The following is a 57,060-nucleotide window of genomic DNA, read 5'->3' as shown; positions in this document are numbered from 1 at the left end:
GCGGCTATAACCGCGACAACAATTATCCCCCCCGTGAAGGCGGCTATAACCGCGACAACAATTACCGCCCCCGTGAAGGCGGCTATAACCGCGACAACAATTACCGCCCACGCGAAGGCGGCTATAATCGCGATAATAATTACCCACCGCGCGAAGGCGGCTATAATCGCGATAACAATTACCGCCCACGCGAAGGCGGCTATAACCGCGACAACAATTACCCCCCACGTGAAGGCGGCTATAACCGCGACAACAATTATCGCCCACGCGAAGGCGGCTATAACCGCGATAATAATTACCGCCCGCGCGAAGGCGGCTATAACCGCGACAACAATTACCCACCGCGTGAGGGCGGCTATAACCGCGACAACAATTATCGCCCGCGCGAAGGCGGCTATAACCGCGACAACCGTGATAACCGCTATCAAAACCGCGATCGTCAACCCCGTTTTGATCGCACTCCCCGTCGCCAAAGCCCACCGATTACGATTGAAGAATCACTTTTTCTTTTGCCAGAACACCCATTGACACAAGACTTTCAACGTGCAATCGGTATGGCCAAAGGCACCATTTTAGAAGTCGATCCCCGCAAAAAACGAGGCGTGATCGAAATCGAAGGCTTTAAATATAAATTCGAAGACGAACGTCGGCGTGATCTTCAGAACAAATACCCGATTCAGAAATTTCTGGAACGTGAAATTATGTTTGCTTTTTGGCCCACTTATTCTCAAAAAGCAGCGCAATACCGTCAGATTGATGAAGCTCCGACGATTAAAATTGCCAATCTGCGTCGTACCCTGCCCGTTGAAAATGCAGTTGAAATCATTGGCCAGGTGCTGATGATCGAGGACACACTTTTTGTCATGAGCGTTTTCAGCGCCAGTCAGAAGAAAAAATATATGGTGACGATCAACGGCAAATATCCGGGTGAAAGCAACGACTTTATCCAAATGATGGGTGAGTTGCGCAATGGTGGGATTGTCTATAAGAACCATGCTGTGCTTTCTGGGCCTGTTTCAGAAACCGCTCAACCTGTGGTTCAGGCTGAATAAATCCAGCGGGCCGATGATGCCGTAAAGTGGTGCTTTTCACTCCAAGGCATTGTTGGGTTGGGCGTTTTTGAAACAAGTATTTTACTTTTCCATGCGATAATAGGAATGATTGAAGGTCATTCCTGTGCTTGTTTATCAGGAACGGCCCTCGGTTAAGATTTGAGAGAAGGCAGTATGGCCTATGTCAGTGCCCCAAGGAATCGTTCCTTTAATTAAAGCATTTCAATTGGCTCAGATTTCTGAGCAAGAATATCTTCTGGGTTTAGAGCGGGCTCAGGCCCAATGTGAACAAAAGAAAGCCCAATTGATGACCTCTGCTGTTCGCGCACAGGATCGTCAGGATTGGGAGCAAATCATTCGCCCAGGTCTTTTGGCCTGTTTGGACGTGATGGCGGGTGCTGCGCTTGAAGCGCGGGAATACGTGCATCAACGCGATCCCCAGATTTTAGAGAATATTGTGATGCTTTTTGCCCAAGTCGATCAGGCCACGGCCATGATAGAACAACGCCTGGGAACTGTTTCTTCAGAAACAAAGGCCCTGGTGGGGGAGATCTTGACCGATCTGCAGCAGGATTCTGTGCAAATGACTAAAAATCTCAAGGGTTCTGCAGATACCACGATTTCTATGTTTGATTAATTTTGGAGGATTGAAGATGCCAAGTGTAAATAATGTCAACCAAGCCCAAGCGGCGCAAAAAACGGAAGAGTCAAGTGCGCAGAAAGGCTTAGACAGTCTGCGTACTTTGCGCAATGTTGCGCTGGGTACTGCCGCTGCCGGCGGAACTGCGCTGGCTGCTGAAGCCGCCAGTGTGATTGCCTTGCCCGCTGCTCTGCCCACAGGAGCAATTACCGTTGGCGCTTTGGTGACAGCGGGTGCTGCCCATGCTGCACTCAAACTGGGTGAGTGGATGAATTCAATAACTCAGCAAACCAACGATGCCATGAAAAAAGCCACAGGCGAATAAATCGTTTTAAGCCTCTTTGAGGGCGTGAATTTCTCTGACCAGTTCGTGAATCCGCTGCTGGTCAGGGGACTTTACTAAATAGCCTCCATACCCCATCACAGGATAAAAAATCTTGGCCATATTTTGATGGTGAATGATTTCCTTGCTGAATTTTTGCATAATCTCATCATGACTGAGTTGGTAGTTCTGTCTATGTTTGCGGCCAATATAAGCTGCAAAATAGTTTCGGCTTGGTGTTTGGTGCAGCGCTCCCGTTAGGATCATCTCTGCATAGCCTTTGTAAAGATCCATATCATTGGCATAGTTAAACAAATCCATAGACAGGCCTCCTGGGGGCCGAATATTGACTTCCAGCGCAACCCAACGTCCATCGGGACGATGAAAAAATTCAAAATGAAAAAATCGTTCCCGAATGCCAAAGGTTCTGACTACTTTTTGCCCCAAGGCCTCTAATTCTGCTGGAATTTCTCTGAGTACCATATGGTAAAGATCCAGATCTTTGTTGACGATTTCCATGATGCCATGGTTAAAGTATTGGCTGGCTGAAAACAGAATTTTGCCCTGGGAATCGGTCAGGCCATCAAAGGAATAAAGTTCACCCTCGATAAATTCTTCGATTAAATAGGCGGTGCCATCGCAGAAAGGAATAAACTGACGTAAATCTTCCTCAGAGCTCAGTTTCCAGGTACGGGCTGCACCCACGCCAATATCTGGTTTGACGACAACGGGATAACCCGTTTTTTGGATAAAATCACGGCATTCTTTTTCTGTACAGACTTTTGCACCCTCCGCGACAGCGATGCCTCCTTGGCGGTAAAGCACTTTCATGCGTTCTTTGCTTTTGATATCCCGGATATTTTCTGCGCGGGGGCCAGGAATATCAAAAACCGTGCGCAAATGGGCTTCTGTTTCGAGCCAGTATTCGTTGTGCGATTCCAAGCGATCAATTTTTCCATAGCGCTTGATAAAATGCTGGCAAGCTGCTTCCAACTGGGAGAGATTGTGCATATCTTCAACCCGGTAATATTCCGTCAATAGTGTTTGAAGTTCAGGCCCCAATTCTTCCCAGGGACTGTCTGAAATGCCCAAAACCTGAACATTGGCTTCTTTCAGACGCAGCCAAAAGGTTTTAAAATTGGGGGGGAAATGGGGGGAAAGGCAAACAAAATGGGTCATGGTGATTTCCTTTTTTTCTGAATTGAGAGCTGCAATAAGTGGTGATAAGTATTGTATCGTCAATTTTGATAAATTATTGCGGCGCAAGCACTCTGATTTCGTGCAGATTGAGAAAACCCGCATTGCCAATAAAGCGCAGATGAATGTATCGACCGTGGCTGTTCGCGGGCAGTTCAAGCGCCTGATAGCCTGATAATTTGGCACTGATTTCGGCTGTTGAGGCTGGGCTTTCCGCGCTGTCTGTTATCGAAATTTGGGCAGTGGCAGAAAAACCGCTGCTGGCAATGACCACGGCACCCACCGTGTGTGACTTAGATAAGTCCAGAAGCAGCTCGATGGCTTGGTTTGATTTGAGTTCAAAGGCTTCTGAGAGTTGATACTCATAAAGACCATCATGAAATTGGGGCCAGTTTTTGCCTCCACTTTGGGCCAAAAAAATCGGAATCACATCGACAATTTTCTCTGTTTTAAAATGCCTGACGCTGCTTCGCGCCTGATAGTCTGGGTAATTCGCACTGATGCTCCAATGGTAGCTGGCTTGGTTTTCTAAAAGGTTTTGAGGAACAACCTGGCTTTGAAGTGTAGAGGTTGTTTGGCTCCAAATCACGCCATAACCGTCTCTGCTTAATTCAACCCCATAGCTGTCGGGCGTTTCATGGGCGGCTTTCCAACTGAATTGTGGTGCCGATTTGAGCCGGGCCTGATCAGGTGGGCCAGACAGGGCGTTCCAAAAACGCATCGGGCTCAATTCAGTTTCTGGACTGAGCAAACGGATATTTTGCTGAACGGAGCTGCCATTTTCAGCTTGGGCTTGAACCTTGATCTTTTCAGCTTGATTGAGTAAACCCTTGCTTTCAAAGCCGAGCAGACTGATGGCAAAGATTCCTTGGGGATTGGTTTTTTCAGTATAGGTCTGTCGTGAAGTTTGAAGGGTAACCTTTCCCTGGAAGGGGGTGCCCTCTTCATCAGATAGTTTGCCGGTGAGTTGGATCTCCTGTTTGTCTCCCAGGGGGGACTGAAGCAGAATGCCACAGCCTGAAAACATCAGGCTGAACAATAGAAACAGAGGCAAAGAACGCATGGCGGGTATTCTCCATTTAGAGATAGGGGGATATTAGGATCAGGGACGTGTTTTGAAGGGGAAATAGTTCCCTCTTGCCCCAGTTTGGATGGGTTTTATTTGCCAATGCTTAAAAATTTAGCGTTTAAACAGATGATTTTTTTCTCTTGTTGTTGGAATGTCACATTTTTGTGACGATAGGCCGGTACAATAGGTTGACAGTTCTATAACTGGAGATTACAACATGCCCAGAGCGACGAAAACTCGCCCAGCATCCCTGCCAATGACTGTGGCTTCTGCCATTGAATCACAATCTCTCCCTTTCTGGGAGATTGGTAAACCCCAAGCCGTTTTCGAAACCCTTGCAAATCAAGAAAATATTGTCGGTGACGTGCTTGATATTGGCTGTGGAACGGGTGAAAATGCTTTAATGTTGGCCTTGCGTGGCCATATGGTTTGGGGAATCGATATCTCTGAAAAAGCGATTGCCACAGCACGTCAGAAATCAGTGGATTATCAAGCTGAAGCTACGTTTGTGGTAGGCAATGCGCTGGAATTAGAAGTACTGGGTGAAGGTTTTCACACGGTCATCGACAGTGGACTTTTTCATTTTCTAACGGATAAGGAACGTAAAAAATATTTACGTGGCTTGGCCCATGTCATGTTTCCTGGCAGTCGCTTTTATCTGCTCTGCATGAGCGAGCATGAGCCCGGTGAAGAGGGGCCCCGTCGCATTTCACGTAAAGAACTTGAAAAGACCTTTGAAGCGGGATGGAAGATTCACCGCATCGAAGCCAGCAGCTTTGAAACACGAACCCATCAGGCCCAAGCCTGGTTGGTGACGATCGAACGTCTTTAACTGCAATTTAGCCTGGATAAAAGCCGATTTGTTTAAGTTCCAGATCGGCTTGAAAGGCTCTCTGACCTGCGACAATTCCGATCCGGGTCAAACGTTCTAAATTGAGCGGGTGCCCTGTTCCCACCGGATAAAACAATTCAAAGGGAATTTGATGTATTTCCCAATCCGGGCAGGGATAAAAGGGCGCGCGATAGTGTTGCCAGGGCATGCTCAGTTCTTTGGTGCGCAGATGAATATACCAACCCTCACGTTGATTGGCCCGTGCGAGCAGATGTACCCCCCGAAAATGTCGGGCATCAAAAAGATAGCGCGAATGAATCAGGGGCAGGGCCAGTTGAATAAACCCCCCTTGGTTTTCCAGACTGATCTTGCCTCCAAAATGCAGCAAGGGGCCATCAGGGCTCTGTTGATGGCTGGCCTGAGCTTGAGAAATGCCTCCCATGACCTGATCTGAAAAAACAAACCACTCGGTGCCAAACAGGGAGACTTCGTCTTCGCGGCTGAAGTCATCGAGTAAATAGGCCATGCGTCAGCTCCATCCTTTTTTTCATTACTTTAGCATGTGTCAGGCCTCTCTCCAAGCAGAAAGGCCAAGTCACGTGCTTAAAGCATGAATTTCGCTGAGAATTTTACGCAATTGACTGGCCAGCGTGCTTGCAAAAACACGCGCCAATGAAACTTGGGGCGGTTGCATATCCGGGCGCGTCATGGCTTCGGTTAAAAAGGGATCCATGACCACGGTGCGAACCAGGGCCAAGGCGTTTTCATGGTTTTCAAGCGGGCGGCCTGAGATTCTTTGCCAGGTTCTCGCGATTTGCTCTCTTCCATAGGTTTCAGCTTCCAGACGGGTCATGGACACAATAAAATCTTGGGTTTGCTGAGGAAGAACCTCACGTGCCAAGAGGCGTTGATAGAGTTCTGTGACCAAATGATTGGATTGGCTGAGGCTGATGGGCGAACCTTTCCAATGGCCGCTGAAGGTATAACAGAGGATATTCAAATCTGCATCGGGGGTGACAAATCGGCAGTGAATACCAGGGAGTTCCTCCGCAATGACCTGTTTCAGGGTTTCTTGTAAATAGGTTGCCCCCACCAGGGTGCCGGCGACCAGACGGCCATGTCCTTCACGGTTTAGCGGGACCGTTTGATGGGCCAGCCAGACAGCTGCTGATGTTGCCCCCGGACGTGAGCCTTCAAGGGTGTATTTGCCTGGGTAAGGGGTATTCCAATAATCTCCATCCAGCATGGGCTCTGCATTGAGGTAGGGGGCATCACAGCGGATAAACTCACGTGCGCGATAGTCCTGATAGGCGACTGAACCCGCAGGATAGGGGAGATACCCCAGTTTATGCGGGTCCAATGAAATGGAATCGCATTGAGAGAGCGCATTGGAGACGTTCAGCCAACGCTGACAACGATTTAAATCCCAGGCTAAAAAGCTTTTTTCACCACTGCGTGTTTGAGCGCTGCGGGCCACGTTTTGTAAAAAGGCCTGGAGTACAGCGGCAGGTTCCATGACTTCTTCCTGCCCCTGATCCAGAAGCGAGAGCGCATAGCCACCGTAACAGGCATCGCCATGCAGCCAGAAACTGCCTTTGCCGGCATTTTCAAATTCTTTGCGCAGGTTGACCAATTGATCGAAATCGTCGAGTGCGCCCTCTTCTGTCGAACCGTAGACACCTGTAACCGCAAGCAGCAGATCCTCTTCGGGCAGATTGAAGAGCGTTTCACGCAGGGACTGAATATCCAGGCGCAGGTGCTGATCCAAGGGGATTTGAAGGGCTGCACTTTCTCCCAAACCCAAAAGGCTGAGACTTTTACGTAGCGAATAGTGGGCATTTTGGCTATAGGCAATGCGTAAATTCCATGGAGGGGCGCCTAACTCAAGATGACAAGCCTGAGAAAACCCAATCAAACCCAAGTTGACGACGGATACCTGATTGAGCAGGTAAGCCAGTTCTGAATCCTGTGCAGCCTTTTCCATCAGCTGAGCGGAAAGGGTGAGGGTTTGGTGTACAGGCAGGCGTGAGGGCTTGTCCCAGGGAAAATCGGGAATCAAGCTTTCTACACACTGTTCCAAACGGGCTTGGAGCTCTTTATCTGCGCGCTGACGGGCCAGGGCTACCTGCCAGGGGAAAAGACGCACATTGCGGGCCACCCAGAGGGCTTCAATATTGGCGACGGTACCCCCGGAACAGAGGTGTCCCCAGGCTTTTTCGGGGCTATAGCCTAACATTTTGACGATCATTTTCAGGGCGTCGGCTTCAAAACGGGTTGTGATCGTGGCTGCTTCGCGGGTGATATTGTTTTGGTTATAAAACATCGCTGCGATATACCCCAAAGTGCCAGGCATGAGCAGATCTTTGGCCATATGTCCCAGGTAACGCGGGCTGAAAAAGGGAATACTGCGTTTGAGTTGGGAAAGCATTTCGAAGAGGTGATCGCTCAGGGTTTCCTGATATTGTAAAAACTCAGGTTGCAGGCGGTCTTCTGAACGGATATAGGCCATGTCTTCGGGGTGAAAGTTTCGCCGCCAATAGCAATAGTCACGAAAGGTTTCAAGCAGGGTGCGTTCAAAATATTCTTGGTTTTCGGCTTTGGGGCCTAAAAACCAAGCTTTGGGTGAGGGCGTTTGCATGGGGTGCTCCTGAGGAAGTTGAGCTTTGGGGCTCTAGATGCTGTATACCATGTCTGCCTGTTTTTGGCCTTGACCTGGGTCAAACAGTGCCTCTGGCATTGATTAAATTTTTAATTTCACTGCAACTTGGATGATTTTGGCCAATTTATCGAAACAATTTTTACGCGGTGAGCTTTTGCGGTAAATCAAGCCTATTTCTCGGGCAGGAGCAGGATTTTCAAAGGGTAAATAGCGAATCTGGCTGGATTCGGGTTCCGGGGTCAGGATGGCCAATTCAGGCATAAGGGTAATGCCATTGCCTGAACTGACCATATGTTTTAAAGTTTCGAGGCTGGTGCCCCTGAAATTGGCTTTTTCACGCGCGCCCGCCATGGTACAGACATCGAGTGCCTGATCGCGCAGACAATGCCCATCATCGAGCAAGAGAATGGTTTCTTGGGCCAACTGACGCAGCTTCACGTTTTTTTGCAGGGCCAGCAGATGATTTTCGGGAACCGCCAGCCAAAAATGCTCCTCAAATAAGCTGCGAATCTGCATTTGTTCACTTTCAATCGGCAGGGCCAGTATACCTACGTCCAGTTCGCCACTGGCCAGGCGTTTGAGTAAATCAGCGGTTTGAATCTCATGCAGATAGAGTTCCAGGCCAGGCAAGCCTTTGCGGATAGCAGGAATGATCAAAGGCAAAAGATAGGGGCCCAAGGTGGGAATCAGCCCAATTCTCAAGGGGCCTCGCAGGGGGTCTCCAGCCATTTGGGCCAATTCCTGGATATATTCGACTTCCTGCATGATTCTGCGGGCTTTGTTGACGATTTCTTGGCCTACAGGGGTGAGAAAGACTCTGTGACGGGTGCGTTCCACCAATTGAACGCCCAGTTCCTGCTCCAATTTCTTGAGTTGACCACTGAGGGTGGGTTGGCTGACATAGCATTTCTCTGCGGCTTTGCGAAAATGGCGCAGTTCATCCAGGGCTATCAGATATTCTAGGTCGCGCAGGTTCATCGCTTTGACCAATCATTTGCTTTTTCTATTAAAAATTATAATCTAAGTGTTTGTGCTTATCAATTGAAATGCAGGAAATCTTCGCCGTTTGAGAATGAGGTTTAGCCCCTTAAAAGATTGAGGGCCGATTGCGGCGCACTATTGGCCTGACTTAAGACCGCTGTGCCAGCCTGAACGAGAATTTGAGAGCGGGTGAGTTGGGCTGTTTCCATTGCGATATCCGCATCCCGAATCCGGGATTCAGAGGCCGTGAGATTTTCTCTTGAAATCTGTAGATTTTGAATCGTATATTCCAGGCGGTTTTGGAGTGCGCCCAGACGACTGCGCTGCAAATTGACCTGATCCAGAGCTTCTGTGAGCACGCCAATTGCATTTTGGGCTTTGAGATGAGAGTCCTGATCATTGGCTCCCCAGATATTCAGGGTTTCAATCCGCAGGGCATGTGAACTCATTTCATCAATGCCCAGTTTGAGAAACTGACCTTCATTTGCGCCTATCTGCAGGGTCAGGCTGCGGTCTTCACGCACTTCTTTGCGTTCAGCGAAGATCTGAACCATGACTTCTTTGCCGATATCCGCCTCTGTTAAATTAAAGGGGCCCCCAACGGCAATTGCACTTTGGGTTGAATTGTTGCCCGGATTATGAATTTCTGTTTGTGTGGTTGTGAGTGTATAGGAATCGCCGCCGTTTGAGGTGACTGCACCTGCGTAAGTATTGCTGCGGGTATCAGCATTGTCAGCGAGGGTGTTTAAGTACAGGGCCTGCTGCAAGCCTGTACTGCCGCCAAAACTGAGCGAAAGATCAAATTCAGGAGCTACACCGCCAGGGTTTGGATAAAAGGCGTTGATACCTGGGCTGCCAGGCCCAAAATTATTGGGGCCTGTGGTGCCGCCAAAGGGAATGGGCGCATTGGGGGGGATATAGTTATTGAGCGTTTTGGTCAGGGATGCAACGCCTGCTGCGTAGTTTTGGCTAATATCATGGGAAACGACAAGATTTCCGCCGACGCCGAGAAACACTGCGTAGTTGTCTCCCCCTCCATTGGCGTTTGTATTGAGATCGGTTTGCAAGGCGGTCAAGCTGGCACCGACCGTATCGCCTGGATTCACAACGATACTGGCAGTATAAGATCCACCACTTGAAGTTTGTACGCTGATTTGTAATGTGTCGGCTGCGGCCAGACCATAACTGCCCCAAGTATTGCCTGCGGCAAAGGAGGCATTGGATTGTGTGCGTGAATTGCTTGAGATGGATGAAAAGTCAAGTGTGGAGGTTAGATCATAATTTGAGTTCACGCCCGTGGCCGTGGCGGTGCCTGTATAAGTATTGGTGCTATAGGCTGTAATCTGGCGGTTGACGGTGGTCACTCCGCCAAACAGAGCGGTAAGATTGCCGCCAGTTGAGTTGAGGGTAAAATCAGTATTTTGGTTCAGAGCGTTGAGATCGGGAAAATCTACCACTGAGGCATAGAGCGTTCCAACGGCTGGCAGTGTAAAACCAGGATAAGGAGCCGGAGCTGGTGTTCCACCACTGTAAGCTGCTGGTGGGGTGCTGGAGTAATTGGTGGTGGCTGTATAGATATTTGGCGGGTTGCTGGTACGCGAGACGCTGATTTGGAAACGACTGTTTACATCATCATAAGTGGCAGAGAAAGTATGGCTGGCATTGCTCAAGGCATTGATTTTGGCCAAGAGGCTATTGATGGTGTCTGTATTGGGATCGACGGCGATACTGTATGCGGTAGAACCTACTGTCAGACTCATATTTCCAGCGTTTACAGGGCTGAGCCTTTCTGTTAATATCAAGCTGCTGAGGGGGGTGGAGCGATCGGTGATTCCACTGATATATCCCCCCTTGTTGATATCGAGGGTCAATAGACTGCTGGTATTGCTGGGGCCCAAAAGCGAGATTCCAAAACTGGTACTGCCTAACGTCGGTAAGTCTTGTATTTGCGTTAGAAGGCCGTAGACTGAAGAACGCACTTCAAGCCCTACGACCTCTGGCAGGCTGGATGAGAGGTTGACAATTTTCAAAGAAATCGCTTGATCCACTGTGGCATTGAGAGCGAGACTTTGAATGCCAGCGACAAAATTGCGGATATCCAGAGGAAGGTTTTGAGCATCGCCAACGCGAATATTATTGGTGAGGACTGCACGGGCATTTTGAAAATCTGTTTGTGAAGATTGAATGCTGCCATTTAAGAGTTTTCGCGTATTAAATTCAGTGGTTTGGGAGATCCGTGTAATTTCAGTGCGCAACTGGTTGATTTCTGCTTGAATTTTGCCCCGGTCTTCATTCACCAGCGTATCATTGGCTGCTTGAATTGAAAGTTCACGCATGCGTTGCAGAATGCCTGAGATTTGTTCTAGCCCCCCTTCTGCGGTTTGTACCAGATGGACCCCATCTTGGGCATTGCTGGTGGCTTGATTCAAGCCTTTGATTTGGGTGCGTAACTTTTCAGAAATAGCCAACCCTGCAGCATCATCGGCTGCACGGTTTATGCGCAGGCCCGAGGACAGGCGTTCCAGGGTTTTAGAAAGTTTGGAGTTATTGATACCCAGATTGCGCTGAGCGTTGAGAGACGTGAGATTGCTATTGATATACAGAGCCATCCGTGTCTCCTCTGTTGATTAAATCGCTGTTTGAAAGTATCTTTGCGCGATTCAACGGTTTTATAGTTTTTGAAACTGTTGTCTCATCCGTGAGACAGTTTTGTATATATTAATAAATTATAAACGAATGTTCTGTATGTGTCATAAAAATAAACGATGTTTCTATGCCTGACGCTTAATTTATTGAGATCAGAATACAATCCACTCAAATGATGCAAACGGAGAAAATACTTAACCTAAAAGACTCAGGGCCGATTGTGGTGCGATATTGGCCTGGCTTAGCACCGCGGTACCAGCCTGCACCAGAATTTGGGCGCGGGTGAGTTGGGCTGTCTCCATCGCAATATCTGCATCTCGGATGCGCGATTCAGAAGCGGTCAGGTTCTCTTGAGAAATCTGCAGATTCTGAATGGTATATTCCAGCCGGTTCTGAAAGGCCCCCAGGCGGGCGCGGTTGGTATTGACATACTCCAGCGCAGAATCAATGGCACCCATGGCATTTTGGGCTTTGAGACGGCTGTCCTGGTCTGTGCTGCCCAGAATATTGAGGGTTTCCATACGCAGCGCTTTTCCGCGCATATCCTGAACCCCCATTTTAAGAAATTGGCCTTCGTTGGCTCCGACATGAAAGGTCAGAGAACTGTCGGTGGTGACCACTGTACGAGGCGGCGTTATCTGAATCACGGCTGATTTGCCGATATCCAGGGTGGTAGGGTTGTTGATCTGAACGATTCCAACGGCTTCTCCCGTCGTGTAAAGGCCGTCTACGGGGGGACGTAAAGATAGAAAAAGAACGGATTGGCCTGCCGGAATTCTTCCGCCGCTAATGCCCGCTTCCCAACCGCCACGCGCGGTACCAAGACCGGCATTGGGCTCTAAAAATGAAGCGGGATCACTGGTATCCACACTATACAGGAATCCGTTTACAGAATTATAGACTTCGATGGCAACGCTGACGGGGGCGCTGCTATTTGCTTGGTAACTGACCAATTTAAATTCAAATGCCATATCAAGTGTCGCGGGAGCATACCATTGTCCACCGGGAAGACCGGTCACATTATACTGAGTGACCACTGCAACGCGATTATTGTCCTCTAATTCAAGATCAAAGGTGGCAGGAATACCTGGGCCAGCTCCAGCAGTGGGAAGCGTAATTGTTGAAAAGAAATCCTGCATCTGAGGCACGGTGGCCAGGGTATTTCCCACTCTCAGATTTTGTTTGATTTCTCCGGTTGGATTGGCTTTGCCTGTGGCCTGGGCAATACTGCCATCGAGCAGTTTGCGGGTATTGAATTCTGTCGTTTCGGCAATGCGGGTCAGTTCAACTCGGAGTTGATTGATCTCTTCCTGGATTTTCGCGCGATCGGCGTTCACCAGGGTGTCATTCCCTGCTTGAATGGAGAGTTCGCGCATGCGCTGAAGAATCTGGGAACTCTGATCCAGCCCTGATTCTGCGGTTGCGATTAAATTGATTGCATCTTGGGCATTGCTGGTGGCTTGGCTGAAGCCTTTGATTTGGGTGCGCAGTTTTTCAGAAACTGCTAACCCAGCGGCATCATCTGCGGCTCGATTGATACGCAGGCCCGAAGAAAGACGCTCTAAAGTCTTTGAGAGTTGGACATTGCTGCTGCCCAAATTCCGTTGGGCATTCAGCGAAGAAATATTACTATTGATGCGAAGAGCCATATGTTTCCTCCGTGAAACAAAATCGTGATGAATTCAGCAAACCCATCCTTGGGTTTTTAATCAGAAATTTTTACTGACAATCATAATCATGAATTATATAATATTGAAATTATATAATATTGAAAAATGATTCTCAATATTCGACTATTTTATTCCTTATGGTAAAGGACAGATGACGGACACTTTGGGCTGCTTATTCTTTTAGCAGCTCTCTGCATTTCAATTCCTGAAAGTTTTTGTCATGACCTTGGGTGCCCCAAATGCAAAGCGTTCAAGAGATAATTTAGATGGATCGAGAACAAAGTGAAATCCAGTCATACATGGCAGGGCGTTTCAAGGAATCTCTTTCTTGCTGGTATAAAGCGTATATTCGGCAGCATAAGCTGCAAAATGCTGGTTGAGAAAATCCTGATTTTGGGCAGCAGGCCAAGATAAAAGCTTTTCCATGTCCTGATTATAATCTGGGCGTGGATTCTTGCGATAACTCAGGTACGCTTCTTCTGCACTGAGGGCGGGCCAGAAGAAATTGTATTCACGGGCCACCAGAAAAGCATTGTTAAAATCCAGACGTACCAAGTCATAGTGGTATATTTTGGCTAAATCGTGCAATAGGCTTAAACTGTAACCAAAAAAATGACTGGGAGCATGCGGTTTTGCCTCAGGCAAAAGGGTAAAGCGCAATGGCGGAGGAATGGTTTCGTTAATTTCAGTGCAAATCACGATTGGGCGATAGTAGGCGAGTAGCTGTTTGAGCACCCAATAGTCGCAACTGTCGATATCCAGACTGAGAAAGGCAAATTCTGAGGGCACATTTTCGGTCGCTAAAAGCAGCGGAATATTGTCGGGGGTGATTTCTGAATTTTGAAGAGCAATCTGGAGCCCCAGTTCGCGGTAGGTTCTTTGCATGGCTTGAAAATAACGGGCTTCCCGCTCTATGGCCAGACCCAGCCAACCATTCAAAAACAGTAAAAAAGTATTGGAGCCATTCTGGCCATCAGCCGCTCCAAGATCGACACAAAAACGATTGGGCAGATGGGGAAGAAGTGGGTTTAAGAAAAAAGCGACAGACCAGATGCACTCATGGAAGTAAACAAGATAACCTGGACTTACTTCCAATTGCAGCATGCTGTTCCGCCGCTTTGATAGGGTGGATGATGGGAATCGAACCCACGAATGCCGGAACCACAATCCGGAGCCTTAACCACTTGGCTACACCCACCATAAGGTGCTGAGGCACGCGCCTGGCAGGGGTCGAACCTGCGACCCACGGTTTAGAAGACCGTTGCTCTATCCACTGAGCTACAGGCGCCTGTCAGGTCTGCACAAGCGGGAGACGGGACTCGAACCCGCGACATTCTGCTTGGAAGGCAGATGCTCTACCAACTGAGCTACTCCCGCACATTGTTCACGTGCAGATACTATTATTACCCATGCCCTGAATCCGGTCAAGACGATAGAAGCCTGAAGCTTTTATTTTATTCCTGCAATAAGATTAAAACCAGGAGTAGCGGAGCGTTCTAAGGATTTGACAAGGAATTCCTGAGTATCTAAAAATGCGGGCTCAAGAGGTTGAATCTGAGCTGTTGGGTTGGGACGAAAGCAGCCACTCAGAGCGATTTCGAGTTGGGGAAGCTTGAGATAACTGAGGATTTTAGGGGCGTAATCCAATCTGCCATTGTGAAAAACAACCACGCGGGCCAGATCATGAAGTTCAGAGAAATTGTTCAAACGGTAGAAGCCTTGATCAGTTGGTAAACCAAGCTGTTTGCGCACTCTTACGATTTGTTTGGCCAGAATGCGGATATTCTCAGCAGGCGAGAGCAAGGCTTTCTGACCGATTTCAACCCGTTCTTGAGGCAGCAGTGCCAAAATTTGAGGGGCCAGGAGGTGAACTTTTAATTCTTCTACGCTCAGTTTGCGCAGATCTTTCGTTGCCGCAAGTTTGCCCTTGCCTTGTAAATCTTTTAAGGGCTGATCAAAATGGCCAGAGTGAATCAAGCTCTTCAAATCTTCGTCATAAAAACCCTGCATGATCAATTCTCTTTGGCTGATCTGTGCCAATCCCAAGGTTTTGGCCAGCCCCCATTGGGTCATGACTTCTTCGGTGGGTTTTTCATGGCGAATTTCGTCAAAGAGAATCGCGGCCAGGATCAGCGGATTGAGTTGATATTCTTTGCCCGTTGCTTGAATTTCAGACGAAAAATGTTGAATGATTTCCAAGGCTTGACGATCGCGCCAGCCCAAGGTATCTGTTGCCAAGGTCATGGCTTGATTGACAGGGTTTTGAGAGGCGTGCATGCCATAACGGCGTTGAAACTCTTGAATTTCTTCAGGGCTGAAATTCGCGGCAGAAGGGGGAACGGGCTTGAGGTGCATAGAGGGACGAATTTCTTGGGGCACAGGGATATTCGTTTGAAGATCTGTCAGATGGGGGGCGTCGGCTTGGCTTTGCGCTTGACTGAAAAAACTACCCAGACCCATAAAAGCTAGAAAGAACAGGCTCTGGGCCAGAAACTTTCTTGAGTTGAATTTTATCATCTGAAGTCTTCTGAATAACTTTATTATTTCTTACTACTATCTTAACTCTATTGATCTCTCTCTGCCAGGGTATAAAATGTAAAATTTACTTGTAATAACCGTCACATAGGGCTTGAGAGCTTGTATTGACCTCTGTTTTGCGAAACAAACCGCAGGGTAAATGCCCGTGAAAGTGAAGGGTTGAATTTGGTTTGCTTTGTCTGTTTTCGATGTTAATATGGCTTAAAAAGGCCGGTGAAGCATGCTCTCAGGATTGCAGGGAAAAACAGGCATGATCTTGGGTAAATTTCTGCCCCCCCATGCTGGACATGTCTATTTAATTGAATTTGCCCAAGCATGTGTCGAAAATTTGACGGTGGTTTTGGGCAGTCTCAAAGCCGAACCCATTCCCGGTGAGCTTCGCGTTCAATGGTTACGTCAGCTTTTTCCAGCGCTTCAGATTGTGCATCTGACCGATGAAAACCCACAGTACCCGCATGAACACCCTGATTTTTGGAAGATTTGGCAAGCCAGTCTGGAACGGGTTTTGCCGCAAAAACCCGAGTGGGTCTTTGCCTCGGAAGACTATGGCTGGAAACTGGCAGAGGTTTTGGGGGCGCGTTATATGCCAGTGGATCCCGGGCGTGAGAATTTTCCTGTCAGTGGTACCGCCATTCGTGAGCAACCTGCTCAGAATTGGGATTTTTTACCAGAAGTGGTTCGGCCCTGGTTTCTCAAGCGTATTGCTGTGATGGGCCCTGAATCTACAGGAAAGAGCACCTTGGCTCGCCAGTTGGCGCAGCATTTTCAAACCCTGTGGGTACCTGAATATGCCAGAACATGGATTGAAGCGCATCAGACCCGCCCGAGTGCGGCGGATATGCCCCAGATTGCGCGGGGGCAGTGGGCGACACAGCAGGCCATGGAGCGAAAAGCACGGGCCTGGCTTTTCTATGATACTGAGCTCTGGGTCACAACGATTTGGAACGAGGTGCTTTTTCAGCAGCAGGACCCTGCGATTGCGGCCCAAGCGGCCCGGCAGAGATTTGATCATTACTTGCTCTGCGCGCCAGATGTCCCTTGGGTGGCTGATGAGGTTCGTTATTTGCCTTCGGGTGGCGAAGATTTTTTTCTGCGTTGTCAGGCGCTCTTAGAGCGGGAAAAACTGCCCTATACGGTTATTTCTGGAAATTGGCATGAGCGTTGGCAAAAAGCGTTGTCAGCCCTTGCGCAGCTTTCATAAGCCAGCCTTCCTATTTGCTTGGGTTTTTGCCTGGGTTTGAAGATACTCCATGATTTGCAGGTCCAGGCTCTTGTCATTTAGCAAGCTTTCAGCAAAGGGAGTGAGCGCTTTTTGATAGGGCTCACTCCCTTTGCTGAGCCCAAGTTGGTTTGAAAGAGAGCAGAAAAAACAGTCCAAACAAAACAGGAAAAAGCCAAAGGCTCTCAACCGCTTCGTTTGGAAGTTTCTGAGAACCCTTGGCTGGGCCTGAGCCGTTCAAGTGGTGAGCCCTATTGGCGGGTCAGATTTGTGCAAGTTACTGGCCTTCACCGATCGGCTCTAACTCGTGTTTGGGCAGGGTCAGGGTTAAAAACCAGACCCAAGCGGCAATTAGAAGATAGGCCACGGTCAGATAATAGGGCAGGGTAGAGCCGGTTTGCCAGGGCAAATAGACACTCCCATCCGGCACAACTGAATGGATCACGCCAAAGAAGGTCAAGAGCGCAGTGACACCCAAAATCAACATGGCTTTGTTCATTTGGCGATCAATCAAGAAGGCCAGAAAGGCTCCCCAGAGCATGCCCGTTAGAATAAAACCGTGACCCAGTACATGAATGGCCTGAAGCGAAGTTTCCATCTCATGCGGCAGATGCAGGGGGTGGGCTTTGAGAATCTCGGCCACACCGGGCAAACCCATCAGCGCGCCCATGGTTTGCCCTTGCAGGTTGTCTACCTGAATCATGGCCAGGTTGGCAACGGTAGGCAACATGGCCAGACCAATTGCAGCATAATGGCGGTGGGGGCAGACCTCAAAGGCCTGGGCAACAATTTCGAGACCGACGAAAATCAAAATCCCGGCAACCGCCGGCGCGGGAATCAGATCGACGACTGAAGAGGTATAGCCCAAGATGCCACCGATTCCGATAAACAGACCTGTGGCCAGCGTATAGGCTGCTCGTGCCCCCATTGCTTTATAAGCCGGGTGGCCGATATAGGGGGTGGACTGGGCCATGCCGCCAAAAATCCCAGCGACCAAAGTGGCAATCGCTTCGGTTAAGAGGATCGTGCGGGTATTGAAATGGTCACCTGCCAGGCGGGCGCTTTCGGTGACGTTGATGCCGCCTACGACCGTTAAAATACCAAAGGGCAAAGCAATAGGCAGGTAAGGAATGGCGTCTTTAAAACCCCAAAGAAAACCCAATGAAGGAATTGGCAGAGCAAGATGCATGGCCAGTTGTGGGGTTTTGAATTCTGCCAGACCGAGCAAACCACTGGGGCCGGTAAGATAGTAAAGCAAGGTGCCGATTGCCACCGCTGCGAAAATGCCTGGAATGCCTTTGGGCATGGGCAAACGGGCTACAACGGCACAGAGTACGATGCCCAGGGCGACCAAACCTACGATCGGCATTTTGAAGATATCCACCAGCGGTAAAAATCCCAGCAAGGCAATGCCAATGCCTGCCAAAGAGCCCAAGAGACCGGCTTGGGGAACCACGCGTTGAACCCAACCGCCAATAAAAGAAAAGATCAGTTTGAGAATGCCCATAAAGACCATCACGGACATGCCGATATACCAGGTAAGCTCAGCATTTTTACCCGTGGCCAGATAGGCGGGGCCGAGGACTGCAAAAGCCATGCCAATCGTTGAAGGGGTATCGAGCCCCAGGGGCATGGCTGTTACTTTGTCGTTGCCTGTTTCTTTGGCCAGTTTAATCGCGAGCCAGGAATAGACCAAATCGCCAATCATGACCCCCAGACAGGTGCCAGGAATCATTTTTGTAAAAATAAAATTAACGGGGAAGCCAAAAACGCCTCCGAGAATGCTGGTAAAAAGCACAAGATTGGTGACATTGTCCAGCATCAGGGCCCAAAAAGCGTTGAGATCGCCCCAAGTGGCCCATTTATAGCTTTGTGTTGTGTTCATGACGCGTTTCCTCCAGCTTTTATCTTGCCCGATTGTTTGGCCTCTATCTGTGATCGAAAAATTGCTGAAAACCAAGTTTCAATGGCTGGTTTCTGATTTGGAACTGCTTTTTTGGCAAACCGGCCTGCCTATTCTGAAGATCTGTTTGGGCTTGTGTCAGGGGCAAACCTGAGCTTGTCTCTTGTTTGACAAGCCATGGGGTCTCATTTATTCTAGGGGGGGAATAAGATAGATAAAGATCCCGTTTTCTTGATTGGGTTGTGGCCTTCATGTTCAGTATTCAACAGCATGTTTTTTTGTTTTGCAGCTTTGGGCTGAAATCTTTTCTCAGGCCCGGTTTTAATGCCTGAACAACTCGCTGAGCCGCTGTTTAAAATCGAGCATCTGAGCAAATCCTATGTTATGGGCGAAGTCACAGTTCATGCCTTGCGAGATGTTTCGCTTGAAATTTATCCCCATGAACTCTTGGTGATTTTGGGTGCCAGTGGCTCAGGCAAATCGACGCTGCTCAATATTGTGGGAGGGATGGATACTCCCACCTCTGGAACGGTCTGGTTTAAGGGCGAGGATCTTTCTTCTGCGACAGAAAAAGCCCTGACCCGTTACCGCCGCAATCATATTGGTTTTGTTTTTCAGTTTTATAACCTGATTCCCAATCTGACGGCTCTTGAAAATGTTGAAATGGCGACTGAGATTGTCGAGCATCCTGCCCAGCCTCTTGAAATGTTGCGTTTGGTGGGGCTTGATGATCGGGCCGATCATTTTCCGGGCCAACTTTCAGGGGGGCAGCAACAACGGGTTGCGATTGCGCGGGCCACCGCCAAACAGCCTGAGGTCTTGCTCTGTGATGAACCGACGGGAGCCTTGGATTATCAGACGGGCAAAACTGTGCTGCATTTTTTGCAGGAGATCAACCGCAAAACCGGTACTACTCTGGTTTTGATTACCCACAATGCAGGCATTGCCGCCATGGCAAACCGTGTGATTCATATGCGTGATGGGGAAGTTCAGGATATTCAGATCAACCCGGAACCCGTAACAGCAGATCAGGTATTCTGGTAATGCCCGTTCTCTACCATAAGCTGCGCCGGGATCTCTGGCAAAGCAAAGGCCAGGTCGCTGCGGTGACGGCTGTGATTACCTGTGGCATTGCCATTTTTGTTGCTTTTTTCGCCTGTTATCGCAATTTGGTTTTAACCCGTGACAGCTATTATGCCAGTTACCGTTTTCATGATTTTAGTATTCAACTTGAAAAAGCTCCGCTTTCGGCTGTGTTTAAACTTGCAGATCTAGCCGGTGTCAGGGCTGTGCGGGGAAGAATTGTCAAAGATGTGAATCTGACAGTGGCCGGTCAAAATGAGACCAAAATCGCGCGGATTACCTCGTTTCCGCTTCGTCATGAACGGGTGATTGATGGCTTGCATCTGATGAATGGGCGCTATTTTTCGGCCAGTGGAATTGATGAATGTTTGGTCAATGACCGCTTTCTGACGGCCAATCAGCTCAAACCCGGCGATCGGATCACCGTCAATGTCAATGGGCGGCGCCAAAGCCTGAAAATTGTGGGCGCAGCCCAATCCCCTGAATATGTGTATACGATTCGCAATGCCCAGGAAATGTTGCCCAATCCACGCAAATTCGCGATTGTCTGGGTTCAGGAAGCCTGGGCTGAAAGCCACCTCGATATGAAGGGGGCAGTCAATGAAATTGTGGGCGAAGTCTTTGAACCCTCACGTTTAAAACTTTTGCTGGACAAGGCCGAAGACCTGCTCAAGCCCTATGGGGTTTATGCCAAGATCCAGCGCAAGGATCAGCTCTCCAACTGGTATTTGCAGAGTGAATTGGAGGGGCTGAAGGTTTCCAGCAGCGTAACGCCTACGATCTTTTTGATCATTGCAGCCTTGATTTTGGTGATTCTTTTAACCCGTATGGTGCGCCGCGAACAGATGCAGATCGGCCTGCTCAAAGCCTATGGCTATACCAATTTTGAAGTGGCCATGCATTATGTGCGCTTTGCGGGGCTGGTGGGCTTAATCGGTGGGCTTTTGGGGTATGTCTTGGGGCAATGGATGGGGCGGGGCATGATTACCATTTATGTGGATTATTTCAGCTTTCCCATTTTGAAATATCAATTTTATCCTGACCTGTTTTTGCGTGCGCAGGCCATCAGCATTGCCTGTGGCTTGCTCAGCGCCTTAACGGTGGTACGCGGGGTGGTTAAAATTTCACCCGCCATTGCGATGCGCGACAGCCCGCCTCGTTCAGCCAAACGCATGTTTTTGGAGTATTTTCCCAGGCTGTGGCAGCGTCTGAGTTTTACCAATAAAATGATTTTTCGCAATATGGCACGTTATCCCATGCGGTCTGGCTTTACTGTCTTGGGGGTCATGCTTTCAACTGCGATTGTAATCATGGGGTATTTCTCCAGTGATGCGATGGGTTTTTTGATACACCACCAGTTTGAATTGGTGCAAAGGGAAGATATTCGTTTGACCCTGTATCTTGAAAGAGGCAAAGAGGCTTTGTTCGAGGCGCAACGCCTGCCCCATGTGCGCAGGGCTGAGCCGCTATTGCTCTATCCCTTCGAGTTGCGCCAAGGTTGGAAACGTAAAGAGATGCTGATTACGGGCCTGCCTGAGACTCACCGGCTCTTTCGTCTGCTCGATGCCCAGGCCCAACCCGTAGAACTGGGAAAAAAGGGCCTCACCCTGATGGATATTGAGGCCAACCGTTTGGGATTGAAGGTGGGGGATACGGTGACGCTCAAACCACTTTTTGGCCGGGTGACCCGTGAAAAAAAAGTTGTGGTAGAAAAAATCGTGACCCAGTTTTTGGGGGCAGGAGCCTATATGCAACTGGAAACGCTCAGCCATTTATTGGGGGAAGCTTATGCGCTCAATGCCCTGCTTTTGCAGATTGATCCTGGCTCTCAGGCTGAGGTCAGCGCCAAGATCAAGGATTTGCCCGCTGTGGCAGCTGTAGAAATAAAATCGGATTCACTCGACAATTTTAATAAAACCATGGGGGAATCCATGGGCATTTCGAATTTTTTTCTGACCCTCTTTGCGGGGATCATTGCGGTCGCTGTGATCTATAATTCTACGGCGATTAATATCACTGAACGCAGTCGTGAAATGGCCTCCTTACGTGTTTTGGGGTACACTACTCAAGAAGTCGGGCGGATTGTTTTCAATGAAAATCTGTTCCTGTCTTTATTCGGCTTATTGTTGGGGTTGCCTGTGGGGACCTGGATGTGCATGGCCATTACCCAGGCCTACGTCACAGATGTTTACCGGTTTCCCTTTTACCTCAGCAATAAAACCTATTGGATCAGTGCCCTGACCATTTTAGGCTATGTTTTAGTCAGCAATTGGCTGTCTCGTAAGCGGATTGCCTCTCTGGATATGGTTGAGGCGTTAAAATCTCGGGAGTAAATATGTTCAAGCAGATCTTGAGCCAACTCAAGAAAAAATGGTGGATTTTGGCCCTTGGGATAGGGCTGGTGGGTGTTGCTTTTGTTTCTCTGAGGGAGCCGATCCAGAACGTTGAGAGCATTCAGGTCAAGCTGGGGCGGGTGCGCCAGTTTATTCTTGAAGAGGGGAAAACCCGTCTGGCACGTGAATATACTGTGAATTTGCCTGTCGCGGGAGAACTTTCCCGTTTGCCCTGGCGAGAAGGCGACTGGGTTGAAAAGGGACAGGTTTTAATCGCTCTTAACCGTTTGGGGCGCAGTCTTGAGATTGCGGGTTTGCGTTCGCGTCTGGCTGAAATATCGGCCCAGACACAAGGGATTCAAAGCCAAAAGCCGAAGTCCTCTGAATTGGCTGTGGCCCAGGCCCAGATCGAACAGGCCCGTTTGCAGCGCAGCCAGAGTCAACGTCAACGTGAAGCCCAGGAAGCTGAATTGGCACAGTTGGAACGCCATTTGAACCGGCAGGAGACGCTTTATCGCGAGGGGACCCTCACCTTGGCCCAGCTTGAAGACGTGCGCAAACAGGTTTTGGTCATGCGCAAACAGGCCCAGCAGGCGCTTTTAGAAGAAAAAAAAGCGCATCAGGCTTTGCGTGTGGCTGAATTGCAAGCACAGCGCTTAAAACAGACTCTGCAAGACCCGGAGTATCTGCGTGGCGTGTATCAGGCCCAGCGAGAGCAAGTCAATGCGCAGTTGCGCCAGAAACAGGATGAATGGGGCAAAACCGTGATCACCGCCCCTGTTTCAGGGCCTGTGCTTGAGGTGCAAAGCCGTGATGCCACTGTCTTGCCGGCCGGCAGCCCGATCTTGAAGCTGGGAGACCTCAATTCCTTAGAAATCGAAGTGGATATTCTTTCAGAAGAAATTCACCAGGTCAAACCGGGTCAAAAGGTCGAGATCTCTGGCAAGGCCTTGCAGGATCAGCAGGTGCTGGGCAAAGTGGCGCGGATCTATCCTGCTGGTTTTACCAAACTTTCAGCGTTGGGGGTTGAGCAGCAGCGGATCAAAGTCATTGTCAGTGCCCCGCCTGCTGCACTGCATTTATACCCTGGTACGCGTGTGGACGTGAAAATTATTACTGCAGAAAAAGAGCGGGTTCTTGTTGTGCCTGAGCGGGCTTTGTTTAAACAGGATGAGCAGTGGCAGGTGTTTAAAATCGAAGCGGAGCGCTTGGTTTTACAGACGGTCAAGGTGGGGCTTAAAAATGATGATGAGGCTGAAATTCTTCAAGGCTTGAAAGCCGGTGATGAGATTGTTTCTGAGCTAGAAACAGCCTTTAAACCAGGCTCAAAGGTTCAGATTAACCCCAAAAAAGCAGAAAAGCTCTAAATTTAAAGCTTCTGAATCCAATTTTTCAGCTATTTTTGGCTATCTTTTTGCTTGGCTTCAATGCTATAATCAGACCAAATCTACTGCTTAAATCCAAAGGAGAATTTTGCATGGACGCTATTTCTTCTGTTTCTACACCGGCCCTGGACGTGGTACAGGCGGCACTCAGCCGCAAAGAAAATATCGAGCAGACGGCTTTGGCCGTTGCTGCCAAAGCGCAGGAAATCCAAACGCAGCAGGGTGCTGCCGCTGTTTCTTTGATCGAAGCTGCAGGCCACAGTTTGGTGGATGTCAGGGTCTGAAGCTCAGTCTGCATGGGACACCAGCTTGATGCCCTGCTTGTTCAGGCCCCTCTGAACCCAGAGATTTTTGCCCGTTTTCATTTGCCGGTCTTGCCCTTGCCCCAGGGCTTTGTGCTCGTACCCTTGAATCTCTCCTGGCTTGAGCATTTGGAAAATCAATATCCAGAGACTGCTTTTGTGCCGCTTCGGCCTGTGGCTTTTCGTTCACATCCTTTAAGTTCGGTACTCTGTGATTCTGTTTTTATACATGCTTTGATGGCCGAGCAGGCTCCCCATAGCCCCTATTGTCTCTTGAAAACAGATTATTTTGGCGGGGTGGGTTTTCAATTGGCACGTGTCTATGCCCAGGGAGCTTTGTTGGCAGACGGTCTGAGCCTACAAGAGGCTCTGGGCAGTTTGGGGGTGCGTTCTGAAGCTGGAACCGATGCCTTTGAAAGTTTGGGGCTTGAAAAATTCAGAAATTCTTTTGCTTATTTTGAGGGATGCCTCGCTTCCCTGCCCGTGGAGCCATAAGGGGTCTCTTTCCGATGGATAGCCCTGAGACCCGTACTGTCTTGAGGCTGCGTGTGATGGGGGTGTTTACCCCTGCTCACTACTTGCAGGAGCTTGAGCCAGACGCGAAGCGTTTGACAGCCTTGTGAATATAATTTATTATCAAATAATTCAATATTAAATTAATTGGAGAAACCTCAGATGAATTCAGCTCTCACTCCTCTTTCTGCCCATGCCAAGGATTTAGGTGGAGGCGTGATCATTGAGCGTTATCTTCCCCATCTTCCCCGCCCCAAGGTGGGCCCTTTTGTCTTTTTTGACTATTTGCCCCGGATCGAATTTGCGGCAGGAACGGGAACCGATGTGCGCCCGCATCCGCATATCGGACTGTCTACCTTGAGTTATCTTTTTGAAGGCAGGATGCATCACCGCGACAGCCTTGATTATGATCTTGTGCTGGAGCCAGGAGACGTTTTGCTCATGACCAGTGGCAAGGGCATTGTGCATTCTGAACGTACCCCTCAAGCCGATCGTACCCAGCCTCACCGGATTCATATGGTACAGTTCTGGCTGGCCTTGCCTGAGCAGGAAGAACAGGTAGATCCTTGGGTAGCGCATGCCGTCAAAGCAGACTTGCCCGTTTGGGACATTCAAGCTGGGCTCAGTGCCCGTTTGGCGATAGGTGAAGCACTTGGAAATAAAGCCCCGGTCAGCTGCTCGCTTAATCCCTTTCTGGTCGATTTTGAAGCCCAGCAGGCAGGCGCATGGACTTTGAAAACAGATCAGCGCGAATCCTCTTTCTTCTTAGTGGCAGGTGAGCTGAAAATCGGTGAAGCCTCCTATTCAGCCCCCTGTTTTTTAGTGGCTGAACCTGAGCAAAGCTTTGAGATCCGTTATTCAGAACAAGCCCGTTGGCTTTGGTTAGGGGGAGATCCGCTCGATAGCCCCCGTATTTTATGGTGGAATCTGGTTGCCTCCAAGCAGGAATTGATTGACGCAGCCAAAGAAAAATGGCTGAAGGGTGAATTCGAAGGCGTCAAAGGAGATTCTGAATTTATACCCTTGCCCGTCAGTTAAGCTCATCTCAACCCTTGGGTGCTTGAACAAAGATCTGAAAAAAACTATGATGGAGTCAGGTCTTTCTGGAGGTGCCCTGTGGATCCTCTTCTGCGTCAAACGATCTTGATTTATTTCTCTCAAAAAAGACTTTGGCCCTGGTTTTTACTCGCCCTATCAAGCTTGAGCTGGCTTGTCTATTCCGCAGCCTGGAAACCTTATTTTGGGCTGGTGTTTTTAATTCTGTTTTTGAGCCCTTTGATTGAATATTTTGTGCACCGTTATCTGCTGCATTTCCCCCGGCCAGAAACCGGTGAAAAGCATCGCTTCTGGCACTGGGCCATGGATCAAATTCATTATATTCACCATGAAGATCCCAAACAGGTACGCTATGTTTTTGCTGAAGCGTGGTTGATTTGGGGGGCTGTATTTCTAAATATCGGGATCGGCTGGCTCTTGACCTGGACTTGGGAAGGAACCATGAGCTTTTTAACGGTCACTGTCTTGTATTATTTGCTGTACGAATGGACGCATTGGCTGGCGCATTCTGATTATACTCCCCGCAATCCCTATAGCCGCTTCATGAAAAAATTTCATGTCTGGCATCACTATAAGCATGAGTCCTATTGGTTTGGCATTACCAGTCCCTGCGGGGATTGGCTCTTTCGTTCCTGGCCTGAACCCAAAGCCATTGCAGCTTCAGAGATGGCCTTGAAAAACCGGGGCCGTGTTTGATTGTGGCAAGCTCTGAGCGTTGATGATTTCAATTTGCCAATTTGCTTCGAAGCCCCAAACCCGGAAGGCTTGAATCTGCTCCTGTTGAGCCAGAAGTTTTCCTTCCTCGGGTTTTAAAATCAACAAAGCGGTGGAGAGGGCGTCCGCTTGGGCCGCAGAAGCTGCCAAGACAGTCATGCTGCCACGGTAAGGGGCTGGCCAACCGCTACGGGGATCGAGAATATGACTGTAACGTATTCCCTCTTTTTCAAAAAACTGTTGATTGTCACCACTGCTTGAGAGGGCCTGATCTTGAAGCCAGAGCCCTTTCAGAATGGCTTCGCTTTGATCGGGGGCTTTGATTCCAACTGGCCAGCCCCTGGGGGAGTTGGGGGGGGCACCGATAAACAGACTGCTGCTGTCACAGCTTAAAGCGGCGCTTTGAATGCCCTGCTGACGCAGATAGGCTCCGGCCAAATCCAAGGCTCGGCCTTTGCCGATACCTCCAAAATCCAGTTTCATGCCGGGTGCGAGCAACTGCAGGCGGGGAGGATCAGAATACAGTTTGATTTTATCTGAGCCCACGGCTTTCAAGGTTTGTTCTAATGCTTTGGGGCTCGGAATGCTGAAACCACCTCCGCGAAATCCCCAGAGTGAAAGCAAAGGACCCACACTGATATCAAAGGCCTGCTGACTGATTTGGTTATAATGCAAAGCTTCAATCAGCGCCTCGTATAGCGGGTTTGAAATCGGGCTGGGATGGGGCCAGGCCTGAGGTAAAACCCGCATCAACTCACTGTTGTTTTTCCAATCTGAAAGCAAATCATCCTGTGCTTGAATCAATGCCAGCGCTTTTTCTGCAAGCTGCCCCCCCTGCTCGGGATTCGGGCTATAGAGCATGATTTTAAACAGGCTTCCCATGCTATAGCCCATACGCTGTACCAGCGTGAGGGGAGCTTCTTTTGGCTTTGAAGAAGGCTGAGCCTGGCTCTCCACGTTGGGATATCCAGACAGGAGGAGCAATCCCCCAAGCAGGCCCTGTTTAAGTAAGTGATTCGTCTTTTTGAACCAGGCGTTCTTCATGGGAGGGATACTCCAAAGAGGGGGCTGTCGGTTTGTGGGTGGGTTTGCGTTTGGGGCGGCGGGCCAGCCAGAGCCCACTGAATGAAAGAAAAATCAAACTCAGAGCAATGCCATCGTAGAGGATTAAGCCCGCATTGCCAGCAAAGCGCCCCGTGTGCAGACGCCAGATCAGATCATGAATATCCAGGGCCTGGCGACCCTGACCGCTTGTCAGGGCCTGTCTTTTCCAGACACCTTGCGGGCTTTGTGTATACCAAGCCAAATCTGTTTGCAGTTGCAAGCTGGGGCCTGCCCCTACCAGCAGGGTTTCAATTTTTTCTCCACTCAGAGGGTTAAAGGGCAAATCGGAAACTTCTTCCCAGATTTCACCGCCGTCTTCAGAAAAATAAACTCCGACTTCGCGCAGGGCCACCCAGATTTGATCGGCTTTTTCAGGTGAAAAGCCGATCCCTGAAACCTTTTCGGCGGGTACGAAGAGCTTCAGCTCTTGCCAGGTTTGGCCTTGATCACGGCTCTCAAACAGATTTTTTTGATCGGCAGCGAGCAAATGTCCCGTGCGATGGGGGTCTGCGGTCAGAACGCGGGCTTGGCTGAGGTGAAAATTTTGAATTTTGGCAGGGTTCAAAAACCAGGCCCGCCAGAGATCGGCGTGATTTAATGCCAGGGCTGTGCCCGATACCACAAGCATGAACAGACAGGAAAGAATGCCAACCCAGCGGTGTAATTGATGCGCCCAGCGTCTGCCTTTCACTTGAGAACCAACATTTCTAGCAGGGCAATGGCTTTGCGAACCCCTGCGGCAATCGACCAAGAAGAGATGGTGGCACCTGTCAGGTGAATAATATCGGTATTGACTTCTATCGGGTCTTTGCCAGATTTTCCGACAAACTGACTTAAAAAGCGATTGCGCTTAATACCGTCGCCCCGGCGTTCACGGTAAACCATCACGGCCACCTGTGTCACACTGGCTTGAGGGCTGAGCCCCACAATAAAGGTGATTGGAAAATGTTTTCCATCTTCATCCAGGATCAGGGCATAGCGCTCGACCTTTCCATTTTGCAAACCGTACCAAATGGGCAGGCTGGTTTCGGGTATTTTACGGCGCAGCTGCTTTTGAATTTGTTTTTTTTGTTCAGCATTGAGCGTCAATAGATGTTTTTCGGATTTTAGATCGCCGAAAATAAGCTTTAAGGCTGCCTCTTCGTTGAGATAGACCTGTTCGTAAAATTCTGGTTTTTCTGCCGCAGAGGCGTTCAGAACAGGACTATTTGCCAAGAACAGTGTCAGCAGGAGTAGGTGTGTAAAGAGAAGGCGCATGGTTTTATCCTCAAAGCAGGCAGTCTGAAATCTGAGCCTCAGACTGCCCAATTTATTCTTCCTGTAACATAACATAGGTTGTTTTGCTCTTCTTTTTCAAGAGGATCTTCGAATTTAAAAACCTACAGCTACAGAGGCAATCAATTGATTGTTGTTGATTTCTTTGCTGAAATCTCCTGTGAGAAAGGCTTGGTTTTCAAGATTCCATTGGTATTCCAATTTAAATACAGTATTTGCGATGGGCCGGTAATTGACTCCCAAAACCAATTCTGTGCGGTCATTGGCATTGAGTTGAGAAGCATCGGTATCGACCTGAGAAATACGGCCTACCAATGTAAAGACGGGATTGCTGAGATCGATTCCAAACAGGCTGCCCTTGAGAAATTCAGGAAAGAGATGGTAATGCCCCTCAAGGTAGTATCCCCACATGGGGCCATTGAGGGCAATTGTTTGCTCTCCTGAGGTATAGCTGGTGGGGCTGTGAACGGCCAAACCTGCTTCTCCAAGCAATTCAAAGGGGCCATTGCGCCAATTTAAATCAGCGACGAAAAGTCCAAGATGTTTTTGTGATTGTGCATCAATACTTGAATAATAGGCGCCCAATCCAAAATCCAGTCCGATAAAGGGGCTGAAACCCATTCGGGTGGTAAAGGCTTTGGAATTATTATTGTCTTTAGAGAGGCTGGGGCGGGCTCCTCTCAGGCCTTTTCCATCCTGAAGATTGTCTGTGAGCCCTTGTAAGACGTAGGCTTCGTAAAAAATTTCCCAATTCTCATCGGGGTAAAGGGTGCCATAAAAACCGGCTCCAGGCTCCATCCAGGTCGTTGGCATGATTACATTCGTGAACAGCGGTCGGGTGGTGGTATCGCGAAAGTCGGAGTCATGCAGCAGATTGAGTCTGCCCAGGGGAACCAGAATAACCCCGCCTCTAAAAACCATCCAATCATCGAGCTTAAAATCCAAAAACCCTTGTTCGATGCGAAGTTCTCCATCATTTGAGCCCCCGCCAATGATCCCACCATGTTCAAATTCAATTTCAGTATTGAAAAAGATGCGCTCATGCAACATCGAAGAAACCTGAAGAATCAGATGGTGGTTGTCAAAATAGGCGGGTTGATTGGCAGGAAAAATATACTCGGTATCAAAATAACCGCCAATACTGGAGCCCCCATATAGATTTTTGCGGGTAAAGGCTGAAATATTTCTGCCCCCAATCGCCCGTTTGTTTGCACTTGTGGAGGGGGCGGGACTGCTTGGGGGGCTGGGCTCTTCATCGCTTTCATCGCTGACTGTTTCGGCAGCCATTTGAATCACCAGGGGAGCTTCTGATGCAGGATTTGCCAGCACGGGTGATGCCAGAACAATACTGGTCAGACTTAAACTTCCCAACAATTTTTGAAGTGGGTTGAATTTCATAAGTTTCCTTTCACGTGTTTCGAACCGATCTTGCGAAGTGTGAGTTTAAGTTTATTTTGATAATTATTAATTGTCAATTATATAGATTTAATTATTACTTGTTATTAGATAATTATTAAACGTAATTATTTTGAGTTTATTATTGTATTTATTTTGTTTTTAAAAGATAAAAAATATATTATAAATTAGTTTATTATTTTGTATATTTTGCCTCAGGCAGAAACCTGATTTGCAGGTAAAATACCAACATGTCAGAACCACCTTCCTTGATGAACCGTTTGAGTCGCAATATCCGCTTTAAGCTTTTGGCTGAAACGGTCAGCCGTTTTTTTAGCCTGGTATTTTTTCTGGTGCTTGCACATGCCTTAGGCGATAGGGGATATGGGCGCTATGCTTTTCCGCTGGCATTTTCGGGCTTGTTTGTTTATTTCTCAGAGTGTGGCTTGAATACCCTGATGATTCGTCAATTGGCAAGTGAACGCGCCCAGACCCTGCGCTATCTTAAACATCATTTGGGCTTAAAAACCCTGCTCTCTGTATTGACGTTCTGTCTGATCATAGGCAGTGGGGCCCTGACAGGGTTGCGTGGCGAAGCTTTGCTGATCTTGGTTTGGGCTGCTGTGATTACTTTGGCCCAGGGCTGGCAGGATACGCTATCTGCCGTTTTTAACGGCCTTGAGCAGATTGAGCGAGAAGTCAGTCTGCGCTTACAGAACCGTGTGCTGACGCTGGGAACGACCCTTGTGATTTTATTCTGGAGTCGGGATATTTTGCTGCTGATGCAAGGCCTGGCTTGCGCCTATCTGCTTTCTTTGTTCTGGGGTTTTTCTGGGCTCTATCAAACCTTTTCGAAGGCCACTTCTCCAGCCTGGGAGACGGGGTTTGCCCTGCGCTTGTTGAAAGAAGGAATGCCCTTCTGGCTGAGTGGATTGTTTGCGCTCTTGTATTTTCGTATGGATGTGGCCATGCTCTATCAAATGGGAAGGCCAGAAGCAGAGGTCGGTTGGTACCAGGCGGTTGTGAAATTACTGGATCTGCTGATTCTCTTGCCCAATCTTCTGCTGATGGCCATCTATCCTGTGCTGGCCTCATTGCCCCGGCGACAGGAATTGGGCAAATTGGTGGCTCAATCCATGCGGATGGCCTGGATCTTTGTGCTGCCCGTGATGTTGGGGGGAAGCTTATTGGCCTCTGAGATGATTCCCGCTTTATTGGGGGCTCCCTTTGCGCCCGCAGCCTATAGCTGGCAGATTTTACTCTGGGCTTTGCTCTTTGTCTATTTCAACCATATCAGCCTCTACAGCCTTGCCGCGATTCACCGCAATGGCCTTTTGGCCTGGAGCAATGCCTTGGGCGTGCTTGTCAATGGCGGGCTTAATTTTTTCTGGATTCCCCGTTGGGGCATGGTAGGGGCCAGTTACAGTACGGTTTTAACTGAAATTTTGGTAGGGATGATCAATCTCTATTGGCTTTCACGCTTGGTTCCGCTTGATTTCAAATTAAGTCAATGGAGCAGGGCTTTTCTCTGCTCTCTGATGATGGCTGCCGGCGTTTGGGAGCTGAACAGGCTGAATTTGCACTGGCTTGTGATTCTTCCCAGTGCGCTTGTTTTTTACCTTGTTTTATTGGTCTTGACTCAAGCGCTCAGCCCAGCCGAAATGGGTTGGCTGCGTCAGAAACTCCAGCGAAAAGCAGCGCGCGATCAGTCTGTGGCTTGAGTGCTGCAAACATCTTGAATGCAAGAGTGTTCCTTATTGCGCACGGTGATTTGTGCCTTGTGGTAAACCAGGGAGTTGGCAGGAACAGAATCGGTCAGCCAGACGTTTCCGCCAATGATGGTATCATGGCCAATCACGGTTTCGCCCCCTAAAATTGTGGCATTGGCATAGATCACGACACGGTCTTCAATGCTGGGATGGCGTTTGGTATTGGCAAGGCTTTTTTCAACAGACAAAGCCCCCAGGGTAACCCCTTGGTAAAGTTTGACGTCGTCGCCAATCCAGGTGCTTTCTCCAATCACCACGCCGGTGCCATGATCAATGCAGAAACGGCAACCAATCGTCGCACCGGGGTGAATATCAATGCCGGTCAGTTGATGGGCGTGTTCGGTGAGCATGCGGGGCAGAATGGGAACCTGGCGTTTCCAAAGGGCATGGGCCAGGCGGTAAATGGCGACGGCCAAAAAACCTGGATAGGTCATAATCACTTCATCCAGACTATGGGCGGCAGGGTCGCCCTGCCAGATTCCCTTGGCATCCTGTTGAATACAGAGATCTGCGTGAGGCAAATCCTCAGCAAAAAACAAAGCTGAAATTTCAGGTTCTGTACCCAATTGTTTCAGTAAACGTCCCAGTTGCGCCTGCAATTCAGTTAACCTGACTGAAATTTCTTCTGCCGGGGTAATATGTTCTTCCAGATGGGGAAAGAGAATGCCGAGCAGATCTTCGACCCAGCTATAAACCCGTTTGCGGGAGAGGTTGGCCGTTACTGTCAGATGTTTGTGCCGGTGCTGGAGACGTTCTGCTAAGGTTAGGGATGTTTTTTCGATCTCGGTTTGAGGCTTCATCACAACTTCCTGTTTTGAGGTGTACTGTTTCTATTCAAATTCATGCTAAGCTTTTTCGCAACGGGGTAGCAAATTCTGAGGCTGAAAATTCTGAAAAAGGATTGTTTTATGGGTATTTCTGATTCTGAACGTCCTGCCTGGCTGATTCAGTTTGAGCCGCACTCTGATTTGCATGCGCGCCTGCTGGAGGTGGGGCAGGGAGTGGCTGAGACGGAATGCGAGTGGGTCGTGGATCGCTATTTTCACCGCATGCAGACTGGCGACGTGCTTTTATTTTGGCTTTCAGGCCCAGGTGGAGGGCTCCTGGCGAAGGGCTTGCTTCTCAGTGCGGCCTACCAGACAGGGGCTGAACCTCCTGCTCCCTGGTTTATTGGCTTTCAGATTCAAGGGCTTTTGTCGCGTCCGATCGGGCGCAAAGCGCTTGAACAGTTGCCTGAATGGAAATCAGAAACCTTTTTGAAACGGCCTCAGGGCCATGTCTTTCGCATTTCACCTTCTGCCTGGCAAGCCCTCGAAGCCCAACTACCTGTTTTAGAGCTGCCTCGGACGCAAGTTTCGCCACGCAAAAAACTCGAGCAGATGGTTCAAAAAATTCGCAAAGAAGGACTCTTGCTGGCCCCTGCTTTGATTCGACGCTATCATCTGGCGCTTGAGAGTGCTTCGCTGGTGATTTTAACTGGCCCCAGTGGTTTGGGGAAATCGTGGCTGGCCCAGGCCTATGCCCGCCATGCGGGGGCTCACAGCTGCCTTTTGGCGGTTTCTCCCCATTGGAATCAACCCGAGGATTGGTTGGGTTATTTTAATCCCTTGCAGCAGACCTATTTTGATTCACCCGCCAGTCGTTTTTTGCGTGAGGCAGCGGCAGAAGCCCTGCAAGCCCGACGGGAAAATCGCCCTGCGCGCCCCTATCACCTGATTTTAGATGAAATGAATTTGGCCCGTGTTGAACACTATTTTGCCCCACTGCTCTCGGCTACAGAGGTGCGACGCCGGGGCGAGTCTGCGGTCCTTGACCTCAGTGACGGTTCAACGCTGCCCCTGAGCAGCAATTTGAAATTGATTGGAACGATCAATCTGGACGAAAGTACCCATTTGCTGGCGGATAAAATCTTCGATCGGGCACAGGTTTTGCTGCTTGAGGCGAGTCGTGATGACCTGGCTTTGTTACTGGAAGGAGCCCCCTATCAAACGCTTTTGATTGAATTGCGGGATTGTTTAGAACCTCTGCTTTCGTTTGCTTTTCGTACCCTCACGGATATTCAGGCCTATGTCACAGCCGCAGAAGCTTTGGGCATCGATTGGCAAACCGCTCTCGATGAACAGATCCAGCAGAAAATTCTGGCCCGCCTGCGCAGTGCCAATCCTGCTGATTTAAGCACCTTAGAAGCGGTTCAGGCTTTACTTCCCGCTGAATCTTTCCCCTTTTCTTCTCAACGTTTGGCTTCTTTACGTCGCCAACTTCTGAACCAGGGCTTTGCTTTTGGCAGCTGAAGTGCGATTTGTTGACCTGCGTGGAGAGCCTTTGACCTCTCTGCCCGAATGGGAGTCGGCCTGGATTGTTTTTGCGGGTGCGAAAGCTGATCTTTTGGACACTGAGGTGTATTTGCAGGAGCAGAGTCTGCCTTTGCAATGGCATCCCGCTTCAGCTCAAATGCGTACGCTTTGGGAAAAACGAGGCCCTGGGCGTTATTGGCTACGCGTTTATCGGGCCGGGTGCCTGCAAAGTGAAACTTTACTTGAAGTCTGGCCCCAAAGCTGGGGGCCGGAAGGGCTTCTGGCCCTTTGGGAAGATTTACACTATCTTTTGCCCTTGGAATGGGGGCAGGCTGTTTTTCCGGGAAAAGCGGTGATGGGGGGGGAACTCAACGTGCCTGCACCCTTGCGTGGCTGGCAGCAGGAATTTGCCTTGCTTCAGGAAATACTTTTGGGGCAGCAAGCAGAAAAAGGACTTTTGGCCTTGCTTGCGGTCTTGAAGAAAAGCTCACGCTTTGTTTTAAAGCGTGAACCCCAGGCTGTGAGTCTGCATCAGGCCCGCAAACCACTTTTAAAAAGCTATTGGCAAAAGCAGCGGGTCTGGGATCAGCGTTCGCGTCTGAGTATTGAGACGGCTGAAAATCAGAAGATCAAAGCGGGCATGGTTCTGATTGAAAACAGGGTGCGTTTTTTAAAAGCATTTTTGCAGCAAAAGGGCCAGGCAAAGGCGGTTCAGTGGCTGGACTCCTGGTTAAAAGCTTTGTATGCCTTGCGTTTTGAAGGATGGGAGAGCCTGACTTTGCAGGGGAGAACCCCAACGGTTTTTACGCGCGACCCGCTTCTACTCTCGATTTTTAAGCAGTTTCGCCGCCTGCAGGCGGGATTTAGCTTCTCTGTTTCTGCTGAAGGACCGCAGCGTGCGCTTGAAAATTTGCCTGATTTATACCAGATTTGGACTGCGTGCCATCTTGTCTCTGTTTTAACCGCTTTGCTCAGCCATGCAGGCTTCACACTTGTTGAAGGAAGTTGGTTTTCACGTTGGGAAAATACACCCTGGTATCGGGTTTTTCCCCGTGGCCAATCTGTACTTGCGATGGTTTTTCCGCGAAAACAGATTTCGATTCAGGTTTGGTCTGAGCGCCAGTTTGGCGCAAAGGGAGAAATCTACAGTATCAGCTATGCGCAACGCCCTGATTTGCTCGTCGAGCTGAGGCGAGTGGGAAGGCCTCCCCAGCTTTGGTTATGGGATGCAAAATACCGTCAGGCTTCAGCGCAACGGGGGCCAGAGAAAGAGGATCTGGATCGTATGCATGCCTACCGCGATGCCCTGCGGGATCGCCAGGGGCATGCGCTTGTTACTTCTGCCACGATCTTCTATCCGGGCCCTTCGCGCAGCTTTGGTGAGGGACTTGATGCGATTCAAGCCGATCCCCTGCAACGGGAGGCATTTCAAAAAAGCCTGAAGTGCCAATTATCGGCGTTGGTGCTTCCGCTTTTGGCTGAGGCTTCAGGTTGAGTTTTATGCTTCGAGCGGCAAATAAATCGTCTGCAGCGCTTCGAGCACCGCTTGTTTTTCAGAAGCACTTCTCAAACGGGGATACAGGGTTTCTAAAGCCTCTGCGGCCTGTTCGGTGCGCGTTTGTCCCAGGGCTGTAATGACCGCCTGGCGGAATTGCCCCTGATTGGATTCTGCTTGAAAAATCTTGAGCAGTTCTTGGCTGGCTTGTTCACTGCGTGTCTGTCCCAAAGCTGAAATCGCAGCTAAACGCAAAGGTATTTGATTCCAATGATCCTGGTAGATCTGTTTCAGAAGCGGGGTGGCTTCAGCCAGACGTGTGTTTCCCAAGGCCTGGATGATGCTGAGTTTGAGATCTTGACTGTTCCAGGCATCCTTATAGGCCTGGCGTAAAGCTTCAAGTGCACTCAAGGCATGGGTTTCTCCCAGGGCGGCAATCACGCGTTGTCTTTTTGCTGGGCGGTTCCAATAACTGCGGTAGAGATCATTCAAGGGGGCCAAAGCTAGGGCCTGGCGGGTTGATCCCAAGGCGGCAATCACAGCGTTTTCCTGGGCTTCGTCAAGGGGCTCTTTCATGAGCTTTTCAAGCACTTTCACTGTTTCGGGTGCTTGAATCAGTCCCAGGGTGTGAATGAGCTGAACGCGTTCTTGAGAACTGTGGCTCTTGTGGTAAAGAACGACTAAAAAATCAAGGCGTTTGGCGGTCTGCTCAGGACTTGGGAGCTTGTTGGTTTTTGCTTGCGTTTCGGGGCTGATTCTGACACGATCCACCTGCTTTAAGGCGTGGGGGTGAGATACACTTCTGCTGATGGCCGGACGCACGGGGGCTGAGAGAAAAAGCGCTTGAGAAGAAGTACGTATGGCCTGAACTTGCATCTACGAAAAGACCTCAAATTAAACTTTACTTTACTTGTCCTTAATTTTTATAGACCCTTCTTTTGAAAACTTGTGAAATTTAAGGCATAAAAAAAGAGCTGTCTTGAGGGACAGCCCCTTTTATTTTATGCCTCTGAGGATTTCTCGGCCTCTGAACCAGGCTCTGCTTTCAATCGCCCGGATCGTTTGAGCGCGTCACGCAATAGAAATTCCAGTTGTCCGTTCACGCTGCGGAATTCATCTGTAGCCCACTGCTCCAAAAGCAGGAAGAGTTTCGGATCGATCCGCAGCAGAAATTGTTTCTTGGCAGCCATTTCAATACAGCGTACCGGCATTGATGATGGGTTGCGTTTCCTGTTCAGAGACCAGAGCAACCATCAGGTTATTCACCATTTGCGCTTTGCGCTCATCATCCAGTTCAACAATCTTTTGTTCAGAAAGTTGGCGCAGAGCCATTTCGACCATGCCGACCGCACCTTCTACAATCTGTTTGCGTGCGGCAATGACTGCTTGGGCCTGTTGGCGACGCAGCATGGCCTGGGCAATTTCCTGGGCATAGGCCAAGTGGCTCAAACGTGCCTCTAAGACTTTGACTCCAGCATCCAGCAAGCGCGCTTCCAGTTCTTTCTGAAGTGTATTTGCCACTTCTTCAGGATTGCCGCGCAGCGTTAAGCCATTGTTTTCAGCGTGGTCATACGGGTATTCATTACACAGACTGCGTATCGCTGTTTCACTCTGAATGTGCACAAACTCTTCGTAATCATCAACATCATAGAGGGCTGAAGCAGGGCTGCTGACTTTCCAAACAACAACCGCTGCAATTTCAATCGGATTGCCATTGCCATCATTGACTTTGATTTTTTCGCTGCTGAAATTGCGAACCCGCAAAGAGACCTTTTTCTTAACAGCAAAAGGGTTTGACCACCAGAAACCCGCTTCTTTGACGGTGCCAGTATAGGTGCCGAGAAAGTTCAAGACTCTGGCTTCGTTGGGTTCAACGGAGTAAAGCCCCGGAAAACCGAAGATAATCGTGGCGACAAAGAGCAGTCCTCCCAGGACAGGGCTGACGATCAGCAACAACAATCCGGCTAGTACTGCCAAAACCGTAAAAATCAAAGCGACATAGCCATTGAGCGAAAACGCTGATTTATCATGGGTGCGTTGCATGGGAAACCTCCTAGAATCTTTTTGATATTTATATGATATCACTTTGATATGTTCTTTGCAAGCCAGATAGAAATTCTGATCAATAACTGTTAAAATTATCAAATCTAAGCGGTCTAAGCATCATGTGCATTGCAGATTTCAGAGTTTTGAGAGCATTTGAAAAAAGATCAAGGACAAATCCTCATGAATGTTCTCCTGGTTGATGATGACCTGAATGTTTGTTTGATCATGAAGGCTTTTCTCGAAAATTTGGGCGCAGAACACGCCTGTGAAGCGCACAATGGTGTGCAGGCGCTTGAACTCTTGTCTGCACAAGCATCCCCTGATTTGATTGTGGTGGATTGGTATATGCCTGAAATGGGAGGAAAAGAGTTGATCCTTTCCTTGCGGGCCCGCAAAGAACTTGCTGAAACAAAAATTTTGACCTTGACGGGTGAAACCTCACTGGGAACGATTCAAGAAGCTTTGGCTGCTGGTGCAGATGAATATCTGATGAAGCCCTTTACGCTTGAAATGTTGAGAGATAAGCTGAGCTTGCTTGGCTTTGACGTTTCAGTACCCACCTAGAATGACCATGAATTCAGATTCCTGGACTCCCCCCGAAGGTGCGACTCTTTTTGCCTGGTTTTTAGAGGTTGCGCAAGAAGCTGAACGCTCACCTGATCTTTTGGCTTTGATTTATCCTGAACAGGTAGATACTTTCTCTTGTAGTCTCTGCGGCCAGTGTTGCCAACAACCTTGGCAAATTCAGGTCGATGCTGACTATTACGCGCAATGGTATGCTGTTTTTGACCAGCATCCTTCAGGTCGCTTCCGTGAGCCGTTTATTTTTTCCGGCCAAAACACGGATGAAAGGGCTGTTTTACGCCATCAGCCAGGCAGCACGCGCTGTGTTTTTTTAGACGAGGATTTGCTGTGTTTTATTCACAAAGAATATGGTGAAAGCGCCAAACCTGAGATTTGCCAGCGTTATCCCCGCGAAGCCTCTTTAAGTGCCAATCTCTACAGCCCCAGCCTCAAAAGTTCCTGCAAGACAGCGGCTCAGCTTTTGTCTGAAACCGGTGAACTGGTTCTGCGCATGGTGCAGCGTCCGGCGCAATTGAGCCAAGAGCCAGAATGGCTGCGTTTGAACCAAAAACAAGAGCTGCCAGCACAGTACTTGCTGCCTTTTTATGGCTTACTCTTAGAAGGCATTTGGCAGCACAGTATCAGTGCCGTGCGTTCGCTGCGGGGCTGTTTGAAAGGTTTGCAAATTTTGAATTCTGAACCCGATAGCCTGCAGACAGAAGCTGGGATAACCCAACTCTATCTCGAGCAGGTGAACCACTGGCGCAGCGATATTCATGTCTATCCCACCCGTTGGGAAGAGGCGATTGATTTGTTCTCTGCTTTGAATCCTTTTCCCTCGCCTGCCCTTGAGCGTTTTTTAAAGCAATTGCAAAAGGGCTTGCCCTATGAAATCTCTGAGTCTTTACGGGCTCAGATCGGTGAAGTTTTACGCAATTATCTGACGCGGCGTCTTTTGAATTTGAACCCTTACCAGGCCAAAGGGCTGACGCTCTTTCAATTTGTCTTTTTGCAGGCTTATTCGCTTTTAGCGGTACAGATTCAAGCACTGGCATTGGGCTGGTACGATACCCAGGTTTTGAAACCTGAACATCTCCGCGCTGCGATCAATCAGTTTGAAACGGCAGCCTTGCAAAACCCCGCCTGGTTTGATCGCCATCAACTCGAGGCTTTGGATGAAGCTACCTGTTTGGCGGCGATACGGGCGGCCACCTGTCTGGATTTGAGCTTGCCCGCAATCGTTTAAAAAGCCTTATTTTTTATGCGTTAATAAATGCTCTAATTTTTTGCGCTGTTCGTTGTTGCCAATAAAGAGCAAGAAACCACCTGCGCGTAAAACCGTCTCGGGCCCAGGATTGTATTGTAAGTCTTCGTTTTTACCCGTGGCCGACCAGGCCAGCATATTCAAACCTGTTTTTTCATAAATCGGAACTTCTTTGAGGTATTTGCCAATATAGGGGCTTTCAGGCAGAATCAAGACCTCAGAAACCCGAATCGAGGGATCCTTGCCCCGCAGCATGCGATCGAGAAAAGTGACCACATTGGGCCGCAGAATTTCGGAAGCCATGCGCATGCCGCCAATAAAATTGGGGCTGACAATATAATCCGCACCGGCTATTCTTAGGCGTTTGTGCAGGTTAATATCGACGGCACGTGAGACAATTTTCAGATCGGGATTCATTTGGCGGGCGGTCAGGGTTAAAAACAGATTTTCCTTGTCGTTGCTTAAGGCCGAGACCAAGCCTTTGGCCTGGGCGATATTGGCTTCCTGTAGGTCGAGTTCATTGGTGGCATCCCCATGCAAGGCGATCAGATCTGGAAATTCTTCTTTGAGACGGTTCAGGCGTTCCAGATCAGCATCAATGACCACCACCTGTTCTTTTGAGTTTTGAATTTCGGTGATCACGTGAACACCCAAGGTGCCAGCGCCACAGACAATATAGTGGCCGTTCATACGCGCAATTCTCCTTCGGATCCGGTTTTCGAGCAAAAGATGACTGAGACGGCCTTCCACAATAAAGGCAGTAACACTTGAGAGCGCATAGACCACCATGGACATGCCTGCCAGCATTAGCAGCATGGTATACCAGGCTGCCAGGGGGTGTTGATCGGTTTCCAAGATATCCCCATATCCCACTGTCGAGAGGGTGATGGCGGTCATATAAAACAGACGTGTCCAACTCTCTTCTGGAAAGAGGATACGATAGCCCAAGGCCCCGCCCATCAAGGTAAAAAAGAGCAACAAAAATGGCAGGCTGATTTCATCCCAAAGGGAACGAATCACCGTGCGTAATGAATGGTGTTTGAGCGTCATAGATCTATACCTTAACGCGAAAATCAAGCCAAGGGAAGGTACTTGTATTCGCTGAAAAGAAGGTCTATACTTAGGGTACGCGAAAGGTGTATGTTTCTGTATGGCAAAAATCAAAACCCGTTATCTCTGTAACAGTTGTGGCGCAGATACCCCCAAATGGATGGGCAAATGCCCCGAATGTGGCGCATGGAACAGTCTCGAAGAACAATTGGTGCAAGACAAAAAAAACCGCATGGATCTTGTGCAGCGCTATGGCCATGGGGATATGGTGGAACTTCTGCGCCTGCAGGAAATCGCCTATACCGAAACCGATCGCTTAAAAACCGGTTTGGGGGAATTGGATCGTGCCTTGGGAGGCGGGTTGGTGCCGGGTTCTTTGGTGCTCTTGGGGGGAGAGCCCGGCATTGGTAAATCAACCCTGCTTTTGCAATCGGCCTTTCATATGGCCGAAAAACAGGGCCAGGAAGTCATTTATGTTTCCGGCGAAGAGTCTGCACAGCAGATCAAATCACGGGCCCAGCGTTTGGGCTTTGACCAGTCTGAAAACTTTTTTCTGCTGGCTGAAACCGAAATGCAGACAATTGTGCCTTTGCTCGATCAACGCCGCCCGGCCGTCGCAATTCTGGATTCGATTCAGGCCGTTTATGATTCCCGCCTGGAATCCCCACCGGGGGGGATCAGCCAGGTCAAAAATACCTGCAATCTCTTGCTGAAACTGGCGAAACAACAGCATATCTGTATCTGGATTATTGGGCATGTGAACAAGGATGGCGATATTGCCGGCCCCAAAGTGCTCGAGCATATGGTTGATGCGGTGCTCTATTTTGAAGGCGAACGCTACCGCTCTTTTCGCCTGATGCGCACGATTAAAAACCGTTTTGGCGCCACCCATGAGGTGGGCGTTTTTGAAATGACGGGGGTCGGCCTTGAGGCCGTTGAAAACCCCTCGGCTTTGTTTCTGGCTGAATATACCGCTGAAACCAGTGGCTCAGCTGTGGGCGTGACCATGGAGGGCACCCGCCCTCTGCTGGTCGAGATTCAGGCCTTGAGTTATTCTTCGTTTGCAAGTTTTCCCAAGCGCTCGGCCAATGGCATCAGCCACCAGCGCCTGATTCAGATTCTGGCTGTGCTCGAAAAAAGAGTGGGTTTGAACCTTTCTAAATCCGATGTTTTGGTCAATGTGGTGGGGGGCTTAACAATTGAAGAACCCGCCGCAGATTTGGCAGTGGCCATGGCCTTGATTTCAGGCGTGCGCGATATCGCTCTCGATGGGCGTACGGTTTATTTGGGCGAGGTGGGGCTGGCCGGGGAAATTCGCTCAGTGGCGCAATTGGAGCGCCGTTTGCTGGAGTCTTGCAAGCTGGGCTTTACCCGTGCGATTGTGCCCTGTTCCAATCTTCCGCTCAAAGAAAAAATTGAGGGCATGGAAATTATTGGGGTCAAAAAACTGACCGAAGCACTGCGTACTCTGAAGGGATCTGAAAAAGGCAGCAAAGAGGGAACCGAGCCGGAAACAGAGGTTTAAAATCATGAAGAAACGTAAATTTTTTAGACAAAAGAGAGTAAAGACTATCTTTTGGGTTTGGGCTTGAAACGAGTATTCCATTTAGTTTTTTTAGCTTAAGCGACAGAAGCAAATTTTCCAATTTAACAAACAGATAACGTTGCTGGATAATTTTGTCTTTTTAGATAAAATTTCTTCATATTTTATTGCTATATTTGAAACGTTTATATGAAGAAATGGATGGAGCAAATCTCGGATGTATAATCGTTCTCGCCTCTCGCCTCTCGCCTCTCGCCCTTAGCCTGACGCTTTTACTGGGGAGCTGTCAGTTTGCTCCCCCTGTTACCCAACCCGCAAAACTCACTCCGCAGGTTTCAACACTTTCTTCAACTGAACTGAATCAGAAGCGCAAAGAATTTTTCTCGAAGTTGCGTGCTAAGCGTTTGCAAGAAAAGGGCTTTTCGATCAAGAACCATGTCAGTTATACCTATGGCGAACCTACTGTAAGTTCGACTCAAGTTCAAATTGCTGGCTCAGGTTTGGCCCCTGGTCTTATCTTTGAACCTGTAGAAAAACCCTCATACTTGAGTAATCCAGATTTTCATATGAGGGCTTGGTTTCTTGAAGAGCATATTGGAATGAGTTTTAAGCAAGTATATAGCTTGATTGTAGGGAATCTATCGCAGACGAATGAGATGCATTTTGATGGCTCATCCCCTTATGATGAAATTATCTTGTCCAGCACGCCAGATGGAACCGGTGGAATTCAACTGGGTGAATCTGGAGATGACATTATGTGCAGCTTTGGTAGCGATTTTTATTATTCATCCCAATATAAGCAAAATCGTTTTAAAGTTGGGAACGGTGGAATACAAGGGCCTTTAAAACTAAGCCCGGCTCTGAAAGCAAGAGGAGGTAATTTTTATGGAATATTAAATTGTACGCTTGAGCGTCCAGATCAAATCATTGCCCCTCCTCGGGAAGAATGGAAATACGGTGGTGGTCCGAATGGGACAGATTGGGCTTTTTGGCCAGCAAATCAGACGGTAAATTTTACATGGAGTGATCTTTATCTTGTAAACAGTTGGTCAGCTCGTATTTCTCCTCCAAAGTATGTTGAAATCACCGTTGAACCAAAGATTTTGTATCCTGCTTCAACTGCTTTAGAATGGCCTGGAACAATCAATTTCAACCTGGATACAGGCCCGAATGAAGTAACCTGGGTTGAGGTTTATGAAGAGATTGTTGATGAATATGGCGGTGTGCGTTGGGGGCCTCTGCTGTCTCACGTAGCTTCGCCTGATGGCGAAGGTTCACGGGTAGTGACCTGGGATGGCAAAGATGATCAGGGAAATTACTTGCCCCCCGGTAATTATGTGGCATATGCCTTTGGTTATAGTTGGGAAGATTTTGATACCTTTACGATTGCTGAAGTGCCGGTTGTGGCTTCGCCTACTCCTACGCCTAGTCCTGAGCCAACACCAACGCCTTTGGAGGAATGTCCATACTCAATGGCTTGGACTCCTTCAGGGCTACAAGCACTTGAAGAAAAATTAAATGCTTTGACTCTCCCTATTCAAGAAGATATCAACAAATATCAGCAAATTTTGAATCAGATTTCTCAATTGGATCAACGCTTGATTGCGGAAGGTGTGCTAACAGATACGCCTTCGCCAGCGGTTTCCGTAAAGGCTCAACGGTTACTGGATAAGAAAGCTGCTTTTCAGACACAGAAAACACAGCTTCAAGTAAAAATTCAAAATGATTTGCAATTAACTGAGAACCATCGTCAAGAACTGAGTCAACAAATTAATCAAAATCTATACATCCTTTCTCAGGCTGATGCTCTTGCGCAAGAAAAACCAAACTCATTTGAAGCTTATAAGCAAGCATTGGATCTAGATCTCACCCTATTTCAAGATGATTTTGAGGGGAATCTCTCTTCTTTATTGGAGGCTTCTGAAACATTTGTTGAGGAAATTCGCATCACAGAATTGTTTTTGCAAGATTATTTATACGAAAATTTCAATCAATTTTCTTCTGCGGATTCTGGGCAAAATGAATCCTATTTGATTGAAAAAATCTCAGATATTCAAACCCCCAGGCAATTACTCAGATTTGTCTTCAATAGGATTCAGCAGCAACGAACAAAATTGATTCAAGAAAAAGCTCAGGTGAGTCAGGATATAAGTCTTGAACTGGAAGGTGTTAAATCTGAGGTTCTCAATCATTTAGAAGATCTTGATGATGCGATTACCTTGAGTTTAATCGCTGAGGGCGTTATTCATCCCGATACACTTGAGTATCAGGCTCAATCAGGTTTTTCAATACAGCAATATAATCCGAATTTTGATCCCATGACTTTTATTTGGGAAGCTGCGGGAAAAGATTTGAATGCAGCCAATCTTGAGCTGAAACAAAAAAAAGCAGCCTTTGATCAAGCAAAAGGTAAGGCTGATGCTTTGATAGATCAAATCCCAATTGGGGTCATGGAGCAGATTTTAAAAGCATCCTTTGACTTGCAAGATGGTCTAGGCACTTGGGATGAAATGAAAAGAAGTGGCCAAGCTCAACAGATCTTAGATGGCTATCGCAATGTTCAAAAAGGAATGCAATTTGCAGGACTTCTGCCAGAGAAATCTGAAGATATTGCGCTAATGATGTTTGGGATCAAGCAAGCAAAAGGTACTTACAAAGCAGCCAAGTATGGAACTGAGGGTGCGTTAGCCTCACTGAGAAAATGGAGAGCAGCCAATAAAGGCCATAAAGCCATGCCCTTGGTGGAAAAAAAGATCAAGGATTTAGAAGCTCATGCCAAAAAATTTCAACGAAAAGGGCAACTATTAGGTAAAAAATGCGTTGGAAACAAAAATCAGTGTGCTAAATACTATCAGCAATATAAGAACTTACCCAGAAAAGTATCTTATGCTGAAATTTGTGCTCAAGACCCAAAACGGGCATTGTGCACCAAATTTCCCCAGTTCAAGAATTTTTCTATTCACTTTGATGATAACGGAATACCTGATTTTACCAAAGTGGTTACACAAAAAGGAGGGCCGACGCAAGATCTGACAAAAGGTAAGACTTGGATTAAAGCTTCTACGGCAGAATTAGGTGATGCAGCATCTAAAGCTGACCAATATGCATATTCTAAAGTTTATCAAAAAGATTTTGGTAATACTCTGGCAAAAGACAATATGACGGGCCATCATTCAGGAAATCTCCGTTACAATGCACAAAATGAACTTGAAGTTGAAATCCAGTTTGTGCCAAAGGATTTACATGCAGCCTTTCAACATACGGGAGGATTTGAATATTACCGAAGTGTATTGGGTTTATCTTCTACAAGGAAATAGTCAGCAATGAAACCAAAATTTAAGAATTCTTTTCCATTGATTCCTGATTCAGAGATATCTGAGTTAGAGCAAAAATTGGGAGTTCACTTGCCCGAATCTTATCGCCATTTTCTTTTAAAAATAAATGGTGGAGAGCCTGTTCCATGTTTCTTTAGAAAGCGTGATTCACCAGACCATCCTGATGATGGAGAGGATCATGGTGCATATGTTTTGCATTTTTATGGAGCCAGTTTGAATCCTCGACAAAAGAATCGAAATTTACTTTATTTGGCTTTCGACGAAGTTTATGCTGTTCCCCGTGATTATATTGGCATTGGTGTAGAGCAAACAGGTTATGATTACCTTATTTTAGGCATCAATGGCCCCAACAGAGGCAAAGTATTTCGACAATTGTATGGATCCTGCGCAGAGGATGGAGGGCCCACAGATGAAGAATTGGCATGGTTAGCGGATGATTTTGATACTTTTATCAATTCATGTGATTATGGCTTAAAACCTTATATGTTTCCAGATCTTTTTCAAAAGGGAGATAATGACGCCATCATTGATTATTTAGAGAAAAATAAAGGCGATGATTTAGACCCAATTTTTTATGCTTTGGAATTTGATAATTTAGAAATATTGAAATACTCGTTTTTGAATGGGTATAAAACAGATATAAATCCTTTGAGATTTGCTGGCAGGAAAGATATTGCTGATTTTTTAATTGAAAATGGCTTTGATATTAATTTAAAAGATAAAAGATCTTACTCTACGCCTATTTTTACTAAGGCCATGAATGGAGAACTTGAAATGTTAAGCTATTATCTGAGCCTTGGGGCAAATGTTTTTGTTACAGATAAAACAGGTTTAACACCCTTAGATTGTGCAAAAAAAGAGTTACAGCGCCTCGAAGAAGATGAATGGCTCTTCAATCAAGAGGGCATTGCGTGTCAAAAAGAAGTGATTCACTTGCTTGAGGAAGCCATGAACAAGGCTGAAAATAAGACATAGTTCGGCATCAATTTAAATATCCGGATTGACCTTCCCCGATTTTCGGCAGGCATGATTTCAGACTGTCAGGAGAGTCGCTAGGATTATTCGGTGGATGAGATCTTCACCTGTCTGAATCCCCGTTCAGCATCCAAACCCTGAACCCACTTTTCCAACCCAATCCAGCGAGGGCGCTCGCTCCTTTCCATGCTAAAATGAGTAAAATTCCAGATCTTTCTTGAGGTTCTTGATGCTGCGTTCCCTCGCCTGCTTTCTCAGCCTGTCGCTCTTGCTTTCCTGCCAGGGCCTTCCCCTTGCGGGCGGTTTGGGGCCTGCCCGAACCGCTGTTACACTTCAGCGCAATGCAGCCCAGCCCCTCAACCGCCTCTCCACCCGCTACCCGGCTTTGCCCGCCAGTCTTGAAACCGTGCCCGGAGAATGGACTGGTCAGCGGCACCTCGATGGCCACACCTGCCGTGGCCGGTACGGCGGCACTTCTGCGCAGCCGCTGGCCTGAGCTGAGCCGTGAGCAAATCAAAGCACGGATTGAAGCCGGAGCCCATGATCTGGGCGAAACAGGGTTTGATACCTTTTATGGGCATGGCCGCCTCAATCTTGTCGGGGCTTTAAAACCCTGATTTCAAATTGGTCGCTCTGAGACGGGTCTGCTATACTGACAGGGCAGGTTTTCCTGAATCCCGAGCGAGTACAGGCGGCATCAGTAAATACGCATGAAAACTTCCTACAATCACCTCCCCACCATTAAACATGCCGGATTGCTGGAGGAATTGCACGGTATTCCCGGTTATCTTCATCCCGCTGGTTTTCAAGACTATGGGGCCTCGTTCAATTGGCCCTTTTACAGCGGGGGTATTTCAGGCGTCATTCAGGTCAATGAAACGCAAAGTGTTTCAGCCATTGAGGATCTTCCCCAGGGGGCCTATCTCCTGCGCACGTATTTCTTTGGTCAATTGCTCGAGCGCAAGGCTTTTTTAAAACCCAATGGCAGTTTAGACGTTCAGTCACCTGGCCCCTTGGCTTTGCCAGGATCTGTATTTGTGGCAGAACTTGAACGTGAGGATCTGCGCTTTACCGCGATGTTGCGCGAATCCAGTCAGGGCTGGAGTCAGCGCGATGGCCAGGGCATTCAGACCTTTCTGTTTTATCGCAGCATGACCCGCAAGCTTGAGCGCATCATTGAAAACAAAATGCCCGAAGAGGGTTTTGCCAAACTGCGGATTTCGATGGGTGAGCAACCCACCCTTTTTCCCCTTCAGCTTTCTCCCAGTGTTTTGGATGTGACGGGTCGAAGGGTGCCGCTTTTTTACCAGGATGCAATCAACCGTTTGGCTGATTTGCTCTTGGCCTATCGCCCGCCCTATGGGCGTACCTTGGTCTATGCTGGTGGGGATTTGGATTATTTTGATCAATTTGCCATGCATGAGGTTTTCCGATTGCTGGGGGTGCGCAATCTGACGGGCACCAACGAATTTGGCTTGCGGGCTGCTGCCCGCTGTCTTGAACTTCAGGCCGGTGAAGAATCCCCGCTGGTGACTCTGGATCAGGCACTGGAAGGCCCCGATCGTCTGTTCCTGCTTTCAGGTTGGAATGGCTTTGTTTCCCATTTGCCTGTGTTTAACCGTCTGGTTTTAAAAGAAGAATTGGATGCCTGGTTGATCGAGACCTGTGTCACCGAGAGTGCCAAGATCTTAGCGGCCCGGCTTTCACCTGAGCGGATTCTGCTGATCCGCACAGGCGGAGACAGCCTGCTGGCTTTGGGCGTGGCGCACGAAATTCTGAAAAATTATCCAGGGGCTTTGGATCAACGCTTTATTTCGCAGTGGACTGACAAAGAAAGTCTCACAGAATTTCTCAAGCTTGCGCAATCTGAAGCCTATGAAATTGAGCGGGTGGCCGAAACGATTGCCCCTGACCCCGCTTATCTCGACCGTCTGGTGGCGGGCATGCGTTCAATTGCCGCTTCACTGGTGGAAACGCGTAAAATTCCCGTCCATATTCCGGGCGCAGGTCTGTCTCAAACCCAAGGCGTGGTGGCCCATGGGCTTTGGAATAATCTGCTGGCTCTCTTGGGCAAACTGGGTGTGAGTGCAGAGGGCGAATTGCGTGGGGGGCCTTTGCGTCTGCCCTACGAAAAAAATGACCAAACCCAGGTTCAGGGTTTGGCCCAAGACCGGTTCTTTGGCAATCTCCCGCTCGATCAAACCGGCTGCCAGGAAGCCGCCTTGCGCATGGGGCTGCCAGAATCTGCCTATGCTGCGCTTTTAGCAGAGCCCTCGCGACCGGCGCTTGAATACCCGACCTTGGTGGAACCCGGCAAGCGTGAATTGATTATTTGTATTGGCCAGGGCCTTGAAGGCCAGATGATGGACCGTACCCGTTGGATTGAAAAATTAAAAGCCCCCGAAACCCTTCTGGTGGTAATTGACCCCATGCCAGGGCCTTTTTTCCTGCGCCATGCAGCGCTCTGCTTGCCCACTGCTCCCGAGGTTTCACAGGGGCGTCTTTACCAGAATGGGGAATGGCGTCTGACACTTGCACTTCCCCGCCGGGCCGCTCCCCCTGAAACCCGTTCGGCCTGTACTCTGCTCTACGACACCATGGCTGAGGTTTCTCAGCATTTGCGTTCAGATCCTGATTTGAACCTGGAACATGCCGATTTGGCTGAACATGTGAAGAGTGGCTATTTACAAAAACAGTTTGAAGCCCCTGAACAGGGCGGCGCACTTGAACGCGCAGAGGGGGAAGTCTGCCGCTTTGTGCTTTGGGATCGGATTCAAGCCTATTTGAAGGGGAACTCTCAAACCCGTGGCCCGCTGTATTGCCGCCCGGAACATGCGGATGGGTTGCCTGTCAGTTGGGATGAGCTGCTTTCACAGGGCTCTTTGATCTATGGCGGAGTGGGCACTTCACGACACCGCCAGGAACCCTCAAAACCAGCTTTGTTTCACGATCTCTACCGCGGACCTGTTTCCTTCAAGTTTTTGCTTCCCCAGGCCAACGAGCTGGAATTACCTGAAGGCATTGTGCTCAATTCAGGTTGTTCAACCTTGAGCGATCATGCCGGTTGGATTCGCTTTGCGATTGGTTCTTTTCATTCAGGCAAAACCCTGGCTTCAATGGATATGCCCAAAGAACAGATTCTCTATGTTTCTGAAGCCTTGGCCCAGGCCCAGTCCCTGCAAACCGGGCAAAAGGTGCGCGTGACCAATCTGGAAACAGAACGCTCAGCTATTTTGCCGATTGCAGTGACTTCCCGCTTAAAAGGGCGCATGGTTTATCTCAGCTACCACCACTCAGTCAATGAAATTGAGCAGGACTCTTATCTCAATCTTCTGACTTACCGCAGTGCGAAATGTGCCCGTTCAGGACTTCCCTATCTGAAGTCTGCACAGATTAAATTGGAAGCATTACAGGAGCAAGCCTAATATGTCGATTCAAGAGCTGCTGAAAAGCATTCCGTTTTTTGACCATCTCAGTGAAACCCAATTGGAAGAATTGGTGCCCATGGGTCGCCTGACTTCTTATCCTGCAGATCAGGCGCTTTTTGAGCAGGGAGACCCTGCGGGCAGTTTGTATGTGATTGTCTCGGGCTCTGTCAGGGTCTATGGCAAAGATCCAGATGGCAAACCGATTGAACTTTCTACCCTGCGCGTGGGTCAGTTTTTTGGAGAGTTGGCGCTGGTGGATGGCGGCACCCGTTCTGCGACCGTTAAAACAGCCGAAGAGAGTGAATTCTTTGTTTTAGACCGCTCTAACTTTATGCGCCTGCTTTCGGCTTCTCCAGAAATGCTTTCAGATGTTTTGGCGGGGATCAGCAGCAAGATCAAAAGTTCGAATGAAAAGATTTATTTAGAAATGCTCGAAAAGCAGCGTCTGCAATCCCAAATGGAAATTGAACGCCACCGCTCTCTGGCTGAAATGGTGGCGGGTGTGGCCCATGAAATCAACACCCCTTTGGGGATTGTGAATGTTTCAGCCAGCATGATTACTGAAAATCTCACCCCTGAATTACTGGCCAAAGCCACCGATCCTGAGCTGAAGTTGATGCTTGAGGATATTCAGGAAGCCGCCCATTTGATGCAGAGCAATATTGCCCGAGCCAATAAACTGATCCAAAGCTTCAAAAGCATTTCCGTTAGTCAGATTATGGATACTCTGGAATCGGTCAACCTGACGCAATTGGTACAGGAAGTCATTGACCTGTATAAAATCAAAGCGCGGCAAGCGCATCTTAGCCTTGAAACAGAATTTGAAGCCGGAATTGAATATGCCAGTTGGGTGGGCTATCCCGGTTATCTTTCGCAGATTCTGATGAATTTTTTCAGCAATATTGAGCGCTATGCCTATCCCGCAGGGGTAGGCGGGCGTATTGTGGTCAAGCTTTCACGCCTTGAACGTGAGGGGACTCCCTTTTTTCGCCTGGTGGTTCAGGATTTTGGTAAAGGCATTCCCAAAGAAGATCTTTCCCGTGTCTTTGATGTGTTTTTTACCACCGGGCGCGGGATTGGGGGATCGGGACTGGGAATGTCGATTGTGCACAATCTGGTCACCTCAGCTCTCGAGGGAACGATTCAAATTGATTCAGAACTGGGTTTGGGAACCACTGTTACCGTGGAGTTTCCCCAAACCATTACCCCGCAGGAACATTTAGCCGGTTAGTTTCCGGTCGTTATAACGAGCAAGGAGAAGTTCAATATGCCACTGCCTGATAACTACCTCATTCTGGTTGTAGATGACGAACCGGATATGCATTCATTGAGCCGCCTGAGTTTGCGCAGTTTGAAATACCGCGATCGTGGGGTTGAGCTGGCTTTTGCCTCGACGGGTTCAGAGGCTGTTGAGTTTGTTCGCAACCGCCCTGATACGGCTGTGATTTTATTGGATGTGGTCATGGAAACCCCCAGTGCGGGTTTGGATGCCTGTCAGACGATCCGTCAGGAGCTGGGCAATGAATTTGTCAGAATTTTGCTGCGCACCGGGCAGCCTGGAGCGGCTCCCGAGAAAAAAGTGATTGAAGAATATGATATTGATGGCTATCTGGCCAAAGCAGAGCTGACCACCAATCGCTTGTATACGGCGGTTCGTACCGCACTCAAGGCCTACGATGAACTGGTTGAATTGCAGCATCACCGTGAGGTGCTGACCTTTCTGCATGAATCGGTAACCGCTTTGCATACGATTGAAAGCCTTGAGGAAAGTCTGCAAAGAATCTTAGAAACTGCGGTGATGATCGCACCTGCAGACTTGGCGGTTTTGAATTTGGAAACCTTTCAGGAATCCGGTGATTCACGCCGCTATGTTTTGTTTACGGGCACGAATCCCAATTCAGAGGAAACAGAAGCGGCAGCTGCAGGGATTGTGGCCCAGATAGCGGCCGACCCCAGCGCTTTGGCTTTGCAGGATGCAGGCATCTTTGGTTCAGGTTTTCTCGTGCCCTTGGTCTTGAACCGTGATTTGGGCTATGGTTGGCTCTATGTCGAGAATGCTTTGGAAGATCCCTTGATGTACCAAACGCTGCCCATGCTCGCGACCCATGCGGCCAATGCCCTCTATTCCACGATTGCGCGTGAGTTGTTCTTGGCCCGCAGCGGGACTTTTTTCGCGGAAATCAGCGTTTAGATGGTTTTGTCAATTTTTTCAAGCGCTAAATTGCCGCCATCCAGTCGGCTGTGAAAAAATTCTCTCAGGTTATAACTTAAGGGCAAGGTCTCAAATCTGGGGATCTCTGCTGGAATCGTACCGTTAAAAAACTGGCGATAAAAGAGTTCACAAAAAAGCGAACGGCTTAAACCAATCGATTCATCCAGTAAGTCACGCGGGTAGTCGATTTTTTTAGTTTCTAACAGGTTCCAGAGCAGATCCCTGCTTTCTCTAAAAAACAATTCAGTTTTTCCCTCTTGGTGCAGACGTACTTGCAGTGCGATATCTGGAGCCAGATGTGCTCCATCATCCCACGAATACAAAAGTGGATTTTCGTTTTGGTGAACATATCCGGCCTGTAGTTTTTGCGCAGTAAAAACCATGCTATTTAAAATTGCCCCCAAAAGTGGAAATTCGCTGAGTGCTTGGGGATTTGTAAAAGCCTCAATCATCTCTCGCCAAGGCAATTCAGACTTGACATGCAGGGCCAGCAACGGCAATTGCAACATTTTATGGGTATAGACCAAAAAATTAGTCATCCAGGCCAGAACATGCATGCGAATCCAGTCTGAGCGCGAAAGGCTGTGGGTGGCCACGACAATTTCCAGATATTCATAAATCCCGTCTTCGGGCTGGCCATGGCCTGGAAAATGTATCTGGATCGATTCAATGCCGTAACGCTCGCGGTATTCAGCCTGCGCCATTTCAGCATTGGGCAGAAGTGAGGCATTATAAAAGATCAATTTATTATATTGCCCGTGCGTCAAGACATCATCGATGGTCTGGGCGAAAGAATCATAGCTCTCTCCTGGCAGCCCCAGAATAATATCTGTATAGCTGTAAATACCGTGATCCAAACAAAACTTTTGAATATCGCGGTAGGTTTGCAAGGAAATATTTTCGCGTCGTATGGCTTTCAGTACTTCGGGATTGGTGCTTTGAACAGCCAAGGAAGTTACGGCATTGAGCCCTGCATCTACCAGAATTTTTTGAATTTCCAAATTGCGTTCCTTTACATTTTTAGCCGTTTGGGTTTGTAAAACCCTGGGAAAACCATACTGTTTCCTGGTTGCTGCAAAATGATTTGCCAGTTCCACATCGCGTGAAAAGATGCCAAAATTGGCATCGGCTGTAAAAATATCCGCAACTTTGCGCGAACCAAACCATTCGATTTCAGCTTTTAGGCGTTCCATATCAAAGCGGTAAACTTTGCTTTGGGTCAGAGAACCCCAGTCGCAAAAAGAGCAGGAAAAAGGACAACCTCGGTTGGTTTCCCAGGTGCCGATCCACTCCCTGCCTGGCCAGGCCTCGATTAAGCGGTCAAAAATCCCACTGAGATAGGGTGAGGGAATTATATCTAAATCACGAATACGTGGCCCTTGGGGATTTTGATGGTACTGGCCTGCTGCATCGAGCCAGCTGATGCCGGGAATATCCGACCAATGATTTTCAGGCCAGCTTTCGAGCAGCTTTAAAAAGCTTTGTTCGCCTTCGCCATGTACACAGACATCGACAAAGGGATATTTGCGCAGAAAGGCTTCACTTAAATTGGGAATTTGTGGACCGCCCATCATAATCAGCACATGGGGGTTTTGCAGTTTTAAAGATTGTGCGATTGCCAGCGAGCGGTTGATATTCCAGATATAGCAGCTAAAACCCGCAATATCTGATTCAAGCAAGTACTGTACACCTTTTTGAACAGATAAACGGCTGTAAAGCGGAAGCGTAAATTCATAGCGTGCGGGATCCGGGGCCCAGCGTTGGGCATAGGCTTGTAGCAGCCCTACAGAATAGGGAAAATAAAAATGTTGAAATCTTTGTTCGCTGATTTGGGCCAGGCCCACGCGCAAAACAGGTTTCACAGGGTCTCTTTGCTCTTTTCTGAAAGAATTAGAGAAGTCGACTAGATTCACTTCTTCTAAAACTATACCAGAGGCTGGACGGCTTGTTTCTTTCTTTTCAGCCGTCCAATCGGTTTATCTTGGCGTGCAGTGAGCGCTCAACCAAAAAACTTTTTCAGGGAACGGGCCAGCCATCCCCCCTTGTTTTGGCCTGAGAGGTGGGCTTTTACCGTTGGTGCATAGTCAGCATCGTCCCGTTTGATATGGTTAACCAGCCAAGAGGTCAAAAGCTTTTCAATTTCGTCGGCGACCTCTTCGCCTGAATCAAAGCGATGTTTGTACTCGTTGACTTTTTGAATAAACATTTCATGCACTTTTTTGTGCGGGTTTAGTAATTTATAGCCGGCATCTTCAGCCAGACTCTCTTCAAAAGAGAAGTGAGAGAGGGTATAGTCAATCAGATTTTCAAGAATGCTTCCAATTGCTTTTCGATCTCTTTCTCCGTCCAATTGGTTGATATAATCAACAATTTGCACATGTTGTTTATCAATAATATCGATGCCCGTATTCAGGTCTTGAGTCCAGATAATCGCCATGGTAGATCCTCCAAAAATATGAATTTAAAGGTTGAACAACTTATATAAAACTGGGTGCAATCAGGCGCGGGGTATCATTCTGGCTGTCGATCAAAAAGAGGTGAAAGCCTGATTTGTTTTTGGTTTTTACGAAGCCTTTTAATTTGTTAAAAAGGCCAGGTTTTTCTGTGTATTTTGAAAAAAGAGCAAGGGCTTGGTTGTCAAAACCTTCAGTGGAAAGATACAAGGCAGCCAAGATGCCGTCTTCATTTTGCAGCAGGTATTCCCGATTCAAGTTTTGGGTGGTCTCAATAAAATCTTTCAATTCCTCGGGCTGGCCCTTGCCAAGCATTACGACAAATACGGGGGCTTTTCGCTCGGGAGCATAGGCGCAGAGGGTGAAGTTTTCTGCTGGCCCCAGGCTTGAAGGCTGAATCGGCTGATAAAATTGAAGCCTATGAATATTGGCGATCTGGGGGTAAAAGTGTTGAAATGCGTTTTTTTGTGAATGATGATGAATGCAGATGGATAAATCAGTAAAAATCCACTGTGCACTTTGGTATTCTTTGCGTTTTTGTAAGGATTCTGCTAAAACCTCTGGGAAAGGGGTTTGATCCTCACTTAAAAGTTGGAGTTTGAAATTGTTTCGGATGGTTTCATAGAGACTGCTGCGCATCCATTCGCTGATTTCATTTTCTTTGAGTTCAATCAAGGCTGAGAGTGTAGAGTCTTGTGGGTCTTGGTAACTGGGTTTCAGATGCGCCATTTTAAGAAAATCAAAAAGCACAGTATCGAGTAATTTTTGGCTGGGCATATAGATACTGAGTAAACAGCCGTTATTTTCAACAACGGTTTGCAGGGACTGGGGGGCAGGCAGTAAGTTTTTGTTTTCATCCAGACAAAAACGATGTAGGATAGTGCCCCGAGAATAGATATAAAAATAGTAGGGATGGGTCTTATTTTCTTCTTCGCCTGATTTGCCCAAGACTTGGCAAATGACGTAACCATTGAATTTTTCGACTTCTGATTCCAGATCTGCCAGAATGGGAAAAAGGTTGAGAACGCGTGAATCGAGATTTTCTTGAATGACGATTCCTGTGCTGCTGATAAAACTTGAAAGGTTCATGACGATTTCTGGATTTAAGGCATAAGATCCCAGCAGTGCAGAAGTATCAGGCAAAAGCCGAAGCGCATCATCATTAACGTGACCTTCCAAACTGTTGAGAGCACCGATGATCAGGCCTTCTTTTACAAACACAAAATGATCCTTAAAACTCAGAATGCCGGAAAACTTTTCACCTTGTAGATCCGATTGCTTGATTCTGTTCTTTGCTTCCAGAAAATTTTTGACAGTTTGAACGCATTGATAGTTTTTGAGAAAAAGTTCAAGCCAACGGGTTTCTATGCGAAGAAATTTAATTGCAGAATCGAGATTTCCGGATTGACTTGATCTTAAAAGGCTCAGTCGCAATTGACTTGAACGCGAGTCTGAGTATTGGGGTGTAGGTGGCAATTGGAGCGGAGTGCCTGGCATTGCCTGACCACTCAGCAGGTAAAGATCTTTGAGGAGTTCAAGGGTTGTCTGATAGCGGCTTTCGGGATATTTTTCGAGGCAGCGTAGAATGATCTCAGAAAAGGCATCCGAGACTTCGGCATTAAATGATTTTGGCGAAACAGGAGTGTCCATAAATACTTTTTGAATCAGTTTGCCAATATTGTCGGCCTCATAGACCGTTCGTCCCGTTAACAATTCATACAGGGTCGCACCTACGGCATAGATATCTGTGCGCGCATCAACTTCCGCTGAGTTGACCAATTGCTCGGGTGAGGCATAGAGAAAACTTCCCATGAGGGTTCCTGCCTGGCTTGTACGCAAATCTTGATTTTGTTGTAATTGAGCTATCCCAAAATCAGTCAATTTGACTTCCTGTTCATGTGAAACCAAGATATTTGCAGGTTTTATATCTCGGTGGACGATGCCATTTTCATGGGCCCGTCTAAGCGCTTCACAAAGTTGAATACTGATCTGAAGCACCAAATTAATGGGAAGTTTTTGTGCTTGGTTCAGTAAGATTTCTTGTAAATTGCTCCCTTTTACATATTCCATGATCATATAAAACTGATTTTGTTCTGTGGCAATATCATACAGGCTTACAATATTGGGGTGGTTGAGTTTTGCAATTGCCTTTGCCTCAAGTTTGAACCTTTGAATAGATTGTTCCCTGGCTTCGGAGCTTTCACTTTCAATCTTGAGTTGTTTAATTGCGACTTGTCGATCTAAACGCTCATCCAAAGCGAGATAGACATCTCCCATGCCGCCTTTTCCTATTTTTTCCTGGATCAGATAGTGGTTACTTATCCTGCGAGAATTCGAAACCATTTCAAGCACTTCCTCTGCGAAGTTTTTACGCAAGTTTATCAATCAATAGATTTGGAAATAAGTATTCTATTTGAATAGTATTGTCAAACAACTAGCTTCATTGGAATTGATTTTGGGCCCATCTAGAACTTATAAGTATATAGGGTACAGTATATTCTCAGCCCGAATATTCTTTTATGATCCAGCGCAAATTTGGTTTTGATTTTGATCATGATTTTATTCATATAAATTTGCTTGACTTGATTAGCTCTCTTCGTTTTAGGATTGTTTCAAAATCTAAAAGAAGGGAAATAAGAAAAGGACTTAAAAAAGGTCTTTATCTTGGTCAACGACCCCGGCCTAAAGGCCAGAGCTTGTAACTAACCAAAGGAGATGTTCCCTTGAGTCGCTACAATAGGCTG

The 57,060-nt window shown here is 48.1% G+C and carries 46 protein-coding genes, 3 tRNA genes and 2 pseudogenes (1 of these 51 only partly in view); 24 read left to right on the top strand and 27 right to left on the bottom strand.

The features are described 5' to 3' along the window. The 3 genes and pseudogenes from COW20_04345 to COW20_04335 all read left to right on the top strand — a co-directional run. A pseudogene (locus tag COW20_04345) lies at positions 1–293 on the top strand (translation initiation factor IF-2) (it extends 187 nt beyond the left edge of the window). Positions 294–1,233: 940 nt separating this feature from the next. Then, positions 1,234–1,689, top strand: a complete 456-nt coding sequence (locus COW20_04340) for a hypothetical protein (GenBank protein PIW49886.1) — start codon at positions 1,234–1,236, stop codon at positions 1,687–1,689. A gap of 16 nt (positions 1,690–1,705) precedes the next feature. After that, complete coding sequence (locus COW20_04335; protein ID PIW49885.1) at positions 1,706–2,017, top strand: hypothetical protein; 312 nt, start codon at positions 1,706–1,708, stop codon at positions 2,015–2,017. Positions 2,018–2,023: 6 nt separating this feature from the next. Here COW20_04335 and COW20_04330 read toward each other — a convergent pair whose 3' ends face one another. Both COW20_04330 and COW20_04325 read right to left on the bottom strand, forming a co-directional pair. Then, the gene (locus tag COW20_04330) at positions 2,024–3,316 is read right to left on the bottom strand and encodes a carboxylate--amine ligase (protein PIW49884.1); all 1,293 of its coding nucleotides are present in this window, start codon (positions 3,314–3,316) and stop codon (positions 2,024–2,026) included. After that, on the bottom strand, positions 3,267–4,274 hold the full coding sequence (locus COW20_04325) for a hypothetical protein (protein PIW49883.1): 1,008 nt from the start codon (positions 4,272–4,274) through the stop codon (positions 3,267–3,269). The genes COW20_04330 and COW20_04325 overlap by 50 nt, the downstream gene beginning before the upstream one ends. A gap of 223 nt (positions 4,275–4,497) precedes the next feature. Here COW20_04325 and COW20_04320 point away from each other — a divergent pair, with 223 nt between their 5' ends. Continuing rightward, on the top strand, positions 4,498–5,112 hold the full coding sequence (locus COW20_04320) for an SAM-dependent methyltransferase (protein ID PIW49882.1): 615 nt from the start codon (positions 4,498–4,500) through the stop codon (positions 5,110–5,112). Between the two features lie 7 nt (positions 5,113–5,119). On the opposite strand, the gene COW20_04315 is transcribed toward COW20_04320, so the two are convergent. The 11 genes and pseudogenes from COW20_04315 to COW20_04265 form a co-directional block, all read right to left on the bottom strand. Beyond that, positions 5,120–5,638 (bottom strand): hypothetical protein, encoded by a 519-nt coding sequence (locus COW20_04315; protein PIW49881.1) that lies wholly within the window; start codon positions 5,636–5,638, stop codon positions 5,120–5,122. A gap of 69 nt (positions 5,639–5,707) precedes the next feature. Beyond that, the gene (locus COW20_04310) at positions 5,708–7,750 is read right to left on the bottom strand and encodes a hypothetical protein (protein PIW49880.1); all 2,043 of its coding nucleotides are present in this window, start codon (positions 7,748–7,750) and stop codon (positions 5,708–5,710) included. 102 nt (positions 7,751–7,852) lie between these two features. Beyond that, complete coding sequence (locus COW20_04305) at positions 7,853–8,749, bottom strand: DNA-binding transcriptional regulator OxyR (protein PIW49945.1); 897 nt, start codon at positions 8,747–8,749, stop codon at positions 7,853–7,855. A gap of 101 nt (positions 8,750–8,850) precedes the next feature. After that, entirely contained in the window at positions 8,851–9,306 is a 456-nt protein-coding gene (locus COW20_04300; protein PIW49944.1) for a hypothetical protein, read from the bottom strand. Positions 9,307–10,926: 1,620 nt separating this feature from the next. Next, a pseudogene (locus COW20_04295) lies at positions 10,927–11,355 on the bottom strand (flagellin). Positions 11,356–11,592: 237 nt separating this feature from the next. After that, positions 11,593–13,047, bottom strand: a complete 1,455-nt coding sequence (locus tag COW20_04290) for a hypothetical protein (GenBank protein ID PIW49879.1) — start codon at positions 13,045–13,047, stop codon at positions 11,593–11,595. A gap of 333 nt (positions 13,048–13,380) precedes the next feature. Further along, positions 13,381–14,172: a hypothetical protein gene (locus COW20_04285; GenBank protein ID PIW49878.1), complete on the bottom strand. Its 792-nt coding sequence runs from the start codon at positions 14,170–14,172 to the stop codon at positions 13,381–13,383. An 18-nt stretch (positions 14,173–14,190) separates the two neighbouring features. After that, positions 14,191–14,266 (bottom strand) — tRNA-His (locus COW20_04280). Between the two features lie 17 nt (positions 14,267–14,283). Further along, positions 14,284–14,356 (bottom strand) — tRNA-Arg (locus COW20_04275). Between the two features lie 16 nt (positions 14,357–14,372). Then, positions 14,373–14,445 (bottom strand) — tRNA-Gly (locus COW20_04270). Between the two features lie 72 nt (positions 14,446–14,517). Next, a complete protein-coding gene (locus COW20_04265; protein PIW49877.1) occupies positions 14,518–15,585 on the bottom strand; it encodes a hypothetical protein in 1,068 nt (355 codons plus the stop codon). 271 nt (positions 15,586–15,856) lie between these two features. Between COW20_04265 and COW20_04260 the strand changes: the two genes are divergently transcribed. After that, positions 15,857–16,807 carry a transcriptional regulator gene (locus COW20_04260; protein ID PIW49943.1) on the top strand — a complete coding sequence of 317 codons (951 nt, stop codon included), beginning with the start codon at positions 15,857–15,859 and terminating at the stop codon, positions 16,805–16,807. Here the strand turns inward: COW20_04260 and COW20_04255 are convergent. After that, a complete protein-coding gene (locus tag COW20_04255) occupies positions 16,802–17,014 on the bottom strand; it encodes a hypothetical protein (protein PIW49876.1) in 213 nt (70 codons plus the stop codon). The genes COW20_04260 and COW20_04255 overlap by 6 nt on opposite strands. A gap of 88 nt (positions 17,015–17,102) precedes the next feature. Beyond that, a complete protein-coding gene (locus COW20_04250) occupies positions 17,103–18,710 on the bottom strand; it encodes a hypothetical protein (protein PIW49875.1) in 1,608 nt (535 codons plus the stop codon). A gap of 342 nt (positions 18,711–19,052) precedes the next feature. On the opposite strand from COW20_04250, the gene COW20_04245 reads away from it, so the two are divergent. The 7 genes from COW20_04245 to COW20_04215 all read left to right on the top strand — a co-directional run bounded on the left by COW20_04245 (position 19,053) and on the right by COW20_04215 (position 26,096). Then, a complete protein-coding gene (locus COW20_04245; protein PIW49874.1) occupies positions 19,053–19,772 on the top strand; it encodes an ABC transporter in 720 nt (239 codons plus the stop codon). Then, complete coding sequence (locus COW20_04240) at positions 19,772–22,144, top strand: hypothetical protein (GenBank protein ID PIW49873.1); 2,373 nt, start codon at positions 19,772–19,774, stop codon at positions 22,142–22,144. The genes COW20_04245 and COW20_04240 overlap by 1 nt, the downstream gene beginning before the upstream one ends. A 2-nt stretch (positions 22,145–22,146) precedes the next feature. Next, the gene (locus tag COW20_04235; protein PIW49872.1) at positions 22,147–23,511 is read left to right on the top strand and encodes a hypothetical protein; all 1,365 of its coding nucleotides are present in this window, start codon (positions 22,147–22,149) and stop codon (positions 23,509–23,511) included. A 110-nt stretch (positions 23,512–23,621) separates the two neighbouring features. Beyond that, positions 23,622–23,813 (top strand): hypothetical protein, encoded by a 192-nt coding sequence (locus COW20_04230; protein ID PIW49871.1) that lies wholly within the window; start codon positions 23,622–23,624, stop codon positions 23,811–23,813. A 12-nt stretch (positions 23,814–23,825) separates the two neighbouring features. Continuing rightward, positions 23,826–24,326 (top strand): hypothetical protein, encoded by a 501-nt coding sequence (locus COW20_04225; protein PIW49870.1) that lies wholly within the window; start codon positions 23,826–23,828, stop codon positions 24,324–24,326. 180 nt (positions 24,327–24,506) lie between these two features. Then, entirely contained in the window at positions 24,507–25,382 is an 876-nt protein-coding gene (locus COW20_04220) for a hypothetical protein (GenBank protein ID PIW49869.1), read from the top strand. Between the two features lie 18 nt (positions 25,383–25,400). Further along, positions 25,401–26,096 carry a hypothetical protein gene (locus COW20_04215; protein PIW49868.1) on the top strand — a complete coding sequence of 232 codons (696 nt, stop codon included), beginning with the start codon at positions 25,401–25,403 and terminating at the stop codon, positions 26,094–26,096. On the opposite strand, the gene COW20_04210 is transcribed toward COW20_04215, so the two are convergent. From COW20_04210 to COW20_04195, 4 genes are read right to left on the bottom strand one after another with little or no spacing between them, the layout of a single operon-like run. After that, complete coding sequence (locus COW20_04210; protein PIW49867.1) at positions 26,061–27,158, bottom strand: hypothetical protein; 1,098 nt, start codon at positions 27,156–27,158, stop codon at positions 26,061–26,063. The genes COW20_04215 and COW20_04210 overlap by 36 nt on opposite strands. Continuing rightward, on the bottom strand, positions 27,118–28,035 hold the full coding sequence (locus tag COW20_04205; GenBank protein PIW49866.1) for a hypothetical protein: 918 nt from the start codon (positions 28,033–28,035) through the stop codon (positions 27,118–27,120). The genes COW20_04210 and COW20_04205 overlap by 41 nt, the downstream gene beginning before the upstream one ends. After that, complete coding sequence (locus COW20_04200) at positions 27,906–28,550, bottom strand: hypothetical protein (protein PIW49865.1); 645 nt, start codon at positions 28,548–28,550, stop codon at positions 27,906–27,908. The genes COW20_04205 and COW20_04200 overlap by 130 nt, the downstream gene beginning before the upstream one ends. A 39-nt stretch (positions 28,551–28,589) precedes the next feature. Continuing rightward, on the bottom strand, positions 28,590–29,891 hold the full coding sequence (locus COW20_04195) for a hypothetical protein (GenBank protein ID PIW49864.1): 1,302 nt from the start codon (positions 29,889–29,891) through the stop codon (positions 28,590–28,592). A 248-nt stretch (positions 29,892–30,139) separates the two neighbouring features. Between COW20_04195 and COW20_04190 the strand changes: the two genes are divergently transcribed. Then, on the top strand, positions 30,140–31,609 hold the full coding sequence (locus COW20_04190; protein PIW49863.1) for a hypothetical protein: 1,470 nt from the start codon (positions 30,140–30,142) through the stop codon (positions 31,607–31,609). Here COW20_04190 and COW20_04185 read toward each other — a convergent pair. Beyond that, on the bottom strand, positions 31,594–32,457 hold the full coding sequence (locus COW20_04185; protein ID PIW49862.1) for a serine acetyltransferase: 864 nt from the start codon (positions 32,455–32,457) through the stop codon (positions 31,594–31,596). The genes COW20_04190 and COW20_04185 overlap by 16 nt on opposite strands. A gap of 108 nt (positions 32,458–32,565) precedes the next feature. On the opposite strand from COW20_04185, the gene COW20_04180 reads away from it, so the two are divergent. Together COW20_04180 and COW20_04175 are read left to right on the top strand one after the other, a co-directional pair. Beyond that, positions 32,566–33,948: a hypothetical protein gene (locus tag COW20_04180; protein ID PIW49861.1), complete on the top strand. Its 1,383-nt coding sequence runs from the start codon at positions 32,566–32,568 to the stop codon at positions 33,946–33,948. Next, the gene (locus tag COW20_04175) at positions 33,932–35,446 is read left to right on the top strand and encodes a hypothetical protein (protein ID PIW49860.1); all 1,515 of its coding nucleotides are present in this window, start codon (positions 33,932–33,934) and stop codon (positions 35,444–35,446) included. Before COW20_04180 ends, COW20_04175 begins: the two co-directional genes overlap by 17 nt. 3 nt (positions 35,447–35,449) lie before the next feature. Here COW20_04175 and COW20_04170 read toward each other — a convergent pair whose 3' ends face one another. From COW20_04170 to COW20_04160, 3 genes are all read right to left on the bottom strand, one after another. Beyond that, positions 35,450–36,322 carry a hypothetical protein gene (locus tag COW20_04170; GenBank protein ID PIW49859.1) on the bottom strand — a complete coding sequence of 291 codons (873 nt, stop codon included), beginning with the start codon at positions 36,320–36,322 and terminating at the stop codon, positions 35,450–35,452. A gap of 125 nt (positions 36,323–36,447) precedes the next feature. Further along, the gene (locus COW20_04165; protein PIW49942.1) at positions 36,448–36,636 is read right to left on the bottom strand and encodes a hypothetical protein; all 189 of its coding nucleotides are present in this window, start codon (positions 36,634–36,636) and stop codon (positions 36,448–36,450) included. Position 36,637: 1 nt separating this feature from the next. Continuing rightward, entirely contained in the window at positions 36,638–37,489 is an 852-nt protein-coding gene (locus COW20_04160) for a hypothetical protein (protein ID PIW49858.1), read from the bottom strand. Positions 37,490–37,672: 183 nt separating this feature from the next. Here COW20_04160 and COW20_04155 point away from each other — a divergent pair, with 183 nt between their 5' ends. Together COW20_04155 and COW20_04150 are read left to right on the top strand one after the other, a co-directional pair. Beyond that, on the top strand, positions 37,673–38,056 hold the full coding sequence (locus COW20_04155) for a response regulator (protein PIW49857.1): 384 nt from the start codon (positions 37,673–37,675) through the stop codon (positions 38,054–38,056). Position 38,057: 1 nt separating this feature from the next. Beyond that, positions 38,058–39,302 carry a hypothetical protein gene (locus tag COW20_04150; protein ID PIW49856.1) on the top strand — a complete coding sequence of 415 codons (1,245 nt, stop codon included), beginning with the start codon at positions 38,058–38,060 and terminating at the stop codon, positions 39,300–39,302. Positions 39,303–39,308: 6 nt separating this feature from the next. On the opposite strand, the gene COW20_04145 is transcribed toward COW20_04150, so the two are convergent. Beyond that, positions 39,309–40,370, bottom strand: a complete 1,062-nt coding sequence (locus COW20_04145; GenBank protein ID PIW49855.1) for a potassium channel protein — start codon at positions 40,368–40,370, stop codon at positions 39,309–39,311. A 100-nt stretch (positions 40,371–40,470) separates the two neighbouring features. Here COW20_04145 and COW20_04140 point away from each other — a divergent pair, with 100 nt between their 5' ends. The 7 genes from COW20_04140 to COW20_04110 all read left to right on the top strand — a co-directional run bounded on the left by COW20_04140 (position 40,471) and on the right by COW20_04110 (position 51,842). Then, the gene (locus tag COW20_04140; protein PIW49854.1) at positions 40,471–41,895 is read left to right on the top strand and encodes a DNA repair protein RadA; all 1,425 of its coding nucleotides are present in this window, start codon (positions 40,471–40,473) and stop codon (positions 41,893–41,895) included. A gap of 215 nt (positions 41,896–42,110) precedes the next feature. Further along, a complete protein-coding gene (locus tag COW20_04135; GenBank protein PIW49853.1) occupies positions 42,111–45,230 on the top strand; it encodes a hypothetical protein in 3,120 nt (1,039 codons plus the stop codon). A gap of 6 nt (positions 45,231–45,236) precedes the next feature. After that, positions 45,237–46,223, top strand: a complete 987-nt coding sequence (locus tag COW20_04130) for a hypothetical protein (GenBank protein ID PIW49852.1) — start codon at positions 45,237–45,239, stop codon at positions 46,221–46,223. A gap of 341 nt (positions 46,224–46,564) precedes the next feature. Continuing rightward, positions 46,565–46,840, top strand: a complete 276-nt coding sequence (locus COW20_04125) for a hypothetical protein (protein PIW49941.1) — start codon at positions 46,565–46,567, stop codon at positions 46,838–46,840. 93 nt (positions 46,841–46,933) lie between these two features. Beyond that, complete coding sequence (locus COW20_04120; protein PIW49851.1) at positions 46,934–49,648, top strand: hypothetical protein; 2,715 nt, start codon at positions 46,934–46,936, stop codon at positions 49,646–49,648. A gap of 1 nt (position 49,649) precedes the next feature. Beyond that, on the top strand, positions 49,650–50,882 hold the full coding sequence (locus COW20_04115) for a hypothetical protein (protein PIW49850.1): 1,233 nt from the start codon (positions 49,650–49,652) through the stop codon (positions 50,880–50,882). 36 nt (positions 50,883–50,918) lie between these two features. Next, a complete protein-coding gene (locus COW20_04110; GenBank protein PIW49849.1) occupies positions 50,919–51,842 on the top strand; it encodes a hypothetical protein in 924 nt (307 codons plus the stop codon). On the opposite strand, the gene COW20_04105 is transcribed toward COW20_04110, so the two are convergent. From COW20_04105 to COW20_04095, 3 genes are all read right to left on the bottom strand, one after another. Further along, positions 51,839–53,776 (bottom strand): hypothetical protein, encoded by a 1,938-nt coding sequence (locus COW20_04105; GenBank protein PIW49848.1) that lies wholly within the window; start codon positions 53,774–53,776, stop codon positions 51,839–51,841. The two genes, COW20_04110 and COW20_04105, sit on opposite strands and share 4 nt — an antisense overlap. An 86-nt stretch (positions 53,777–53,862) precedes the next feature. Next, the gene (locus COW20_04100; GenBank protein ID PIW49847.1) at positions 53,863–54,300 is read right to left on the bottom strand and encodes a hypothetical protein; all 438 of its coding nucleotides are present in this window, start codon (positions 54,298–54,300) and stop codon (positions 53,863–53,865) included. Between the two features lie 40 nt (positions 54,301–54,340). Further along, a complete protein-coding gene (locus COW20_04095) occupies positions 54,341–56,659 on the bottom strand; it encodes a hypothetical protein (protein ID PIW49846.1) in 2,319 nt (772 codons plus the stop codon). Positions 56,660–57,060 lie beyond the last annotated feature (401 nt).

The sequence above is a fragment of the bacterium (Candidatus Blackallbacteria) CG13_big_fil_rev_8_21_14_2_50_49_14 genome (assembly GCA_002783405.1).
In the GTDB taxonomy this organism is placed as follows: domain Bacteria; phylum Cyanobacteriota; class Sericytochromatia; order UBA7694; family UBA7694.
This window is presented reverse-complemented; position numbering and strand designations above follow the sequence as displayed.

What these genes read in the sequence shown, in the direction of transcription:
- COW20_04325 (PIW49883.1), bottom strand. Translation starts at nt 4,274, where the DNA reads ATGCGTTCTTTGCCTCTGTTTCTATTGTTCAGCCTGATGTTTTCAGGC.
- COW20_04155 (PIW49857.1), top strand. Translation starts at nt 37,673, where the DNA reads ATGAATGTTCTCCTGGTTGATGATGACCTGAATGTTTGTTTGATCATG.
- COW20_04225 (PIW49870.1), top strand. Translation starts at nt 23,826, where the DNA reads ATGGGACACCAGCTTGATGCCCTGCTTGTTCAGGCCCCTCTGAACCCA.
- COW20_04210 (PIW49867.1), bottom strand. Translation starts at nt 27,158, where the DNA reads ATGAAGAACGCCTGGTTCAAAAAGACGAATCACTTACTTAAACAGGGC.
- COW20_04260 (PIW49943.1), top strand. Translation starts at nt 15,857, where the DNA reads ATGATCTTGGGTAAATTTCTGCCCCCCCATGCTGGACATGTCTATTTA.
- COW20_04265 (PIW49877.1), bottom strand. Translation starts at nt 15,585, where the DNA reads ATGATAAAATTCAACTCAAGAAAGTTTCTGGCCCAGAGCCTGTTCTTT.
- COW20_04300 (PIW49944.1), bottom strand. Translation starts at nt 9,306, where the DNA reads ATGGTTCAGATCTTCGCTGAACGCAAAGAAGTGCGTGAAGACCGCAGC.
- COW20_04250 (PIW49875.1), bottom strand. Translation starts at nt 18,710, where the DNA reads ATGAACACAACACAAAGCTATAAATGGGCCACTTGGGGCGATCTCAAC.
- COW20_04200 (PIW49865.1), bottom strand. Translation starts at nt 28,550, where the DNA reads ATGTTATGTTACAGGAAGAATAAATTGGGCAGTCTGAGGCTCAGATTT.
- COW20_04095 (PIW49846.1), bottom strand. Translation starts at nt 56,659, where the DNA reads ATGGTTTCGAATTCTCGCAGGATAAGTAACCACTATCTGATCCAGGAA.
- COW20_04320 (PIW49882.1), top strand. Translation starts at nt 4,498, where the DNA reads ATGCCCAGAGCGACGAAAACTCGCCCAGCATCCCTGCCAATGACTGTG.
- COW20_04145 (PIW49855.1), bottom strand. Translation starts at nt 40,370, where the DNA reads ATGACGCTCAAACACCATTCATTACGCACGGTGATTCGTTCCCTTTGG.
- COW20_04335 (PIW49885.1), top strand. Translation starts at nt 1,706, where the DNA reads ATGCCAAGTGTAAATAATGTCAACCAAGCCCAAGCGGCGCAAAAAACG.
- COW20_04135 (PIW49853.1), top strand. Translation starts at nt 42,111, where the DNA reads ATGGATGGAGCAAATCTCGGATGTATAATCGTTCTCGCCTCTCGCCTC.
- COW20_04235 (PIW49872.1), top strand. Translation starts at nt 22,147, where the DNA reads ATGTTCAAGCAGATCTTGAGCCAACTCAAGAAAAAATGGTGGATTTTG.
- COW20_04115 (PIW49850.1), top strand. Translation starts at nt 49,650, where the DNA reads ATGTCGATTCAAGAGCTGCTGAAAAGCATTCCGTTTTTTGACCATCTC.
- COW20_04120 (PIW49851.1), top strand. Translation starts at nt 46,934, where the DNA reads ATGAAAACTTCCTACAATCACCTCCCCACCATTAAACATGCCGGATTG.
- COW20_04230 (PIW49871.1), top strand. Translation starts at nt 23,622, where the DNA reads ATGGACGCTATTTCTTCTGTTTCTACACCGGCCCTGGACGTGGTACAG.
- COW20_04100 (PIW49847.1), bottom strand. Translation starts at nt 54,300, where the DNA reads ATGGCGATTATCTGGACTCAAGACCTGAATACGGGCATCGATATTATT.
- COW20_04185 (PIW49862.1), bottom strand. Translation starts at nt 32,457, where the DNA reads ATGAAGCCTCAAACCGAGATCGAAAAAACATCCCTAACCTTAGCAGAA.
- COW20_04180 (PIW49861.1), top strand. Translation starts at nt 32,566, where the DNA reads ATGGGTATTTCTGATTCTGAACGTCCTGCCTGGCTGATTCAGTTTGAG.
- COW20_04170 (PIW49859.1), bottom strand. Translation starts at nt 36,322, where the DNA reads ATGCAAGTTCAGGCCATACGTACTTCTTCTCAAGCGCTTTTTCTCTCA.
- COW20_04140 (PIW49854.1), top strand. Translation starts at nt 40,471, where the DNA reads ATGGCAAAAATCAAAACCCGTTATCTCTGTAACAGTTGTGGCGCAGAT.
- COW20_04195 (PIW49864.1), bottom strand. Translation starts at nt 29,891, where the DNA reads ATGAAATTCAACCCACTTCAAAAATTGTTGGGAAGTTTAAGTCTGACC.
- COW20_04245 (PIW49874.1), top strand. Translation starts at nt 19,053, where the DNA reads ATGCCTGAACAACTCGCTGAGCCGCTGTTTAAAATCGAGCATCTGAGC.
- COW20_04130 (PIW49852.1), top strand. Translation starts at nt 45,237, where the DNA reads ATGAAACCAAAATTTAAGAATTCTTTTCCATTGATTCCTGATTCAGAG.
- COW20_04290 (PIW49879.1), bottom strand. Translation starts at nt 13,047, where the DNA reads ATGGCTCTTCGCATCAATAGTAATATTTCTTCGCTGAATGCCCAACGG.
- COW20_04285 (PIW49878.1), bottom strand. Translation starts at nt 14,172, where the DNA reads ATGCTGCAATTGGAAGTAAGTCCAGGTTATCTTGTTTACTTCCATGAG.
- COW20_04305 (PIW49945.1), bottom strand. Translation starts at nt 8,749, where the DNA reads ATGAACCTGCGCGACCTAGAATATCTGATAGCCCTGGATGAACTGCGC.
- COW20_04240 (PIW49873.1), top strand. Translation starts at nt 19,772, where the DNA reads ATGCCCGTTCTCTACCATAAGCTGCGCCGGGATCTCTGGCAAAGCAAA.
- COW20_04315 (PIW49881.1), bottom strand. Translation starts at nt 5,638, where the DNA reads ATGGCCTATTTACTCGATGACTTCAGCCGCGAAGACGAAGTCTCCCTG.
- COW20_04165 (PIW49942.1), bottom strand. Translation starts at nt 36,636, where the DNA reads ATGGCTGCCAAGAAACAATTTCTGCTGCGGATCGATCCGAAACTCTTC.
- COW20_04125 (PIW49941.1), top strand. Translation starts at nt 46,565, where the DNA reads ATGCAGCCCAGCCCCTCAACCGCCTCTCCACCCGCTACCCGGCTTTGC.
- COW20_04190 (PIW49863.1), top strand. Translation starts at nt 30,140, where the DNA reads ATGTCAGAACCACCTTCCTTGATGAACCGTTTGAGTCGCAATATCCGC.
- COW20_04110 (PIW49849.1), top strand. Translation starts at nt 50,919, where the DNA reads ATGCCACTGCCTGATAACTACCTCATTCTGGTTGTAGATGACGAACCG.
- COW20_04220 (PIW49869.1), top strand. Translation starts at nt 24,507, where the DNA reads ATGAATTCAGCTCTCACTCCTCTTTCTGCCCATGCCAAGGATTTAGGT.
- COW20_04310 (PIW49880.1), bottom strand. Translation starts at nt 7,750, where the DNA reads ATGCAAACGCCCTCACCCAAAGCTTGGTTTTTAGGCCCCAAAGCCGAA.
- COW20_04340 (PIW49886.1), top strand. Translation starts at nt 1,234, where the DNA reads ATGTCAGTGCCCCAAGGAATCGTTCCTTTAATTAAAGCATTTCAATTG.
- COW20_04330 (PIW49884.1), bottom strand. Translation starts at nt 3,316, where the DNA reads ATGCGGGTTTTCTCAATCTGCACGAAATCAGAGTGCTTGCGCCGCAAT.
- COW20_04160 (PIW49858.1), bottom strand. Translation starts at nt 37,489, where the DNA reads ATGCAACGCACCCATGATAAATCAGCGTTTTCGCTCAATGGCTATGTC.
- COW20_04150 (PIW49856.1), top strand. Translation starts at nt 38,058, where the DNA reads ATGACCATGAATTCAGATTCCTGGACTCCCCCCGAAGGTGCGACTCTT.